Source organism: Muricaecibacterium torontonense (assembly GCF_004793925.1).
Taxonomy (GTDB): domain Bacteria; phylum Actinomycetota; class Coriobacteriia; order Coriobacteriales; family Atopobiaceae; genus Leptogranulimonas; species Leptogranulimonas caecicola.
The window spans coordinates 229,871-287,541 of sequence record NZ_SRYE01000003.1 but is presented as its reverse complement, the minus strand read 5'-3'; the positions used below and the strand labels follow the sequence as shown (position 1 = coordinate 287,541).

Genomic DNA, 57,671 nt, shown 5'->3' with positions numbered 1-57,671 from the left:
GTCATAAAGCGCACTTGGTTCCAGTGTCCCTGAGAGCCCTGATAGATGCCCACGCGGTTAGCGGAAGTGTCGACCATGGCAAGCCAGGGAGTTGCGCTGCTATAGCCTTGGGCCCAAAGGCTCATAGTCCCTTGCACCGTGGTAGGCATCGCTCCGGGCACCCAACGACCGGCGCCATCCACATAGTAGCGGCCTCCATCAACCCAGCTGTTGGCAGACATAGCTCCAGATGGCCCTACCCAGTAGGTATTGTCTATCCAGCAGTTGGCGCGCATAGCTCCATCGTTGGCGCCTCCAAGGTAGTACCAGGCGCCCCCTATCCACTGCCAGCCAGAGAGCATGGAGCCGGAGCCGTTCAAGTAATACCAAGCATTGCCTATCCAGCGCCAGCCCGTAGCCATCGCTCCTGAACCCGTAAGGTAATACCAGGTCCCACGTACCTTGTTCCACCCTGTCTTCATGGCGCCGTCGTCGGGGCCGCCCAGATAGTACCAGGCCCCTCCCACCCATTGCCAACCTGAGGCCATGGCCCCCGAGGCATAGAGGTAATACCAGGTATTCCCCAGCCTCATCCAACCGTTGGCACGCATGGCTCCCGAGCCGTCCAAGTAGTACCAGGCATTATCGATCTTTTGCCAGCCTGTGCGCATGGCGGCAGAAGCAGGGTCCAAGTAGTACCAGGAGCCGTTTAAAAGCCAGCCGGTAGCCGCAGCTCCAGAGCCATGAAGGTAATACCAGGATCCTCCCAGCCACTTCCAGCCGCTGGAAAGCATATGGCCTGACATGTCCAGGTAGTAATGGGCGCCGTCTACCACTTTCCACCCGGTAGCCATGGCGCAATTCTCGGCAGGGTCAAGGTAGTACCAGGAGCCATCCAAGAACCAGCCGGAGGTAAGCTCTCCTTGAGCGGTGGCATGGTAGCGACGGTTTTGGAATGTCTTCCATCCATTGGCCTCAAGCTTGCCAGAGCCATCGAAGAGGTAATGGTTGTCACCAATCTTCGCCACGCAGCTTTTTATAAGGGAGCCATCGTCTTGCACGAAAGTGCGCGAGGAGCCGCTCCCCTGCCAGCCACGATTGGGAGCGAGATAGCTATTGGCAAAGGTCATGGGCGTAGAGGGAGAAGTGACCTTGGCAACCAGGGAGGCCTTGTCTTCTGAGAGGGAGACGGTGAGCACTACGGTGAACTTTTGAGTATCAAGGGTATAGCCAGAAGCAGCCTTGCCGGTTTGGGAAAGCTCATAGGTATAGGTGCCTGCTTGAGCAATCTCAAAGCTGCTGAGCACTACCTTGCCCGAGGCATCGTTTGTGCCCGAAGCCACAGTTTGACCTTTGTCATCTTTGAGCACAAAGCTGAATTGCCCTTGGGTGAGCCCATGGTTCTTGAGGGTTACCTGGGCTGTGAGATGTTCAACCGTCGCAGGGATGGGATCCTTTTTATCGTCGGGATCTTGAGGGTCTACGGGGTCTTTAGGATCTTGCGATCCCGGGTTTTCTGGATTTGGATCAGGAGCAGCAGGATTGGCGGTGGAGGGCTCGCCTGGGCCTGCCTGCACCAAAGCATTGAGCGCTATAGCTGGCGTAGTCAGGTCGCTAAAAGCAAACAGCATCACTAAAGCCCAGGTCAACAGCGTTTTCCAACAAGTCATCCTCGATCTTTTGACCATCAAAACCCCTCTCCTCTGGTTTGCACCAACTCAAGAATATGGGGACTCATGCCCAGATTCAAGGGAGTAAAAATCATTATGCAATTGATTGGCAAAGTCTAATGATTCGCGGTTAGTTTTCCCGACGTCCTCGGGCCGAGAAACACTCCCCTTTCTTTGAGGGAGTTATTCTCGGCAAGGCTAAAAAAGGATCGAGACCGCCCAAGATCTCTAGATGACAAACTGCTCTTTGTAAAGGTCTTTGGGGACCATATGGGAGAGCCAGAGGCTCGAGATGGCATGGAAGATGTTGCGCTCTTCCTGATCTTGAAGGCCGTTTTCTGCCAGCTGCACCAAGCGCATCACCAGTGTGGTGCAAGGGAGGCCGTAGAGCTTGGCATCCCAGCCATGCTCCTCGAGCTCTGTCTGGGCATCCATGACATTTTGCGCGGTAACGTCACGGAAGAGCTCGCTGGCCTTGGCGAATGCGTTGTCGTTGTAGAAGATGCCTTTGATGAAGGCGGCAAGGGCTGCCGCGAGCTGAGGAGGCATGGAGTCTGGCGTGCGAATCTCAAGGAAGCCCTTGAGGCGTACCGTGGGAAAGACCATGGAAAGCAGATGGAAGAGCTCGCCTTGAGAAAGCTCGCGCATGGCCATGATGTCGGCTTCGGTAGCAGAACAAGTGGGGATGGTGAGACCGGAGTCGTCAGTGAAAAGGATAGGGCAGACACTCATAAGCCATTGCACGTAGGCTTCTGCCCCAAAGCCCTCGTCAAAAGTGCCGGGAACGATGCCACAGCGCGCAGGATCCATGTGGTCCCAAATGCGGGCGCGCACCATGCGAGGAGTGTCGCCCACACTGAGGCCTCGCCAAGAAATCACGTTGTCGCACAGGAAGGCTAACAGCGGGCCCAGGGCTACGGCAAGCCTGTATTCGGCAACCATATTCTGCTCGTCAGAGCAGTCTAAAGAGATCTGAGTAGAGGCCGAGCAACGCATCATATCCCGCGCATAACGCCCGGTATGAGAAAGGGTTTTATCCATGAGGCGATAGCGCTCTTTAGGGATCAGAGCCACTTCGCGAGGATCGATGGTAAAGGGATCGGTCCCCAGGGCCACCAGCTGCCATTCGACCCCCAGATCTTGGCAGAGCTGGGCATACTGCTCGTCAAAGGCCAGAATGGCACCCAAAAGATCGCTCACCGAATTGGAGGGGCCCACGGCCACCTCGAGTTGGGCGCCTGGTTCCAAAGTGATGGAGATGCCCACCTCTTTGTTCTCAACCGTGACGATTCCTTCGTAGCCAAAGAGGGTGTCGTCGATAATGAGGGCGCATTCCGGCGCGAAAAAGCGCTCCCAGCGCGCCAGGAGCGTGCTGATGCTCAAGGGCCCTTCAAAAGGAACGCGCTGTCCTGAGACAGGATCCAAGATGAGGCGCTCAAGCTCGATGCCTAAAGTGCGCTCATTGCCCAAGCGCTGGGGTCTGCCATCGCCTCGCACCAAAGAGATCATGGCTTCGCGATTGCGATCAAGACGTTGTTGCTCTTGAAGCGTATAGGCATGATGACCCATTGGCAAATCCTCGCTCTGATTTAATGCGTGACGAATATGCGCCAAACTAGTCCTGCGTGGCCCATTCTACTCCTCAAATACAAATCGGTGGAGTGCAGAAAATAATTGGCGAACGGTTATATACCCTCGTGAAAGATATGTTATCAAGAGTGCATCTTAATTATGGCAACCATTAAGGGAGTAGAGCCGAGCCAACAGGGCGCTTTTCTCGGCAGGCAAAAAACCCGACTGCACCTCCTTAAGAAGCCGTTGCAAAAGCAATCCCACCGAAGGCCCTGGAGTAAGCGCCAGCTCGCGGATGATGTCATTTCCAGAGATAGGCAAATCAGAAATACGATAGGGCGCACCTGCAGCAATGAGCGTTCCAGCCAGTGACTCAAGCTCATCAACTTCGATAGCATAAGATCTATAAGCAGGAGCTTTTGCCATGGCGTCGGCGCGTTTTATGATCATCAACTCATGAACAAGCCACGGAGCCTGTCCTGGGGCATAGCGATCCAAATCTGAAAGGATCGAGAGCACAGAAGCCCTCTGCAGCTTTACAGGCCTATCATGCAGGCGGATAAGCGCCAGTGCAGGGATCGTCACGTCTTTGGGAATGGCCAATCGGCGCAGCACCGTTTGTGCAATATCGCGGCCATGGGCGGGATGGCCATAGAAATGAGCTTGGCCTCGGGTATCAAAGGTAAGACATTCTGGCTTGGCGATGTCGTGCAAAAGCGATGCCCATCCCAAGCGCTCGCTTAGGATGCCGCCGCAAAACACAGAGGTGAAATCGCAGACACGCGCCACATGGTCGAGCACGTCATAAGAGTGGTAGGGCGTCTGCTGAGGAAATCCAGCCATGGGTCCGAGCTCGGGGATTGCCGAGAAAAGCGCGTCCTTCTGCTCCCGAAGTGCCCAGCCAGCCCTGCCAGAGGCAACAATGCCGCGCATCTCTTGTCCTACGCGCTCGCGACTCACCAGGTAGAGCCGCTGGGCTCCTCGATTCACCGCCGCCTGGGTAGCAGGATCGATGGCAAACCCATAGCGAGCAGCAAACCGTACGGCTCGAAGGACTCGCAACGCATCTTCTTCCATGCGCTTTTGAGGATCTCCCACGGCACGAATTCGCCGCAGCGCGAGGTCGTCGAGACCCCCAAAGAGATCCAGCAAGCCGCGATTGGGATGGTAGGCCATGGCATTGATGGTGAAATCCCGTCTCGCGAGATCCTGCTCGATAGATGAGACATAGGATACTTGGGAGGGGTGGCGGCCATCTAGATAGGCTCCCTCCCTTCGATAGGTAGTCACCTCGACTGGCATGCCGTCTACCAGGACAGTAATGGTGCCATGAGCCGATCCTGTGGGAATTACAACGAGGCCGCGATCCCGCAAGAGGGATGCCGCCTCTTGCCAAGGGGCTGAGCTTGCCACATCCACATCATGACCAGGCCTGCCCAAAAGCCCGTCTCGCACCCATCCGCCAACGATCCATGCGCTGTAACCTGCTTCTTCCAGCGCCTGGATTACCTTGAGCCCTGCGACAGGCTGAGGCAGCGCTGCGAGCGTGCGCTCAGCTTCCTGATAGGCCTCTTGGACCTGCGGCAAATATTTATGATGGAGGGTAAAGAGATGGGCGGGTTTCTCGGCAGCGCTATCACCAGCGGCCCCTTGAGCCACAAGCTCCAGATGAGCCGGCGGCTCGACAAGGCTAAGAGGAGGACCTGGGACCATGGCTTCCCTTCCTGTGGCTGGACAGACAGCTGGGAGCGAGAGTGTTCGATGAGGGTGTCTGCAGCATTACCAACGCATTGGCAGACAACTAGAAACTCTATCCTACACGCTTCTGAGAAGCGTGCTTTGAAGGTTTCGTTCGACTCTGTGGGATGCACGTGACCCGCCGCGCTGTCCCTCAAAACGCAAAGACGGTCCAGGTGGTGATGGTACTCTAGAGACAGTCGCTACACCTAAACAGTCGCAGGAGGAGCAATGGATACATCGGTTACTGGCGAGCTTTGCGAGCGCGCTCAGGAGCGCTTTTCTAAGGAACGAGCCAATATCGTGGCGAAAAATGCCGTGAGCTCGGTGGGAGTGAGGGCTGCTGCGCGTGTGCCCGAGGGCGTTGGTGCCAACGCTATGGCTTTCGATATCGATCTGGTTCAGGGTGACCGCTGCGACCAGCAACGTTCTGGCCGTTGCTGGATGTTTGCCAGCCTCAATACCATGCGCCAGCGCATTATTGAACGCTTGGACCTCAAGACCTTCGAGCTTTCCCAAGCCTATCCCCTTTTCTTTGACAAGCTGGAAAAATCCAACTGGTTTTTAAATAACATCATCGATACGGCTTCAGAGCCTCTAGACGGGCGTCTGGTGGCTTTTCTACTCACCGATCCCATCGGCGACGGCGGCCAATGGGATATGTTCCGTTCCTTGGTCAAGAAGTACGGCGTTGTACCCAAGGAAGCCATGCCCGAGACCGCCTGCTCGCGCAACACCTCTGAGATGGACTCCTATCTTACCCGCTACGTACGCGGATGCGCCATGCGCCTTCGTAGGGCTGCCTCTGAAGGCGCCACGCCCAATGAGCTCAACGAGCTTCGCCAAACCATGATGTGCGACGTTTGGAGCCTCTTGGAAACCTGCCTTGGCGAGCCTCCCAAAGAGTTCGACGTACGCCTGCGCTCCAAAGACAACGAGCTCGTGCTTTCAGGCACCTACACCCCTCAAAGCTTCTTTGCCCAGGTAGTGCAGATGGACGTGGACACTCTCGTCTCTTGCATCAATGCAGAAACTGCCGATAAGCCCCTCATGCACACCTTCACGGTTTCCAGGCTCGGCAACGTCATCGAAGACGGAGGTGTGCGCTATCTCAACCTGCCTATGAAACGCCTGAAGGAGCTGGCAGTGTCTCAGCTCAAAGACGGCCGCCCTGTATGGTTTGGCTGTGACGTCGCCCAGAGCTACCTGCGTGACGAAGGCATGATGAGTTGCGAGGCCCTGCAGGTAGACGAGCTCTTTGGCTTTGCGGTGGAGGGCTGCCTCAACCGAGAAGAGCGCCTTGACTATGGAGAGAGCGTCATGACTCACGCCATGGTATTGGAAGGCGTGCGTCTTGATGCTCATGGCGATCCGGAGATTTGGAAGGTGGAGAATTCCTGGGGCAAGGATCATGGCCGCAACGGCTTCGACACGATCACCGACGATTGGTTTGACCAATACGTCTATCAGATAGTCATAGACAAGGCCTATCTCACTGACGAAGAGCGTGCCGTCTACGACACCTGCGAGCCCATTGTATTGGCTCCTTGGGATCCAATGGGTTCCCTGGCTAAATAATTCAATCCAATACTCTCGAGGTCGCTTGTCAGCTGGATTGCACAAAACACTAATGGGGGAAAGGGTTTCTATGAGCGTGCATAATATCGTATTTGATATGGGTGGTGTGCTTTTGGATTGGAATCCCTTCTCCTATGCATCTCAGGTGAGCGACTCGCAAGAGGATGCGGACCTGATCTTTGAAGCCCTCTTTATGAATCATGCCTGGTCCTTGGGGGACTCGGGCACCCTCTCTGATCAATGGGTGCTCGAGTCTGCCCTCTCTAAGCTGCCAGAGCGCCTTCATAGGGCCTGTGAGGTTGCTTGGCGCACCTATCCTGAGATGCAAGCAGTCATCTCCGAGACCAATGAGCTTGGTCGCCAACTGCATGAGGCAGGCTTTGGCGTCTACATCCTCTCAAACGTGAGCAATCGCTTTAGAGAAGAGCTTGAACCAAGGATTCCCTTAAGTTCTTGCACCGATGGGATTTTGATCTCTGCTGAGGAGCTTCTTATGAAGCCGGATCCTCGTATATTCACCCGTTTTTGCCAACGATTTGACGTGGATGCTGATGACTGTCTGTTTGTAGACGACCTGGAACTCAATTGCCAAGGCGCTCGAGCAGCAGGTTGGCACGCATTTCAATTCAATGGCGCAATAGAGCCTCTTAAATGCGAGGTCTCCAAGCTTATGGGGTTTAACTGCTAGAAAGCAAATCGCCAAAGATGCGAAGCGGGCCTATAAGCCGGGTTCTGTCGAGGATGATCATTTATCTCGAGGCCGTGTTGCCACGATCCTTCTCTCGCGAGCAACCCGTGCGCGAGCCGGGCCAGCCCATAGCGCACCTATTTGCTCTTGCTCCAGATGGGGTTTACCCAGCCACCCCGTTGCCGGGATGCTGGTGGTCTCTTACACCACCGTTTCAGCTTTTCTCTCACCTCAAAAGAGGCAGCGGGAGTCTTCTTTTCTGCGGCACTTTCCGTCGGATTGCTCCGCCCGGCCGTTAGCCGGCATCCTGCCCTAGGGAGCCCGGACTTTCCTCAGGGAATAACCCCGCGATCATCTGGCCCACTTCGCGCAATGAAGTATAGCATTGACCCTGGATATGCCTCAGGACTTCCATGGAATTCATTCTCACGAAGAGGACCTTTATGGATAAAGAGGACCTTTATGGATAGTTACACCACAATAGCCCCCGCCAGCTGTGCTACCGCCGAGTTGGTAGATAGGAAGAGCCGCTTTATCGCCCAACTTAAAGCCATCTCTTCCGAGCAAGATGCCTCATCATTTTTAGAGGAAGTAAGAAAAGAGCACTATGATGCCCGTCATCATGTATGCGCATGGATTCTAGCGTCTGGAGAAAAGCGCGCCAGCGATGACGGGGAGCCCCAGCGAACCGCAGGGATGCCTGTATTAGAAGTGCTGGAAGGCGCCGGATTGCGCGATGTGTGCTGCATTGTCACCCGCTATTTTGGCGGTACACTGCTGGGGCCAGGAGGACTTATCAGAGCTTATTCCGGAGCAGCAAAACTTGCTGTAGAAGCAGCTCAAACAGACGGCGATCTTGTGGACATGCGATCTATTACCAAGGTAGTGACATGCATCCCTTACAGCGCCTATGACAAAGTGCGCAGGATGGCCGAGGACGCCCATGGCAAGATAGAAGGATCCCTCTTTACTGATGAAGTGCAGCTCACTTTGGTATTTCGCACTGGTGATGAGCTGGCGTTTTGCTCAGTCCTGAAAGATTTTGCCAATGGCGAGGATCTCTGCCTGGTCCATGAGCCCATTTTTGGGCCTTTCTAACTTAGGGCACTCGAGAGCAAGTCCTTCAAATTGTAAGCGAACACCCGTTCTTCATCTGGTATAGTAGAACGGACGTTCGCATTCAATGGGAAGAGACCTATGGATACCCTGTCTAAGCTCTCAATACTGGCAGATGCCGCCAAGTATGATGCAGCCTGCACCTCTTCAGGTGTGGATAGGGCCCCTCGAAAAGGCATGCTAGGCATGGCGAGCAGCAGCGGATGTTGCCACAGTTTCACCCCTGATGGTCGCTGCATTACACTGCTAAAAGTCCTCATGTCTAATGCATGCACCTATGACTGCGCCTATTGCGTCAATAGGCGCAGTGCAGGAGGTCTGCGAGCCACTTTCGAGCCAAAAGAATTAGCGGCGCTCACCATAGATTTTTACAAACGCAACTATATAGAGGGTCTTTTTTTAAGCTCAGGAGTGCTTGGTGAGCCAAATGCCACCTGTGAGCGCATGATAGAAACGCTCCGTCTACTAAGAGAAGATTACCGATTTAACGGATACATACACGCAAAGGCAATCCCCGGGGTGGCTCCGGAGCTCATTGACCGCTTGGGAAGATTGGCAGACAGGATCTCTGTCAACATCGAGCTTCCCAGCTCCGCCTCTCTTCATACGCTCTGCCCTCAAAAGCAGGGGGCGGATATCCTCAAACCCATGCGCCAGATCCATGACACTCTTCAGCAAGAAAAACTATTGGGCGCGGGAGGGAAAGGCAACAGCGGTGCAGGATCTTACCTGTCTACCGTAAAGCCTCCTCTTCCAGCCGAGAACAGCCACCATCAGCTCCCTGAAAGAACTGGGCAAAGACCGCAGTTGTTTAGAAGTACGAGTGCTTCGTCTGCCTTTGCTCCCGCAGGGCAGGCGACGCAATTAATCGTGGGGGCCTCTCCGGAAGACGACAATCACATATTGAAGCTCTCAAGCTCCCTCTATAAAACATACGGGTTGAAAAGAGTGTTTTTCTCGGCCTATATGCCGGTAATCGAGGATTCGCGCCTCCCCCATCCAGAAACTCCGGTTCCCCTTCGTAGAGAGCACCGGCTATACCAAGCAGATTGGCTCATGCGTTTTTATGGCTTTGATGCTGACGAGCTGGTGAGCCCAGAAGCACCTTTTTTGGATTTGGAAGTCGATCCAAAGTTGGCTTGGGCACTGACCCACATGGAGCAGTTCCCCATAGAGGTGAATACTGCCTCAAAAGGCGACCTTCTGAGAGTTCCGGGCATAGGGCCTGTCGGCGTTAGGAAGATATTGCGCGCTCGTAAAAGCCATCAGCTTACCTTTGATGATTTGAATAGGCTCAAACTCACCTTGCGCAGGGCGTGCCATTTTCTCACCTGTGGCGGGCAACGCGATCCACAAAGCCCTGCTCATCCAGAACAAATAAGAGAGTTGGTGATTCAAGATGCCGCTGCCTCTTCCTATAACCGCACTCAACGAAACCTCCAAGGCCAGCTCTCGCTCTTCTGAGATCCTGAATACCCTCGAGTCGGAAACCTGCAAATTTGTGGGCTCACTTCAAAAGCTCGCTATTCAAGGGCAGCGTCTTTGTCTAGGCTGCATCCCTTCTGCAGAAGGGATGCTTACAGCAGTGGGAGCGCTCTATCTAGCCCGTGTTCCTGAGGAATGCGCTCGCCTTATCGTCCCTACAACCGGACAAGCTAGACTGGATGAGGTCTATCTCTCTGCGCCTTGTGATGCGACTTTGGCGACGTACGTGTTTGAAGGATTCATCAGGGCCACTTTTGGAGCCAAAGGGATGCCACAATATGTGCGCGATCCAAAGACCATGGTGACCTATATAGCAGCCCAGGTACAAAATCCTTCTATGCCAGAAATCTTGCATCGTTATGTGCGATGTGGCTTTACTTTTGGAAAAAAGATTGGAACCCATGGGGCAGACCCTCTGATCGCCGAGGCAGAGGCGTTGGCCACAAGCACCTCTTCAGAGGCAGAACATCTTCGTCAGTTTGTGAGGTTCTCACGGCTAGCAGATGGTTCGTTTTTTGCCCAATTCCGGCCAAAGGCAGACGTGGTGCCTCTGGCCGCAGGCTATTTCAAGCGAAGGATGGGTGAAGAGAGATTCTGCCTATTGGATCCAGTTCATGGATCTGCTGCTCTCTATGGAGACCATCATTTGGGAATCATGAAGCTTGATCCCCTTGAGGCAGAGCTACTAGCCTCTCAAACCGCATTATTGGCTCAAGACGAACCCTATGTCCGTGCACTCTGGAAAGGCTTTTATGATGCGGTGACATTGCCTCATAGGACAAAAATGCAGCGAGGCTATGATCTTCGACAGCAGTTTATGCCACAGAGGCTATGGGCTTATCTTCCCGAGCTGGACCCTCGAACAGATACGGCCTGGACTTGGATTCCACCAATCTATCGTGGAAATGCTCCTTTGGCCTCGAAGATGCTGAATGCACCTGTTGGCAAGAGAGAATCGCTGCCTGCCTCTCCTGAAGAGACAGAGGAAAGTTGATTTGAAACCCTCATACTCATTTGGAGGGTCATAATTTGATTTATGAATTTTTATTTAGAGAGGATTTAAGTTTAAGATTCTTCTCAGCCAAGAACATATCGATGATTATCATAGAGATGGGATGCGGTTTATCACTTATCTTCTAGACTTGCCTGGAGGATGGAGCCATCTATGGGAGCTGTAACTTATTCTATCTCCAGCTTTAGCAAAATATGCTTTATGCCTCCCCTCTTGCGATCGCTTTTTGAGAATTGGGCGCGAGATAGCTACTTTAAGCTCTACGGCTATGAACCTTCAGACGAAGAGATCGATGTCTATACCACTCTTTGCGACTTGCATGGAGCAAGTCGCAGGCTTCGCAGGGATTGGGCAGAGGCTCTTCTCGATCGTTTTATACCGACCTCTTATATCAAAGATCTCCCTATAGGAGAAGAGGGCCTTCATGTAGAAGGTCTTCAGGTGCGCTATTTCTCAGAGGAGGACGGGGCTATTCCTTTTTGTGGAACCACTTCAGCACCTAAAGATTCCAAGCGTAAGCTTCTGGGGGTCAAGTTCTCCAAAATGTGAATCTTTAAGGTGTGTCTGGTAATGAAAATGGCCTCATTCGTCTATGGGATGAGGCCATTCACTGGATGGATGAAAATCGTATTATTCAAGCAGGTCTTATCAATAGGCTTAACTGGCACCGCAACTATCGCACTGCGTCACAGAACCAGCTGGTAAGAGAGGTAGGGTGCGTGATAGCGGTGCCAACGACTACTGCCCAGGCACCTGCGTCGATGGCGTCTTTGGCATCTTGGGGGCAATGAACGCTGCCCTCGCAAATCACTGGTTTGCCAGGGAATTCTTCAGAGGCTTGGCGAAGAAGCCCAAGGTTGGGACCCTGAGTGGCCGCCTGGTCAATGGCTGCACCGGCATGAGAGAGCGTCGTGGAGCAGATATCGCATCCAGCAGCGAAGCCCCGACGAATGTCTTCAATGGAAGAGCAGTCGGCCATGAGCAGCACGCCGTCTTTTTTGAGAGCGGTTACAGTCTCTTCGAATGTGAGGCCATCAGGTCGAGGCCTGTCCGTTGCGTCAAGAGCAACTATGTCAGCACCTGCCATAGAGCATGCCCGCGCATGGCGCAACGTAGGGGTGATGTAGACGCCTTCGTGGCCTTCCTTCCAAAGACCGATGACGGGAATCTCTACGCGGCCCTTGATGGCAGAGATGTCTGAGAGGCCTTGGCAGCGAATAGCGGAGGCGCCTCCTAGCTCACATGCACGAGAAATTTGGGCCATAGTCTCAGGATGACGGAGAGGCTCACCGGGATAGGCCTGGACGGAAACGATAAGGGTGCCTTTTAGCGATTGCACCAGTGGATGAACTGACATGGGGAGCTCCATCCCCTCGCGTTACACGCGAGTTGCAGTAGGGGCGAAAGATAGCAAGAGACATCTGCTGCTCTCATACCAGAGCTTGTGAATATGAGGCTGAGAGCGAAATGTCAACCAAAGAGACCGAGGACTCCGATAAGACAGGAGGATTAACGAAGTCCTCGGCAGGCAAAAGAGAAGCGAGATGTCACAAAGGACTTACTTCTCGTAGCCGTCATCAATGAAGTGTTCTGCGGCTCCTAAGAGGGGCGCATCATTACCAAGAGCTCCGCGCTCGATAGGAAGATCGCGCACAGGCTCCATCACACGCGATGCGTAGCCACGGGCAAGTGCGTTATGCCATACAGGACCGCATTCGACCACAGAGCCAGAGAGAATAATGGCTTCCGGGTCGATCAAATTTGCCGCGGAAGCAAGTACGCCGCCCAAGCCAAGGCCGCTTCTTTCCTCGGCAGCAATAGCAGCCTGATCTCCAGACTCAGCCATCTGAGATATGGTAGCGCCGCCAATAGGGTTGCCCTGGGCGTCTTTGTCATTGCCGGAGAGACGTATATATTCTTCGACAATAGCCGGACCTGCGGCAATGGACTCTAGATGGCCAGTGGCTCCACAGGTACAAGGGATGCCTGCGGCTTCCTCACAGGCCATATGGCCAATATTGCCGGCCATATCGTGAACGCCAAGGCGCAGTTTCCCGTTGTCGACAATGGCGCCGGAGATTCCAGTGCCAATGGCCACCACTAATACAGAAGACATGCCTTTGCCGCCGCCCCACCGAGCTTCGCCCAGCGCATGGGCATGCACGTCGTTGAGCACACGACAAGAAAGGCCCGTGGCAGAAGCGACTTCAGACCCTAATTTGGTGCCAGACCAACCTGGCATCATCTCGTTGGCATAGGTGATATCGCCGGTTTTGGGATTCACCACACCACCGGTAGAGATGCCAACGCCTGCAACAGGTCCTTCGGCACGTTCAATGGCTGCTTTGATAGAGCGGATCACATCATGGAGCACACTCGTACCGCCGCGTAAGGGATCGGTGGGAATCTTTTCTACAGAGGAAACTTCAGGGAAGGAATCACCATCAAAGGTGACGATGCCCGTAGCGATTTTAGTGCCGCCAATGTCTACCGCAACTACACGGGTAGGGTCCATGGGACCTCCCTCTTCCTATACGTACGACAAAGGGAGAGGGGCGGAGTTTTGCCACCTCTCCCCTTGCCATTGATTGCTAGATCAAACCGGCATCTACCAGCACAGAGTGAATTGCCTCGACATTCTCGCCCTCGAGAGCATCCACAGGGGAAGGCATGCGGTTGGTGTTAAAGATGCCCATTTCTTTAAGAGCGGTCTTAAAGGCGCCAACACCTGCGCCATAGCCACCAACGCCAACAGTGACCTGGGTGATGAGCATAAGGTCTGCCAGGTAGTCCTGAATGGCCTTGACCTGTGCCCAGTCACCAGCCTGATAGGCCTTCCACATCTTGACATAGGAGACAGGATCGATATTGGCGAGGCCGGGCACAGAACCATCGGCACCAGCCAGATATGCGCCGTCAACCACTACCTCATGGCCAGTAAGCAGGCTCATGGGGTGGCCGTTGCGGTCGTTTTCGCGGACCAAGAAACGGAATGACACGTCATCACCCGAAGAATCCTTAACACCGGCCAGCGTACCCTCGGCGCCAAGCATAGCCAGCTCTTGCCAACCCAGCTTGGTATTGACGCATACAGGGATGTCGTAGGCAAAGAGCGGGAGGTCTACCGCCTCATGAATGGCGCGAAAGTGATTGGCAATCACGCCGGGGCCGGGAATGGCATAGAAAGGCGCGGTGGCGACGATGGCGTCAACACCCAGCTGCTCCATAGCACGTGCGTGTTCGATTACACGGTTGGTCTGCATATCGATGCAGCCAGCGAGAACCGGCAGGCGCCCCTGGTTGATCTCCATGCCGATCTCGATGATCTCACGGCGACGCTCGTCGGTAGAGAAGGCTACCTCGCCAGAGGAGCCCAGGAAGAAAAGGCCGTCAATACCGGCATCGATCATGCGGTTGAGGTGCTTCTCATAGGCCTCGCGGTCAATGGAGCCGTCCTCTGCCATGGGGACGACTACGGGAGGAACAACACCGGAGATCTTGAAATCCGAGCTCATATAACGAGCTCCCTTCATGTCTGGCGCGCCACTTATGGGCGCAAATGCGAATAACAAGGCCTGGAGCCTGGTGAGGCCCCAGGCCTTAGGAAACCGAGATCTTAGCCTAACTCCTAGATCTTGGGGTGGAGCAGCGAAGGAGCTGCTCCCAATAGAAGCTTGGTATAGGGATCCTTGGGATCCTCGAAGATCTGCTTGGCATTGCCATGCTCTACCACGGTGCCGCCATTCATGACGCAGATCTCATCAGAGATGTAGCGCACAGTTTGGATGTCATGGCTAATGAAGACCATAGCCAAACCCAGCTCGTGCTTGAGGTCGGTAAGCAGATTCAAGATCTGGGCACGCACCGACACGTCGAGGGCCGAGGTGGGCTCGTCGGCGATGATGCAGTCAGGGCCGATGGACAGCGCGCGGGCAATGGCCACACGCTGGCGTTGACCGCCGGAGAGCTGTCCGGGCAGGGCATCCAAAGCAGAAGAAGGAAGGCCGACAAGACCAATGAGCTCGCGGATTCGATCCTCGCGGGAGTCGGGGTCGCCCACCTTGTGCACCAACATGGGATCCAGAAGCTGGTCGTGCACAGACATGCGGGCGTTGAGCGCGGTGGCTGGGTCTTGAAAGACCACGGACAGCACCGAACCGATGTGCTTGCGATCGGCAGCCGTACGCTTGGTGACGTCTTTGCCCTTGAAGAAGACCTTGCCGGAAGTGGGGGGCTGAAGGCCGCACATCACGTTGGCGGTGGTGGACTTGCCGCAGCCGGACTCGCCTACGATGCCTAAAGTTTTACCAGGCATGACGCGCATGGTAACACCCTTCACCGCATGCACCAGGTTGGGGTGGAGCAGGGAGCCGGTACGAGTCTTGAAAGTCACCTTCACGTCGTCAAGGAAGATGATGGGCTGGACGCCGTCGATAGTCCCGTCGTTTACCGCGGTGGGAGTTTGAGTCGTGGTGTCGCTCATGGGTTAGGCATCTCCCTTCTTGGCAGGCTCAGCAGTGGTTACTACAGTCTCGGTCTCGCTATAGGCGACGACACGAGTAGTGAGTCCGTTCTTGGCGAGCTCCTCATCAGGCAGCTCGGCGACATAGTGCTCGGTGCCGGGGATCTTCTTGAGGACAGGGTGCACGTTGAGGCCCACTGTGGGATGACTCGAACGAGGAGCGAAGCGATCGCCGTCGTTGAAGTCTTTGGGGCTGGGAACTGTGCCGGGTACCTGGTGCAGGCGGCCGGCGCCACCTTCGATGGAGAGCACGGCGCCCAGAAGGCCGCGGGTGTACTCGTGAGTGGGGTGCATGAGCAGCTCGATGGTGGGAGCCTGCTCTACCACCTGACCGGCATACATGACGGTGATGTAGTTGGCCACTTCAGCCACCAGCGCGAGGTCGTGAGAGACGAAAATCATGGCGAAGCCGAGCTTGGCTTGAAGGTCGTTCAGAAGCTTGATGACTTGCTTTTGTACCGTCACGTCAAGAGCGGTGGTGGGCTCGTCGGCAATGATCACCTTGGGATCGCGGGTGAGCGCCATTGCGATGAGGACACGCTGGCGCTGGCCACCGGAGAGCTCGTGCGGATAGCTCTCAAGGGTACGGGCAGGATCCAGGCCTACAAGTTCCAGGAGTTCCTCGGCAGAACGGGTGCCGCCGCGATCAGTGAGCTGCTTCATCTGATTCTTGATGAGCATGGAGGGGTTCAGGGCTGAGAGGGCGTCCTGATAGATCATGGCAATTTCATGGCCACGAAGGTCATTGCGTTGCTGATCGGACATTTCAAGCAGGTTCTTGCCCTGGTAAAGAATCTCACCGGAGATCTGGGCGCGCGAGTCAATAAGGCCCATGATGGTGAGGGCGGTGATGGACTTGCCGCAGCCGGACTCGCCTACCAGGCCCATGGTTTGGCCAGGGCGTACGGCGTAGTTCACGTGGTCAACCACGTTCACGTCACCGTGGCGAGGGAACTTGATGCAGAGGTTCTTTACCTCAAGGATGGGCGCCACAGAGTTATCGGGCTCATGGCGGTCGTGACGCTTGGCCTCTACCTTAGCCAGTGCGCTGAGCGAGGCGTCCAAGGAAGCCTTCTGCTCCTCATAAGCACGGACAGGGTCAAACAGCAAGCGGTCCTGCTTGCGGGCATGCTTGCCATCGTCCTCGATGGGGGCATTGGGGGCGGCCACCATGGCATCGGTGATGCCTTCGGAGAAGATGTTCAGGCAAAGGACCGTGATCATGATTGCCAAGCCGGGGAAGAGCGCCTGCCACCAACGGCCGGCCAACACGCCAGAGCGAGCGTCAGAGAGGATGTTGCCCCAAGTGGGGGTGGGCTCTTGAATGCCGGCGGAGATGAAGGACAGCGAAGCCTCCAGGATGATGGCGTCGGCTACCAGCACGATGACGTAGACCAAGATGGGGGCGATGCAATTACGCATGACGTGCTTGAGCAGGATCCAAGGGGCTTTGGCGCCGGAGACCACTACCGCACGCACATAGTCCTCGCCATACTCGGCAACCACGTTTGCACGCACAATACGCGTTACCTGGGGGATGTAGATGAAGCCGATGGCCAAAACGATGGAGGGAACGGAATTACCGAAGACGGACACGAACACGGCAGCCAAAGCGATGCCAGGGAAAGCCATGATGATGTCCATGATTCGCATGATGACCTCAGAGATCCACTTGCGACTCACGGCGGCCACAGAACCAATGATGCAACCAGCCACAAAAGCCAATGTGGTAGCACCAAAGCCGATGGCCAACGAGTAACGGGCACCAAACATCATACGAGAGAGGATGTCACGACCCTTCTCGTCAGTACCAAAAAGGAACTCGCCGTTAGGAGCCTGGCGAGCCTTAAAGATCTCAAAGGGATCGTGAGGTGCCAGGAAGTTTGCGAACAAGGCGATGAAAGCAACCAGGATGAGCACGACAATGGAGATCCTGGAGCCAATGCTCATAGCAGCCCAGCGACGAGCTATGCCAGAGCGGCGCTGTACGGTCTCTGCCATGCTACACGCTCCTGATTCGAGGGTTGATAAGGATGTAGAGCATGTCTACCACGATGTTGATCACTATGAAGGCCAATGCAACCACCAGGGTGACGCCTTGTACCAGTGTGGGGAAGTTCGAGGAAACACCGTCGAGAATAGCCATACCCATGCCGGGGAGGTTGAAGATGACCTCAATTACCACAGCGCCGCCCATGAGGTAGCCAATGCGCAGGCCCAGGACAGTAACCGGGGTGATCATGGCATTGCGCAGCACGTTCTTCACAATAACGGTGCCGCGGGGAACGCCTGCGCCAATAGCGGTGCGCACATAGTCGCGATCCAGTTCCTCAGCCATAGAAGTACGGATCACACGGGTGAGCTGACCCGCCAGAGGCACTGAAAGTGCCAGAGCGGGCAGAAGCATGCGAGCCCACCAGCCACCGGTAAACAGCGGGGGAAGAGCGCCAGATGCAGGCAGCAGCTTGAGATTGATAGAGAACACCAGGATCAAAAGTACTGCGAGCCAGAAGGAGGGCGTGGCAATGCATGCGATGGAGAAGATACGAATGACCTGGTCTGGCCATTTGTCTCTATAGACTGCTGCTACCACACCAAGGATGAACGCGATGACGACACCAATAATGAGGCCAAAGAACGTGAGCTGCATGGTGACAGGGAACGCTTTAGAAACACGCTCAGCTACTGAAGCGGCATTCACACCGTACTCGCCCAGATTGCCCTGAAACATACCGCCGAGAAAATCGCCGTACTGTACGATCCACGGTTGATCAAGACCATGCTTTTCTCGGTAAAGTTGGACGGCTTCCTGGGTGGCGCCTTCGCCAAGCGCACCATAGGCCGGGTCAACGGGAGAGAAGGACATCACGAAGAACACCAGGAAGGTTACACCTAAAACCATGATCGGCAGAGCGATAAGGCGGCGTCCAATAAGCCTGATTAGGTTATTCACGCTGTTCTCTCCTTTCTGTTAATTCGGTAATTGATGGATACTATCGACAAGGAAGGAGCGCGGGGAGGCATGGAAGAGACGCCTCCCCGCGCCCACGGGGTCACGCTTCTTTCCACGGCCAGCTTCAAAAGCGGCAAGCTGGGTTCACGGGAAAAGAGTTACTTGGCCTTGCAGCCCACGAGGTCGACACCGGTGCAGCCAATGGCCTGGAAGCCGTCGATCTTGTCTGCCCAGACGCCAGTGGGGGTCACACGGTGGAGTAAAGGATACAGGGGCACCTGCTCGGCGATGAGGTCGAAGCACTGGTTCCAGGTATCCTGCTGCTCGGAGCCAGACTGGGTAACGGCCTTGGCCATGAGGGCCTGAAGCTCCTGGCACTTGGGATCCTCTTGCCAGCCGTAACGAGACTGGGTCCAGATGCCGTCGCCGTAGAACCAGCTCATGAGCAGGTCGGGGTCGTTGCCAAAGACGGAGGGGTCGCCGGAGGCGAGCACTACGTCGTAGGGGCATACGCCGGAGGCATCGGGGGTTGCCTGGTTGGCGTAGAGGTCGGAGCTCTTCTGAGAGTTGAGCTCGACATTCAGGCCAGCGGCTTGGAGATCCTGCTGGATCTGGGCGGCGATGTCCTTGATCCAAGCGGTGTCGGTGGTCTGGAGGGTCAGGGAGGTGCCTGCGGCGCCAGCCTCGTCCAGCAGGCTCTTGGCCTTGTCTACGTCGTAGGTGTAGACAGTGGAAGCCTTGTGGTAGCCGGGGAAATTCTCAGGCAGATAGCAGGTGGCAGGCTTGGCAAGGCCGGAGAGGGCGTTCTCAATGAGCTTCTCGGTGTCAACGGCATAGAAGAAGGCCTGGCGCACGCGGTAGTCATCGAAGGGCTTCTTCTTGGTGTTGAACATGAAGAAGGGAAGGTTGAAGCCCTGGACCTCGTCGACGGTGATGCCCTGGTTCTTGAAATTGTCGATCTGATCGGCGGGGACGGCCTCGCAAATCATGGTGGTGCCCTCGGTCATGGCAGTCACACGAGGATCGTTGTCCACAAGGACGGAGAACTCGACAGGGTTGGAGGCGGGACGATCGCCGTTGTAGTTCTCGTTCACAGAGAGCTTGATGGACTGAGGATCAGAGGAATCATACTTCCAAGGACCGGTGCCAATGGGGAGCTTGGTAAGATCGTCCTTGGACATAGAGGCGGGGCACACCTTGATGATGCAGAGGCGCTTCTTCATGATCTCGGGGTCGAAGGCGACGTTAAGGGTGAACTTCACGCCATCCTCGCCGTCGGCCTCGACGTTCTCGATGAAGGAGAGCATGGGCACGTAGATGTTGCCGGCGTACTCCTCGTCCTTGCCAGCGGCACGCTGCCAGGACTTGATGACGTCGTCGGGGGTAACCGCGGTGCCGTCGGAGAACTTGGCGTCCTTGCGCAGCTTTACGGTGTACTCGGTGTCAGAAACCTTGGTGAGCTCGTCCTCTGCCGCCAAAGCCTTGTACGCCTCCATCTTGGCGTAGTCGAACTCGAAGAAGCCCTCGGCCACGCACCAGTTGGCGGCCATGCCAGTGGCGCTGGAGGTGGACAGAGGATCCAGGTTGCCCTGGTTCTGGTACGCAAGACCAGCAGTGAGGGTAGCGTTGGGATCGCTGCCGCCCTCAGTAGAGGTGGAGCTGTCGTCAGTGCCGCCGCAGCCTACAAGACCCAGGCCCGCCACAGCAGCGGCGGCGCCGGAGAGGCCGACGAAAGTACGACGAGTCATGCCCTTCTTAAACATTGCATTCTCCTGTCTGCCCGTTGCGAGGTTCTCCTCGCGCTTACAACTGCGTTTAATCCTAAGGGTTAACTGAAAGATCCACTTCGCAGCTGATATGATTCTCCGCAAACGGCAGCGAGTTGTACACCAGCTCTAGGAGATGCTCGACAGACGGAAAAAGGTATATCTATAGGGGCTAAATAGGCGTCTTACCTGTGGATTTAGACATGTTTGGTTTTGATAAAGGGGGCATCAAAATATTCTTCATATCCGATGCAAGTGGGCTTTGTAACTATTCCGTGAACGGTTGTCTATTCCCAATCCTTACATTGGTGCATTTTAGGGATTTTTAGACACTATTCCGTAAGTTCTACTGTATCGAAGTATCTCTATGCGTAACTAGTTTTATGGATATCATAATATTATCTTATCCCTATAACATTGCGTAGATATTAGGCAACCCTGATTTCATTTCATTTCGCTGAATGGTAGCTGTAGTGCACCAGCGGTGCCCGTTATTCCGCCAACGGCAGCTTGACCCCTTCTTAGTGTACAAGTAAAAGTAGCCTAAAAGATTATTTGCCACCGAGCATTGCTAAACTCTCATTGAGCGTTCGTAGTTCAAAGGCAGTGTGCAAGCTTTTAAAAGGATTCACTATGTTGGTAGACACCCATTCGCACACCTACTTTTCCGATGGCGCCGATAGCCCCCAAGCCATGGTGGAAGTCGCTGAACAAGCGGGCCTCGATCTTCTATGCATCACCGATCACCTTACTCTGCCTGTGTGGCTAGATCCTCGAGCTGAGTGCTCCGTTGCCGAGAAAGACCTCCCCCTCTGGCGGCAGGAAATTACGGAGGCTGCTGCCCGTGTTTCTATTCCTGTGCTCTGGGGTGCCGAATGCGATTGGTACGAAGGCTGCGAACCGCTTATAGAGCGTTGGAGCAAGGAAGTGCAGATACGCTTAGGCTCGGTTCACTGGGTGGATGGTCGCCCCATAGATGATCCTGAGGACCTCTCGTTTTGGGAAGATGAGGGCCCCGACACTGTGTGGCAGCGCTACGTAGAAGCTTGGTGTGCCGCTTGCGAAAGCACTGCTGATTTTGACACCATGGCGCACCCAGACTTGCCTGCCCGCTTCTGGCATGAAGGTTATGCACCTTCCATAGACTTGGAGCCACTTTATAAGACTATGGCCGAATGCGCCCATGACACTCATCGCCGCGTCGAGGTTTCCACAGCGCTCTTGCGTAAAGGTGGGAAACGCCTTTATCCAGACACTCCCCTGCTCAAGCATTTCTCTGATGCCCAAGTGCCCGTCACGTTTGGCAGCGATGCCCATAGAGCACGAGACGTGGGCGCCGATCTCACCGAGGCACACGGGGTTGCCTGGGATCTAGGCTATCGATTCCAAGAAGTGCCTTCCACAGAAGGCTGGCGCTCTGTAGCTCTGTAGCTCTATAGCTCTATAGCTCTGTAGCTCTGCAGGGCTCACGACTGAAACGGGTAACCCGGAGGTTCCGGTTAGCCCATACGGGCGTTTAGCTCTCCTGCAAGCTCGTTCAAATTCACGCCCTCTGCCTCGAGCACCACCATCAAGTGATAAATGAGATCGGCTGCCTCATAGCGCACATGGTCATGGTCGTGATCCTTGGCTGCCATGACTACCTCGACAGCCTCTTCTGCTACCTTTTTGAGCCGCTTGTCTTCAGGACTTGTAAGCAGCAGCGCAGTGTAGCTCTCATGTGGGTCATGGCCCCATCGACCGTGGATAGTGGCTGCGAGCGATTCCAGCGTCGCGCCCAAATCGCCAGCTTCCACATGCAATGTGCGCTCTCCCATGGAGCTCCTCCAAACACTTCGATGTCCTCTTGCCATATGCGATGCTGCGCTGCTTCTGCTGCCGAGAAGGCCATGCCTCAGGGCCTCTGGACGTCTCCTTGCTGTGGGGCCTCTTCTGCAGCTATAGCGGCATCGGGAGCCAGCTCCCTGAAGAAACAAGATCGATGCCCAGTGTGGCATGCGGGACCCGGAGAATCCACTTCCACCAGCAAGGTGTCGTTGTCGCAATCTATGAGCAAAGATCTTACGGTTTGAATGTTTCCGCTGGTGGCGCCCTTGTTCCAAAGCTCATGGCGCGACCTGGACCAAAACCAGGTTGTGCCCGTCTCTAAGGTGAGCTTCAGCGACTCCTCACTCATCCAAGCCACCATAAGCACTTCATGGGTATCCGATTGCTGCACTACTGCAGGTATGAGTCCATGCTCATCCAGTTTGAGCGTGACGGCCTCAAGAGGTGTGGGTTCACAGGTTTCGCCTGCATAACTAGTCACAGGAAGACTCCTTGCGGTGGGGGTGTAGGTTTCTCGGCAAGCATTAAAAATCGAGGCGCACGGGGATGCCTTGGGAAGCCATGTACTCTTTGACTTGGCGGATAGAGAAGGTGCCAAAGTGGAAGACGGAGGCGGCAAGGACGGCGTCGGCTTCGCCGTCGAGGATGCCCTCAGCGAAGTGTTCCAGCGTTCCCACGCCGCCCGAAGCGATGACCGGTATAGGTACTGCCCGAGCTACGGCGCGGGTGAGGGGGATATCGAAGCCGCTTTTGGTGCCGTCTCGGTCCATGGAGGTAAGAAGGATCTCGCCAGCGCCTCGGCGAGCGGCCTCCTGGGCCCAAGCGACTGCATCTATGCCAGTGGGAGTACGGCCGCCAGCCGTATAGACTTCCCAGTTATTGGGACCCGTTTGCTTGGCATCGATGGCCACAACCACCGCTTGGCTGCCAAACGCCCGGGCGGCCACAGAGATAAGCTCAGGGTTCTTCACTGCTGCCGAGTTCACAGAAACCTTGTCGGCGCCTACGGCCACCATGGTACGCATGGACTCCAGGTCGCGAAAGCCGCCGCCTACCGTATAGGGGATGCGCAGCTGCTCGCTTGCGCGAGAAGCCATGTCGATAGTGGTGGCGCGTTCGTCGCTGGTGGCAGTGATGTCCAAAAAGATTACCTCGTCGGCGCCTTCTAGGTCATAGGCGCCAGCTAGCTCTACCGGATCGCCGGCGTCCACCAGTGAGACAAAGTTCACCCCTTTGACCACGCGTCCTGCCTTGACGTCAAGGCAAGGAATCACACGTTTAGCTAACATCCGGCCTCCAACGTTTGAGTAGCAGGCTGTACCAGCTCGAGAGCTTCCTTAAGGTCTACCTGACCCTCATAGAGCGCACGGCCCACGATAATGCCTTCAATGACCTCGTCGCCCATGGCACAGAGCGCTTGGATGTCTTCCAGAGAGGCAATGCCTCCCGAAGCCACCACCGGAAAGCCGCATCTTGACGCGAGCATCTCGTAGGCCCTTGCGTCAATGCCGCAACTGCAGCCGTCACGAGCGATATCGGTGTAGACCAAATGCTTGTAACCCCAGCTGCAAAGCTCGTCTACCAATTGGTTTAGCGACAGGTCCACATCTTCGCGCCAGCCGTTCACATGGACCTGGCCGTCCTTTGCGGCCACATCGGCCACTAAAAGATCGCCAAATTCTCGAGCGGCTGCCTTTGCAAAGGCAGGATCCTTGACCAGTGGAGTGCCAAGGGCTATCCGAGAAACCCCCGCCCCCGCGAGCCGCTGGACATCTGCCATGGTGCGCACGCCGCCACCGGCATCCACGTGAAGCAACCCAGACTGGCAGATAGCTGTGATGGCGGCCTGGTTGGCAGCCAGCGACTCTTCGTCTTCTCCAAAGGCACGGGAGAGATCCACCACATGGACCCAGGCGGCCCCTGCCTGAGCGAAGGCCTGTGCCTGAGCGAGGGGATCATCCCCATAGATATCCATAGCAGAGCGCTTCCCTTGCTTGAGGCGCACCACCTTGCCGCCAATGAGGTCGATGGCAGGAAAGAGAATCATGAGCACCCCTCCCCTGCCTGAGCTACAAAGTTTTGAAGCACCTTAAGCCCTGCGCCGGAGCTTTTCTCAGGATGGAACTGGCAGCCAAAGACAGAGCCGCCATCCCACACCACCGAGGCAAAACTGCGCCCGTAGTGAGTGTAGGCGCCCACAAGTTGGGCAGGGAAGTCTGAGGCAAGCGCATAAGAATGGGTGAAATACATATGTGTGCCCTCAGAGATGCCCGAAAGCAGCGGACAATGGCGGCCCAGCGGCGTGATGTCTAACGTGTCCCAACCCACATGGGGCACTTTGAGCCTTGAGGATTCCAGGCGCGTGCAGCTTCCTGGAAGCACGCCTAACCCTTCGACCCATTGATCGTGCTGGGCGTTCTCGTTGCCTTTTGCCACCAAGAGCTGAAGTCCTAGGCAAATACCGAGAAACGCAGCTCCCGCCTCCAGTGCTTCGACGATGGCTGCGGCCTGTCCTGAGCTCGTCATATAGTCCATGGCATCAGCAAAGGCGCCCACGCCGGGCACGACCAATGCAGAGGCTTTGGCGATGGCAGCCGGGTCGTCGGTGGCATGGGCGAAGGCTCCGGCGCGCTCAAGGCCACGCACGACAGAGGAGATATTACCTTTGTGATAGTCGACCACAAGAATCGTCATCAGAGACTGCCTTTAGTTGAGGGGATGCCGCTTACTCGCGAATCGAGTTCGCAGGCAAAACGCAATGCCCGGCCTGCAGCCTTGAAACAGGCTTCGAGGATATGATGGGCGTTTTCGCCCGCAATCTCACGCATGTGCAAGGTAATGCCGCCATTGCGGGCAAGGCCTGCGAAAAACTCATGGCCCAGCTGGGTGTCGAAGTTCCCTACCTGAGGAACTTGGATGGGCACTTCCCAGAAAAGCTCGCCACGACCAGAGATGTCCACCACAGAGAGCACCAATGCCTCGTCCATGGGGACCATGGCTTGCGCAAAGCGGGTGACAGATTCCTTGGATCCCAGGGCAGCCGCAAAGCAATCCCCCAGCACGATGCCCACGTCTTCTACCGTATGATGGGCGTCTACCTCAAGGTCTCCTTCGCATTGGACCTTAAGGTCGAAGAGGCCATGACGTCCAAAGGCAGAGAGCATGTGGTCAAAGAACCCCACTCCGGTATGCACATCCACCTGGCCGGCGCCGTCAAGGTTCAAGCTGATGGTAATGGCGGTCTCTTGGGTGGCACGGGAAAGCGTGGCGCATCTCATGGACAACCTCCTTTGTCTTTAGGCATAGTAGATGGTTTTAGCTGGACGTACCTTGGGATAAAAGCTCGCGAAACGCCTTGATCACAGACCGGTTTTCCTCTGGGGTGCCCACGGTGATGCGCAGGCAGTCCCTCAGTCCGGGGCTGTGGGAGAAATCGCGCACCAAAATGGAATACCTGTCGATGAGCGCCTGTCGGATTTGGTGCGCATGACGCAGGCGCACCATCAAGAAATTGGCCTCGGAGTCCCAGACTTCGCAGCCTAAGGCTCGCAATTGCTGGGCGAGAGAAGCCCGCTCTTGGCAGATAGAGGCCACCGTTTTCAACAATTCGCCTTTATGGCTCAAAGCTACTTGTGCTGCCGCCTGGGAGAAGCTGTTGACCGAATAGGGCTGGCGGACGGCTGCAAAGACGTCGATGATCTCAGGAGAAGCCGCTACATATCCCAGACGCGCGCCTGCAAGACCAAAGGCTTTGGAGAGGGTTTTGAGCACCATGAGTCGAGGGTGGCGTCCAAGCAGCGGCATCGCCGAGCTATCTGGAGAAGCAAATTCGCCGTAAGCCTCGTCTACCATCACCACACCGGGACAGCATTCGCATAGCTCCCGAATCCTATCCAATGGAGCGAGGTCTCCGGTAGGATTATTGGGCGAGGTCACCACTACAATATCTGCAGAGGCAGCATCCTTTAGAGTCTGATCCCAAAGTGGTGCAAAGGTTTCTGGATCACGCCAGACGTTTACTACCCGAGTTCCCAAAAGCTGGCTGTAAAGCTCATAGACAGAGAAGGTGGGCGGCAGGTTGACCAGCGTTTTGCCGGGCCCTCCAAAGGCGAGGAAGAGATTGAAGAGCAGCTCGTCGCCGCCGTTTCCCACAATGACGGCTTCTGGAGCCACTCCCAGCCACTGAGCAAGTGAGTTTTTGAGATTATGGGCTAAAGGGTCTGGATAACGATGGACCTGAACCTGAGACAAAGCCAAGTCCAAATCCTGCCTAAAGACCTCTGAGTGCGGCCAGGTATTCTCATTGGCAGACAGATTGACATCACAGGGAGTGAAGGCAGGATCGTAGGGTTCCAGCGAAGCCACTTCTTTTCTTACCAATGACTGCACCCAGGGCGATAGAGCCATAGCCTCTCCTTTGAAAGTGATGTACGGTTAAAGGGTGGCATCCAGATCGAAATCCAGGGCGGGACGCCCCGGCTCCTGAAGCGGCTCTGGCCAAGCTACCGTAAAGACGTTGGCGCAGATGGAATCCAGGGATAGGGAGGGCGCGTCCTTCTCGGCACCTTCTAGCTCACGGCGCCGCATGCCTACCGAGAGAGCATGGGCCCACAACCCCTCGCCTTGAGCCAAGGTTTGGGTGGCTTGGGCATCGGCCAGCATGCCTTCAGGGCTGTAGCAGATGACCGAAGAACGCGTGACAAAATCATCCACAGAAAGCGGGTTGGAGAAGGCGGCGGTGCCTCCGGTGGGAAGTGTGTGGTTGGGACCGGCCACATAGTCGCCCAAAGGCTCAGAGCTCCAGGGACCCACGAAGATGGCGCCCGCATTGCGGATGGATCCCACGAGGTGGAGGGCATCGGCGCAGTGGAGCTCCAGGTGCTCGGGTGCCACCGCATTGGTGGCAGCCACTGCATCTTCTTTGTTGGCGGTAAGTACGATGAGGCCTTGATCTGCCAAAGAGGCAGCAGTCACTTCAGCGCGGGGAGATTGAGACACCAAGAGGTCCAGCGCCTGTTGCACTTGCTGCGCCAAGGAGGCAGACCAGGTCACCAAGTAGCAGGCAGCCAAAGGATCATGCTCGGCCTGGGCCATGAGGTCTGCAGCCACGATGGCTGGATTGGCGCTCTCATCTGCCAGCACGCACACCTCAGAGGGACCGGCGATCATATCAATGCCTACATCGCCGGACACGCAGCGTTTAGCTGCAGCTACATAGGCGTTGCCGGGGCCGGTGATCTTGGAGACCGCTGGGATCTCTTGGGTGCCGTAGGCCAAAGCAGCGATGGCCTGGGCGCCTCCTACGGCATAGACCTCGTCGACTCCGGCTACCGCTGCGGCAGCCAGCGTATAGGCCGAAAGCGAGCCATCACGCTGAGGCGGGGTTACCATGACCACGCGGTCGACACCGGCGACCTTGGCGGGCACTACGTTCATGAGCACGGTGGAAGGATACTGGGCGCGGCCTCCGGGCACATAGACGCCCACCGAAGCCAAAGGAGAGATCTTCACTCCCAGCAAGGTGCCGTCAGGACGGGTGGAAAACCAAGACTGCACCACTTCGCGCTGGTGGAACTCGGTGAGCTGGCGGTGAGCCTTGTGAAGCGCCTCTAAAAAGGCAGGGTCTACCAGGTCCAGGCTCTCTTGGATGACGCTCTGGGGAACCCTAAACTGCTTGGGGCAGGCGCCGTCAAATTTGAGACAGAATTGGCGCACCGCAGCGTCGCCGTCTTCGCGCACTTGGGCCACAATCTTCTCGGCAGCCTCTACGACCGATGCCGGCAGCGCCCCAGACCTGTGGAGTTGGGCTTTGGTGAGTTGCTGGCCCGCTTGCAGGGTGACCTGACGCATGGTGGGCGGCTTCATGGTGGATTTCCTTCCCTTCGAGGTAGCGGACGAGAGTTTTTAAGAGATGCGAGAGAGGGCCTCTGCCAGCGTGCGGACCTGGGGATTTCTGCGATAGGCCGCGGGGCTCGCGAAGAAACGGGCAGAGCAGTTCATCACATCGTCGTCTACCACCACTAAGTCGTTCTCTTTGAGGGTGGTGCCTGTAGCAGTGATGTCCACAATGCGGTCGGCCATGCCCACGATGGAGCCAAGCTCGATGTTTCCGTGGAGCGCCACGATATCTACCGGGCAGCCTATGGAGTCATAGTAGGCCTGGGTGATGCGAGGGTACTTGGTGGCCACCCGATAAGAGCCTCGGCGGGCAAAGGCTTTCTCTGCGAAACCCTTGCGAGACGCTGGCTCTGCCACCACAAAATGGCAGGCGCCCACCTTGAGATCCACCAGTTGTATAAGGTCCAGATTCGCCTCGAAAAGCGAGTCGTTGCCGCAGATTCCGCAGTCAGCGCCGCCATAGGCCACAAACGCAGGCGCATCGGTGGCACGCACGATGAGGTACTCCACCTCCCCTGCGTTGACGATAAGCTTGCGTCCCAGATCATCGAGCTCTTCGGTGGGAAGCCCTGCACGTTTTAACAGTTCGACCGTAGGAGCGAAAAGGGAGCCTTTAGGCACTGCGATACGCAGGGGGCGCTTGCGGATGTTCTTCTCGGCATCCAAGGAGGCCTGCACCCGCTCTAGCGAGAGCGCGAACCCACAGGCAGCAGCCCTGGCGTCCAGATTGGAGAGAATGGCGTCATAGCGACCGCCAGAAGCCACCGAAGCCGAGCAGCCAGGCGCATAGGCCTTGAAGATCAACCCGGTGTAATAATCAAACGAGTTGATTATTGAGAAATCGAAGGAAGGCGTCCAGGGCGATCCGTTGACATCCAGGCTACCCACCAGCCAGGAAAGCTCCTGGGTGCCCCTTTGGTCGGGTTCTACCTGGGCTTTTTCCAACAGGGCGTCGATAGCGCCTATGACTTCTGAACCACCGGAGAGCCTTGGGATTTCGCGAATAGCCTGAGCAGCTGGCCCACAAAGCCCACAGGCATCCAAATAGGCATCTAGGCCCACCAGGTCGCTCTCATGAACCAGGGAGAGCACCTCTTGGATTTGCTCTTCCGATAAGCCCGAAACATCCAGGGCTGCACGCAACGGCTGCACCGAGCCGCATACGATAGTCCAACCTTTAATTCCTGCAGCATCCAGTGCCTGGGCTAGAAGCTGGAGCACCTCTTGCTCGGCCTCGCCATCTGGAGCACCTACAAGCTCGATGCCCAGCTGAGTGAATTGGCGGGCTTCCCCTCTCAGCGACTGCTGCTCTCGCACCACCGGCGCCTGATAGCGCAGACGCAGCGGAAATCCCGCGGGATCACTCAAGCGGCTCGCCACCATGCGTGCAATGGGAAGTGTGAGGTCCGGCCTGAGCATGAGCAGGCGGTCATCGTCGTCGATCAGCTGGAAGGGCACGCCTTTTATGCGCCCCGCTCGCTCCAACACTTCCCGAGACTCCAAAAGCGGCGTCTCAACAGGCAGATATCCGGCAGCAGAGAAGACCTCGCGTACGCGGCCGGCGATCTTTTCGCGAGTCAATGCCTCCTGAGGAAGTATGTCGCGGAACCCTCGGGGGGTGCTGTGAATCATAGAGACTCCTTTACCCAAACATCCAAAAACTCGTGGATAGAGTCGACACTTTACTATAGTAAAGTGTCTGCAAGCACTTTATCACAGTAAAGTCTTGGGTTGCAGCCCGTGACCTATTGTTTACTAAAGCGCCTAGCCCGCAGAGAATCTGCCAGCTAGGCGCAGTGTGCAAGAATTGAGGCCGCGTTTCTTGGCAAGAAATGCGCTAGGTGCAAAGCCAGGCACCACAAGAAACAGAATCTTAGAGCTCAGCCGCCCAGGTAAGCCTTGCGCACGCGGTCATCCTGAGCGAGCTCGTCTGCGTTGCCACTCATGGTGACTCGGCCCGTCTCGAGGACATAGGCGCGATCGGCGATGGAGAGCGCCTTGGCGGCGTTTTGCTCTACCAGCAGGATGGTGGTGCCGGACTGGTGAAGGCTGCGGATGATGTCGAAGATCTCATCCACCAGAATTGGGGCAAGGCCCATGGAGGGCTCGTCGAGCATGAGGAGTTTAGGACGACTCATAAGAGCGCGGCCCATGGCAAGCATCTGCTGCTCGCCGCCGGAAAGGGTGCCGGCAGACTGGCCTTCGCGCTCTTTCAAGCGAGGGAAGCGCTCATAGACCATCTCGAGGGTATCCCCCACTTGATTGTCTTTGCGCACAAATGCGCCCATCTCCAAGTTCTCGCGCACGCTCATGTTGAGGAAGACGCGGCGGCCTTCAGGGCAGAGGGCCATGCCTTTGGCTACCGTATGGTGAGCAGGCACATGCGCCAGATTCTCGCCATTGAAGGTAATGGCGCCGCTGCGGGGCTTAAGCAGGCCCGAGACCGTGTTGAGCGTGGTGGTCTTGCCAGCGCCGTTGGCGCCGATGAGAGTGACGACCTCGCCTTCGTTTACCTCAAAGGAAACATCTTTGATGGCATGGATGTTGCCGTAGAAGACGTTGACTTTATCGGCTTCCAAAAGTGCCATAGCCTTATGCCTCCTTTGCAGACGTGCCTAGGTATGCCTCGATGACCTGGGGGTTACCCTGGATCTCTTGAGGCGTCCCCTTGGCGATGATGCGGCCGAAATTGAGCACTGCGATGCCTTCGCAGATGCCCATGACGAGGTTCATGTCATGCTCGATCAAGAGCACGGCGATCTTGAACTCGTCGCGGATCTTGCGGATGTTCTCCATGAGCTCGGCGGTCTCGCTGGGGTTCATGCCGGCTGCAGGCTCGTCCAACAGCAAAAGCTTGGGGCCGGTGGCGAGGGCGCGCACGATTTCCAGGCGGCGCTGGGCGCCATAGGGCAGGTTTCCTGCCTGGACATGAGCGAGATCGGCCATGCCAAAGACGTCCAGAAGCTCCAAAGAGCGGTCGTGGAACTCCTTCTCGGAGAGCCAATAGCGAGGCAGGCGGAAGATGCCGCTCCACATGCCGCATTTCACTGAGTTATGCAGGCCGATAGTGACGTTCTCTTCCACTGTGAGGCTCGAGAAGAGACGGATGTTTTGGAAAGTGCGGGCGATGCCCATCTGGTTTACCTTGGCGACACCCATCCCTGCGGTGTCTTGGCCGTCCAAAAGAATGGTGCCTCGAGTGGGCTGGTAGACCTTGGTAAGCAGGTTGAACACCGTGGTCTTGCCAGCCCCGTTGGGTCCAATGAGCCCAGCGATCTCGGTCTTTCCCACAATGAGGTTGAAGTCTTCTACGGCATGGAGGCCGCCAAAGTCTATGCCTAAGTGGCGGCATTCAAGCACAGGAGTGGAAAAGACGTCGCGCTCAGGCACGATGCCATCTGATGGCAGGGGCACCATGCGGGTATGTTGCTTTGCCGTGGCAGGTGCTGGAGCAGTGGACTCCACTTTGTCTCCGCGGGACCTGGCAGCCTGTGCCTTATAGGACCCTTGGGCAGCCCGGGAGGAGAGCTTCTTGTTGTCTTGAGAGTTCTTAGCCACGGTTGCCCCCCTCCTCTGCTAGATCGGGCTCTTCTAAGGCGTCCTTGTCGCTTAGCCAAGGCACTTTGGCCTTGAAGGCTTCCATGAAGCGCTGGACTACAGGAACATTGGGGAGCACCATGACGCAGATGAGCACGACAGCGTAGATAAGCATGCGGTAGTCGGCCATGAAGCGCAAGAACTCAGGCAGGATGGTGAGGATGGTGGCCGAGATGATGGATCCGCGAATGTTGCCGATGCCGCCCAACACCACGTAGACCAGGATGAGGATGGAGGTGTTGTAGTCAAAGCGGCTGGCAACCACGCTGGAGAAGTTCATGGCATAGAGGGTGCCTGCCATGCCCGCCAAGGCTGCGGAGACCACAAAGGCCATGAGGCGGTATTTGGTGACATTGATGCCCACTGACTCTGCCGCGATACGGTTGTCGCGCACGGCCATGATGGCGCGGCCGGAACGGCTGCGCACCAGGTTGGAGACAACAAAAAGGGTGAACATGATAAGCAGGAAGCCCATCACGAAGGTGGAAAGCTTGGATATGCCCACTGCACCCTGAGGCCCGTTGATGATGACGGTGCCGTTGGTCATGCCCAGATCCTGCACAGAGCTCATGGACACATGAAGGCCAGAAGCGTCAGAGCCCACATAGAGGTTGTTCAAGATGTTCTTGATGATCTCGCCAAAGGCAAGGGTAACGATGGCCAGATAGTCGCCAGAGAGCCTCATAACAGGCACGCCTACGATAAACCCTGCCACGGCGCCAAAGCAGCCGCCAGTAAGAATGGAGATCAAAAGCCTCAAAAAATCGTTGGGAATAATCGGCGCGAGCATCGAGGCCATGATGCAGCCGGTAAAAGCACCCACCGACATAAAGCCCGCATGTCCTAAAGAAAGCTCTCCCGAAATACCCACCACTAGGTTCAGAGACACCGCCGCGCACACATAGACGCAAATGGGCACCAGCTGGCCTTGAAGAGCGCTGGACATAGATCCGGTGACAATGAAGCCTTGCACGATGAGGAAGGCCACAATTACCAAAAAGTAAGTGCCAAAGGTCCCCTTGAGAGCCTCCAACAAACGGTCCTTGAAGGAGGGAGCGCTTTTTGTCGCAGTCGTTGCTTGCATAGCCACCTCCTACACCTTCTCGGGAACATACTTGCCCAAAAGGCCCGAAGGCTTGATGAGCAGCACAATGATGAGTACGGCAAATACCACAGCGTCAGCCAGCTGCGTGCCAATGTAGGCCTTGGCGAAGATCTCAATTATGCCGAGAAGCACGCCGCCTAACACGGCACCGGGAATCGAGCCGATACCGCCAAACACGGCAGCGGTAAAAGCCTTGATGCCGGGCATGGCACCAGTGGTGGGCATGAGGGTGGGATAGGAACTGCACAGGAGCACGCCTGCCACTGCCGCAAGGCCAGAGCCAATGGCGAAAGTGGTAGAGATGGTGGTATCCACGTTGATGCCCATGAGTCGAGCGGCACCGGGATCCTCAGAGCAAGCGCGCATGGCCTTGCCCATCTTGGTTTTGGCGGTGAACAGGCCCAGCACGACCATGATGATCACACTTGCGCCGATGGTAATGAGAGTCTCAGCAGAGATATTGAGCTGTCCATCGAAGAGCTGAAGGCTCGGCAAACCTGCGGCAATGGAGGGGAACACCTTGGGATTGGAACCCCAGATGAGCAGCGCCAGGTTTTGCAGCAGATAGGAAACGCCAATGGCGGTGATGAGCACCGTAAGGCTTGGGGACTGGCGCAGCGGCTTGTAGGCTACGCGCTCGATAAGAATGCCCAACAGAGTGCAGCCGCAAATGGCGATGAGGACGCAGATAAGGGGGTTCATCCCCAGGTAGAACAGGGTCATGAACGCGATGTAGCCACCAACCATGATGACGTCGCCGTGGGCAAAGTTGAGCATCTTCGCAATGCCGTAGACCATGGTGTAGCCCAAAGCGATAATGGCGTACACGCTGCCTAAGCTTATGCCGTTGATGAGGTTGGTCAAAAACTCCATGCATCCTCCCTTCATGCCGAACTATGGATAGTGAGATGCCGCTCAGAAGAGGAAGGCTCGCCGGTGGAGGCGAAAGGGTTTCTCGGCAAGTAATACTTAAATTTATCTTAAAAGTATGCCTTTTAAAGTACCAAGAAACCGTCCTCTAATGAACGGAGGTCACCTGAATATAGGTGACCTCCGCCACAGAGGGGGCACTATGTTACGTAGGCCTTACAAAGTAAGAGTTACTCCATGCCCACGTAGGCGCCGTTTTGGATGACCATGCCCTTGGGCTCCTTGGTGGCCTCGCCCGTGTCAGACCAAGCGATGGACTCGCCGGTGAGACCGTCGAAGACGAAGTCGGAGGAGGTGAAGACCTCTACGAGCTTGTCGCAGATATCGGAAGCGCTCATGTCAGGGGTGCACTCGGCCTTCTCCAGGGCAGCCTGGAGGACATAGACGCAGTCATAGGCGTCGGCGGCAAATTGGTTGGGGGTCTCGTTGAACTTCTCCTTGTAGGCCTTGACGAATGCCTGGGTCTTTTCGTCAGAGGCATCGGCGTTGAAGGGGGTCAGAAGCATGACGCCCTCCGCCAAAGAGGTATCGAATCCTTCGAGGGAGAGGATGCCGTCCATGCCGTCTACGCCGAAGAACTTGGGGGTATAGCCCATGTCCTTGGCCTGCTTGAGGATGATGGAAGCAGGAGTGTAGTAGATGGGGAGGAACAGGATGTCTGCACCAGCGGACTTGCAGCTGTTGAGCTGGGCAGAGAAGTCGGTGGCGCTGTCGGCGGTGAAGGCCTCGTTGGCAACAACCTCAAGGCTGACATTCTTAGCCTCAGACAGGAATTTCTGGTCGATGCCGGTGGAGTAGGCGTCGGAGCTGTCGTAGATGATGCCCACCTTGGTGCCAAGCTTTTGCTCGGAAATGTACTTAGCAGAGGCGACGCCCTGGTTGGGGTCGGTGAAGCACATCTGGAAGACGTTGGGCTTGCGCTGCTCAGCCACATTGCCGTCGGCATCGGGCTGGCCGCCAATGACGTCGGTGGAGGAGGCAGAAGGCGTGAGCTCGAAGATGTTGTCGGCGGAAGCCTCCTTGGAGACAGCGATGCAGGGAGCCGTGGTGGTGGTGCCCATGAGCATCTGCATGCCCCAGTCCTTCAGGGTGTTAAAGGCGTTGACGGATTTCTCAGCGTTGTTCTCGTCATCCTCGAAGCGATAGTCAAACTTGAACGTGGAGTCGGAGGCGTTGATCTCGTCCACAGCGATCTGCGCCGCATTCTTGCAGGCGTTGCCATAGATGGCAGCAGGGCCGGTGATGGGGCCGATGCCGCCCAGCTTGAACTTGGCCTCGCCGCCCTCGGAAGAGCTGCCGCCGTTGTCAGAGCCACCAGTGGAATTGCCGCAACCGGTGAGGACCACAGCGCCGGCTGCGCCGGCTACGCCCATTGCCTGTACGAAGCCGCGGCGAGAGATGTTGCTAAAGCTCATAATTCCCCCTCTTTCCGCGCTCACCCTTCCTTTGAAAAACCTCTATGCATCGGTGAGCGTATTGATATGTGGGGCAAATGGTAAAGAAAGAGTCCTCAATGGAAAAGTAAGAATCGAGATTTAAAAGCACCTGAAACATTCTGTTCATGGAACGGAGCCGATGAGGTCACATATTCACTCTTGTAAATACATCTGGAGCCTGAGGAAGTACTAGCGACCGAATCGTGATGTGAGAGCTCTCAGGAATTGAGCTTCTGGCCATCGAAGCATCAGTGCAAGGCCATAGGTCACCAGGAGAGCTGGCATTCCCCCTGCTATGCAGAGAAGTACCGACCGCATGAAGCTGGTGGGGCCAAAGCCGACAAGCCCCAGGGCCCAGACAATGCCATACCCCACAAGAGCCCCTGTGGCTCCTGCCAGAAGACTATGCAGGCTGGCTTTGACCACAGCGCGAAGGCCCAATTGCCCTAAGCCTGCACGCAACTGGATAAAGGCAACAAGGTCAACAGCGATATAGAAGGCCAGAGAAGAGAGCGCTACCACGTCGATGCCATAAAGCGGGGTGAAAACCACGCAGATGAGCACTTGAATAACGCCTGCCACGATAGAGGCCCAGGCAAAGATAGTAAGCTTGCGGTAACTGGAGCACACCTTTTGCAGGTAAGTGCATACGCCATAGAGAGGCAATGACAAAGAGAGGCTTATCAGGTAGGAACCCATGAGCTCAAGGCCCTCCTGGCTAAACTTGCCCGCTCCCAAGATCACCATGAGCTCCGGAGAGAACACAATGAGGTAGAGCATAAAAGGTACCAAGAAGAACAGGATGCGGTTGGTGCCTGCAGCAATGCCAGCTTTGAAACCCTCCATGTCCTGGGAAGAGTAGGCCTCAGACAGCTCTGTGAACATGGCGGTGGTGATGGGAATGGCCAGAATGGCATAGGGCAGCGTATACCAAAGCCTGGCGTAGTACATGACGGCCGAACCCTCTGGAGTGACCTGCAGCGCACAGCTGGACTGCACCGACACGGTCACAAAACTCACGATGGTAACCACAATAGAGGGAACGCCGATGGAGAGCGTCTCTTTGATCGCCGGATCGTGGAAGTCTACATAGGGACGAATGCGAACGCCTAGCTTATACAGGCTTGGCACCTGCATGGCCACTTGGATCAATACTCCTAGCGGGTTGCCCAGCGCCAACACCATTACCGCTGCCGAAGGGTTTGCTGGCAGCAGCCACGCATAGCCAAAGAACGATGCCATACAAATGAAATTGTTAAAGATAGGAGCAGCGGTAGACCAGAAATAATGACGCTCGGCATTAAGGATGCCAGAGATAATAGATGAAAGGGCATAGAGGACGATCTCGATAGCAAAGAACCTAAAGAACATGGTAGCTTCGCCATGATCGAAGCCCTCGGCCGCACCCATGGACTGGGTGAGCACCACTTGATAGGCAAAGATCCAGCCCAATACTGTGATCACACCCATAAGAATGCACACCAGGCTGGTGAGGTTGGATACGTAGCGATTGGCGCCCTCACGACCGAGTTTTCGCTTGACAGATAGGTAGACTGGCAAAAATGCCGTGATGAGCATTCCACCCATCACCAGCTCATAGAGCTGATTGGGAAGATTGTTCGCAACGGTATAGGTGGATGCCACCGCAGTAAGCCCCAGCGCATAGGCCTGAGCCCAGGTACGCATAAAACCGGTGATGCGGCTCACAATAACGAGTACCGACATCATGGCTGCACTTCGTCCCACAGATTGATCTATCTCAACATGTTCTTCTTGGTTTAGTGCAGCCGCGCCTCTTGCATCATTCATAACAGAGGGAGCCTCGGGCGTCGGCACCATTTCGCTTCCCTCCAAGGAAAGCGAAAGCGCCTCTCCATCAGATTCTGCCCATTGGTCATTCGCTGGCACTTTCAAGTGAGCGCCAGAGACAGTTTGAGTTGGCTCGGGTTTCTCGGCTACCTCTTGTGCGAGAAGCTCATCCCACTGCTGTGAGGCGTGGGCTGGTCGATCGCGAAGGTCTTCTACAAACTTTTCTGCCTTCTCCGAGAAGTGCTGGGCACCGGGCTTTTTGGGCTTCCATGAGCGCGAGTTGTCATAGGCTGCCATGAACACGCCTGTAGAACTCGGCGAGATGAAACGACGCTCCTGAATTTGATCGCTTGAGGGATCAGGAATTTTAGGAATATAGGGAGAAGGCGCAGGTGCAGAGGGCGTATAGGGAAGCGCTACTCCCGGATCGAAGGGGTCGGGCACCGCTTCATTGATCTGCTGGCTCTGTTGAGCACGCAGGACATCGGCGCTAGGGGTGGCCGCGGTTTTTTGTGAGGCGCGGGATTGCTCAAAAGCCGCCAAAATAGCCATGGTGGAGCCAGGGTCTCCCCCACCCACCTCTGGAGCCAAACTCTGAGGCACCATCGCTGTTGCCTGTTGGGGACGAGGGTCCTTCTCGGCTACCGAGAAGGACCTACCCTCGCTGTCCACGGGTGCATCGAGAGGCCGGAAAGGCTCAAGAGGAACTTGCATATCGGAGGGGCTTGAGGAAGCCTCTGATAATTCAAGGTCTTCCACCTTCCATTGAGCGGTCTCTTGGAGCTTCTCTTCTGGAGCTTCTTGGGACTCAGAGTTTTTTGAATGCGCGGACAGTCGATGCCAGAAGGCCATGGATCTTACTCCGTTATAGAAATAGCTGGCACATAGGTCAGACGAGAGGCTAGGTAATATCTGCCACTGTGGCACCTAAAAAGTCTACGAGCTGCTGGGGATCGAGGAGCACTTGAAGCCCTCGACGTCCTGCGGAGACTTCGATGGTGTCATAGAGCAGAGCGGTCTCATCAATGATAGTTGGGAAAGGCTTCTTCATCCCTATAGGAGAGCACCCTCCACGAACATAGCCAGTGACCTCCTCCAAGTCTGCAAGTGGCAGTAGCTCCAAACGCTTCTCGCCCGCTGCCGAGGCCGCTTTTTTGAGATCAACAGAACAGGAGCAAGGGACGCAGCACACCACTACATCGCCATTGGAGCTTTTGCAGGTAATGGTCTTAAAGGCAGAATCTGGGTCTTCTCCCAAGGCTTCAGCGACCGAGAGACCGTAGTCCCTATTGGCCATCTGAGTATCGTCGTAGCTTTTGAGTTCGTAGGCTATCTTGGCCCTATCTAGCTCGCGGCAGGCATTTGTCTTATCAATCTTTTGCGATCGCTTAGACATAGCGTTGATCCTCTTGTTTGAATGGAAAGGCTCTGGGCATGCGCCTAGAGCCTATACCCTCCTACCGAGCCGCCTCTTCAAACGCAGTGGTACGCTCAAGAACAGGAGCCAAGAACTTTCCTGTCACAGAAGCTGGGTTCGCTGCCACCTCTTCTGGGGTACCTTGCGCGATGATCTTGCCGCCGCCGTCGCCTCCATCTGGGCCTAAGTCGATAATGTGATCCGCTACTTTGATGACGTCCAAGTTATGCTCGATCACCAACACCGTATTGCCCGCATCCACCAATCGTTGGAGTACATCCAAAAGCTGGCGCACATCATCGAAGGAGAGTCCGGTGGTGGGCTCATCCAGGATGTAGAAAGTCTTGCCGGTTTGGCGCCTGTGAAGCTCTTTGGCCAGCTTGACACGCTGAGCCTCGCCACCAGAGAGAGTGGTGGCTGGCTGGCCCAGGCGAATATAGCCCAAGCCTACGTCATAAAGGGTTTGAAGCTTATTCTTAATGGCAGGGATGGCGCCAAAAAACGCCAAGGCTTCTGTGACAGACATATCCAAGACGTCGCTGATAGTCTTGTCGTGATAGGTGATCTGTAAGGTCTCGCGGTTATAGCGTTTGCCGTGACACACCTCGCAAGGCACATAGACATCGGGTAAGAAATTCATCTCGATCTTGATTTGTCCATCGCCCTTGCAGGCTTCGCAACGGCCACCAGGCACGTTGAAGGAGAACCGTCCTGGAGAATAGCCCCTAAGGCGGCTCTCAGGAGTCGAGGCAAAAAGGGCGCGCAAATCATCCCAAAGTCCAATGTAGGTGGCAGGATTCGAGCGCGGAGTTCGTCCAATAGGCGCTTGATCGATATCAATGACCTTATCGATCTGATCAATGCCGGTGAGAGATTTATAGGGACCCACAGGGCGCTGCGAACGATGCACGGCATTGGTGAGAGCCGGTGCGAGAGTATCGGTAACCAGCGAGGATTTGCCCGATCCCGAAACACCGGTGACTACCGTGAGAGTTCCTAGGTCAATGGAGCAGTCTATATCCTTGAGATTGTGATGAGTAGCTCCCTTGAGCACCAGCTGTCCCTTATGGGGACTGCGACGCTCTTGGGGCAATGGAATGATCTTTCGCCCTGAAAGGTAGGCGCCCGTGAGAGACTCCGGACAGGCCATGATCTTTTGAGGAGTGCCAGCACATACCACATGGCCGCCAAGCTCGCCTGCACCCGGGCCCATATCGACCACGTAATCTGCAGCACGAATAGTGTCCTCGTCATGTTCCACCACAATAACGGTATTGCCAAGATCTCTCAGACGCTCAAGGGTACCGATAAGTCGATCATTATCCCTTTGATGAAGGCCAATGGACGGCTCATCCAAAATATAGAGCACACCCATAAGGCCTGCACCGATTTGAGTGGCTAGACGAATACGCTGAGCTTCACCGCCAGAGAGGGTGGCGCTGGCACGTGAAAGCGTGAGATAGTCGAGTCCCACATCCACCAAGAATCGCAGGCGCTCGACGATCTCGCGAACAATGCGCTCGCCAATAAAGGCTTGGCGCTCGGTGAGCTTGAGGCTTTGGAAGAACTCCAAAGAGTTTTTGCAGCTCATCTGGCATACGTCCCAGATGGATTTATCCCCTACTGTGACCGCAAGCATCTCTGGCTTAAGGCGTGCGCCCCCGCAGGTGGAGCAGGGCTCTTCTCGGATGTATTTCTCTAAACGTGCCTTGACGTTGTCGTTGCTTGTCTCATGGTAGCGCTCGAAAAGAATGGAGCGCACGCCGGAGAAGGTAGTGGTCCAATGAGTGTCACGTCCGTCTTTGGTGCGGTAGTCCACGCGGATCTTTCGAGTGCCTAGACCTTCCAACAAGGCGCGCTTGACTTTGGCAGGCAAGTCCTTCCAGGGAGTGGCAGGGTCCTCTCCAAAATGGGCGACCACTGCGTTGAAGATCTGCGGATAGTAGTTGGAGCGGCTGAAGAAGGAGCCAAATACGCCGTCAGCTACAGATTTGGCCGGATCCTCGATAAGCGCCTCTGCGTCCACCACACGACGCATGCCCAAACCGTCGCAGTCTGGACAAGCGCCATAAGGGGCGTTAAATGAGAAGTCGCGAGGCTGCAGATCATCTATGGAGTGACCATGGATGGGACAGGCCAACGCTAGTGAGTAGTTGAGCAATTGCTCAGGCATGGTCTCTGGATCCTGGCGATCAGGTAATACATAGACGGCTACTTTGCCGGCTGCAAGCTTGGTGGCCTGCTCTACCGCCTCAGCCACTCGGCTACGAGCGCTCTCGCGCACCACTACGCGATCAACGACCACATCGATGTCATGCTTGTACTTTTTATCAAGACGTATCTCTTCTTCAAGCTCATAGACCCGGCCATCTACGCGCACACGGGAGAAGCCCTCTCGTTTGAGGTCGGAAAAGAGCTTGGTGTATTCACCTTTGCGGCCCATGACCACCGGGGCAAGCACAAAGGCGCGTCGTCCATCAGCTGCTTCAAGAATCTTGTCTACCACTTGGTCTGTGGTTTGACGCTCGATCACCCGTCCGCATTCTGGGCAGTGAGGAATACCGATGCGAGCAAAAAGCAAGCGCAGATAATCATAGATCTCTGTAACCGTGCCCACAGTGGAACGCGGGTTTTTGGAGGTGGTTTTCTGGTCGATAGACACCGCCGGAGACAGTCCCTCGATGGAATCTACGTCGGGCTTGTCCATTTGCCCTAAGAACTGCCTGGCGTAACTCGAAAGACTTTCTACATAGCGCCGTTGCCCCTCTGCATAGATGGTGTCGAAGGCCAAAGAGCTCTTACCTGAACCAGATAGTCCGGTGATCACAGCGAATTGGTTGCGCGGAATAGAGATATCTATGTTTTGAAGGTTGTGCTCACGTGCACCATGGATAACGATGGCTTCGGATGCCAAGAAGCTGCCTCCTCAAAAGTACGGGCGGCTCAAAGCCCCGTTATAGCTTTGAGCACTATAGGGAACAGGTCCAAAGATAGAAAATTCCCTGGGGAAACAGGTTGGCTTCGCAAAACCCCCGCAACCTAATAGGAATTGTCTCCCTGACCGTTAGGCCCGAACAATTGTACTACTCGGAGTCGAGCATAGTGCCGCCGACAGCTTCTTTGGCGTCTTTCCACATTGCTTGCGCATCGCTTTCGCTTAATGAGGCGAGTCCACTGTTGATGCCGTCCAAAAGGGCCGTATCGTCTCGGCGCACTGCCATGCGCACCCATTGGGTAGCCCCCTTGTCCAGTGATCCAACGGGCAGAGGGACCAAGGTAAGATCAGGGAACAGTTCTGCAGCGTTTTCGAATCCATGACGATCTACCACTGTTGCATCGATCTCTTTATCTCGCACTTTCACGCAGGCATTGGTGCGCTTTGAATAAGGCATCAAATGTACTGCGCCAGGAATCGCTCCAATTGCTGCATCATAATCCGTATTTGCGCGAGCAGCCATAAGAGCGCCACTAAGCTGCTCTACCTGAGATGCCTGAGCATATGGCGAGTCAACGCGCGTCACCACAGCCAGCTCTATCGGTGCATAAGCATCGCTGAAAGACAAGCTAGTGTCATTGGAATCATTGTAGACAGCAGAAACCGCTACATCGATATAGCCGCGTTTGAGGTATTCAGCCAAATCAGCATGGTCGACATCCAAGATACATGCCCGGCATCCAAGTTTATGAGCCAGATAGGTGACAACAGCCACATCGAAACCAGCAGCATAATGCTTGCTGTTCTCCAGAGGCACCGCCCCATGGGCGTCCTTGTGCACCAGCATCTCATAGGCAGGGTTAAAGCAATCTACGCCTACGCGCAAGGAAGCCTGTGAAGGCGTGAGGGCTTCCACAGGAGACATACAACCTGAAAGAGGAATCATTGCTGCTGTACCCACCAGTGCAGCACCCAATTTAGTGCATACTGAGAGGAATTGCCTGCGGTCTATAGAGCGCAGGCAGGAATCGAGCTGCGCCTGTTGCGGTTTTGGAAAACCCATGACGCACCCCCTAAATTCAAGTTTCTCTACGTTTCCTGAATTACGTCTTAAAGATATAGTAGGTACTTGAGAGTCCCCTGTCAAACAACTAATGTTGCACATTTTGCCCATTACCTGGGCATTTGGGCCATTGGTTTCATTTATGTCCTAATTCTTACATCGTTCAGGATTCTGTATTTCCAGCATTTCTTTACTTTATTTACAGGTTTGGAAGGGTTCATTATCCTTATGCACCAGCGACCCAGTTTAAGCTCAAAAAGGAGTGATTGTTATGTTGCTCGAAGGAAAAGTAGCCATTGTTACCGGAGGCACCCGAGGAATCGGTCTCTCCATTGTGAAATCCTTCTTGGCAGAAGGTGCAAAAGTGGCCCTTTGCGGCTCTCGCGAAGAGACGGTCACCAAGGCTCTGGACGCTATTAAAGCCGAGAATCCCATGGCTCCCGTCCTGGGCTATTGGCCAGACCTCACCAGCAACGAAGCGGTATCTGCCATGGTAAATAGCGTGGTAGAAACCTGGGGCACATTGGACGTCATGGTGAACAATGCAGGTATCTCTCAGTCCACTCCCCTTCTAGACTATACGCCTGAGGAATTCCAAAGAGCGATGGACCTCAATGTGACTGCAGTGTTCAATGGCTGCCAGGCTGCCGCTCGCATCATGGCGCCCAAGGGCACAGGCGTCATTCTTAACACCAGCTCCATGGTCTCTATTTATGGCCAAAAGTCCGGTGTGGGCTATCCCACTTCAAAGTTTGCAGTCAACGGCCTCACCAAGTCGTTGGCACGTGAGCTTGCCCCTCAAGGCGTACGCGTTAATGCAGTGGCCCCTGGCGTCACTTCCACTGATATGGTGGCAGCATTGCCCGAGGCGGTCGTTCAGCGCATCTCTATGGGCATCGCCATGGGCCGGCCTGGCGAGCCTCAAGAGGTAGCCGATGCTTTCGTCTATCTCGCAAGCGACAAGGCCAGTTATGTCACCGGTGTAGTGCTCTCGGTGGATGGCGGAGCGCTGTTCTAGTCTTTTGCCCCTTGCTTTCCTATGGCCCCAAGCAGGTTACCCAACCTGCTTGGGGCCTTTTTCGAGGGGTAGAATGAGACCCATAAAACTGTTCTTTTACTTTTCGCAGTCCATAGCTAAAAAGGCGTCAGATTGCGAGTACGAAAGGAGTCCCATGGCTTGCAAAACCCGGGATGCGGGTTCAAAGGATGCTCCCAAATCGCCTCAGGTATTCGATTCCAACGACCTCTCCGAGGTGGGTCATGTCATAGGTGTAGTCTCTGGCAAAGGCGGCGTAGGAAAATCGCTGGTGAGCTGCTCTTTGGCCATCGGGCTTGCGCGTGCCGGCTACAAAGTAGGCATCTTGGATGCCGACATCACTGGCCCCTCTGTGCCGCACATGATGGGGCTCGATGATGAGCGCCTCATGTCTTTGGGAAATCTTTTTTTGCCCTCCATCGCATCTGTGCCTGGAACTGAGGGCGTCAAGGTCATGAGTGCCAACCTGCTTTTGGCTCGCAAAGACGACCCCGTCCTTTGGCGTGGGCCAGTCCTTGCAGGGGCGCTCAAGCAGTTTTGGAGCGACACTTCCTGGGGTCCCATTGACTACCTCATTGTAGACATGCCTCCAGGAACCGGCGACGTGGCTCTCACGGTCTATCAGTCGCTGCCTATCGATGGCGTGGTCATTGTGACCAGCCCCCAAGACCTGGTTTCCATGATCGTGGGCAAAGCGGTCAAGATGGCTGCCAAGATGGGCGTAGGCGTGTTGGGCATCACCGAGAACCTCTCCTACGTGGTCTGTCCCACCGATGGCACCCGCATCGACATCTTTGGTCCTTCCCACCTGAAGCGCGACGCAGAGCTGGCCGGTGTGCCCGCCCTCGATCGCTTGCCCATAGAGCCGGCGTTGGCTGCCGCGTGCGACGCTGGCCAGCTCGCAGAATCCCTGCCTGAGGGATATCTGGCTGCCACGATCCAACGCGTAATCGATCTAGACACCAACCCTGCTCAGGTGCCTTCTATCGAGGCTATGAACGCACGTGCCGATGCCCTAGGCATGCCCCACACCCCCGCAGATCCCACGGATTCCTACGACGCCACCCCCGAGGAGATTTAAATGGCCAAGGGCTCTGCCAAGAAGCAACGCAAGTTTGCCCAAGTTCAGGCGCGAAAACTCGCCGCTTCCCAAGCGGTACCCAGCTCCTGTGACGTGCTTCTCGTAGGAGCGGGTGCCTCAGGGCTTCTCTGCGCCCTTGAAGCATCTTCTTTGGCTGCCGAGAAAAGCATCCTTCTCATGGAGGCCAAGCCCATCTTAGGCGCGCCCATTCTGGCCACAGGCAATGGTCGTTGCAACTTTTGTCATGAGCCCTTGGAATCCTCTGCCTACAACCATCCTTCCTGGATGGAAGAGTTTTTCTCGGCAGCAGCGAGGCTGTGGCCCAAGTCCACGCCCAGTGAGCTGGTACAGGATTACTTTGGCAAGCTAGGGCTTTTGTCCACCAGCCATGAGGGGAGGCTCTATCCCCGCAGCTTGGTAGCCGCATCGGTACGAGATCTGCTGTTAGCGCAGCTAGAGGCTTCCACGGTAAAGGTTGCCACCCTGCGAGATGTGGTGGCCGTCGAGCCTTGCGAGCAGGGTTTTTGCGTGCGCTATCAGGAGCGGTTCCGGGAAGACCCTTTGGCTCCAGAGGGGTGGGCACGGCGCAGCCTTCATGCTCGCCGTGTCGTATTGGCCACTGGTGGAGATACCTTGAGCGCCATAGAGGGCCTCGATCTGCCTTTGGTACCCTGTGAGCCTGTGCTTTGTCCTGTAGAGATCGAGACAGAGCTGTGCCAACGGTTGGACGGCCATAGGGCCAAGGCTCGTGTGAGAGCCTACAGCCCTTGTTCAGAACCGCTTTTTGACGAATACGGCGAGGTTCTTTTTAGGTCCTCGGACTCCTCTCAAAAGGGGGTGCTTTCGGGCATCGTGGCGTACAACCTTTCGCGTCTGGTAACTCCGGGTGACTCGGTGGTGCTCGACCTTTTGCCAGAATGCACCCACGAGCAGGTGGCAGCCCTGCTTATGCGCGGGGGCTCCTACAACCCCCGTCATCTGGACGGCGCCTTAGACCCTGCTGTCGCCCACGCACTGCTTCCACAGGCAATCGATGACGATGGCGCTGCGACGTTGTTTTCCGCAGTAGAAGCGGTTAAATCTGCCACCTTTTGCGTGAGCGGCAAAGCCTTTGTCCAATCTGCCCAGGTGAGTCGAGGGGGATTGAGCCTAGATGCGCTCACCCTCCCATCTTTAGAAGTAAGCGCCTATCCAGGCCTCTATGTGCTTGGCGAGGCGCTGGACATCGACGGGGCCTGTGGAGGCTACAATCTGGGTTTTGCCTGGTTCTCTGGACTCGTCTGTGGCCACGCATTGGCGCAGAAGGACTAAGCGCGAACAGGTAGCGAGGTGCGGGTTTCTCTGCCAAAGGGCAAAGGGCTTCTCAGAAGTCACGGACTCATGGCTTTGCAGACACAAAAGGAGCGTTCATGTTAGAGATTGCCAATGTCATCGTGCCCGTGAGCTCGATTCCTGAGGCAAGCCAGGAGGCCCGTGTGGTGCAGGAAGCAGTGCGGCGCAGGCTTCATCTGGCGCCTGATGCGATGGCAGGCATCGAGATCCGTCGGCGCTCCATCGATGCGCGCAAGGGCCATTCGGTGAAGTTTGTCTACACGGTGCGCTTTGCGTTGCGGGCAGCAGAATCCGGAGAGCAGGCGTTGTTGCGCAAGCTTGCTCGTCAAAGGAAGGCTCCTCAGGTGCAGGTCGCCTTGGATAGTCCAGAAGAGCTCCCATCCTATAAAGGGGCTGCCCCAGATGATCGCCCCCTGGTCGTGGGCGCCGGCTGTGCGGGGCTTTTTTGCGCGTGGACGCTGGCTCGTCAGGGCTTGGCCCCCATCCTTATCGAACAGGGAGACGACGTGGTGCGCCGCCGCGAAGCCATCGACTGTTTCAATGAGACCGGTCAGCTGAACACGCGCTCGAACATCCAGTTTGGGCTGGGTGGGGCGGGCACCTTCTCTGATGGCAAGCTCACTACCCGCACCCATGGGGCCCATCACGACCTCATTATGGAAACACTCGTTGAGGCAGGCGCAAGCCCTGAGATCTTGGTTGACGCTATGCCTCACATAGGGTCCGACGTGCTGCCGCAGGTGGTATCCACCCTTATTGAGCAGATCAAAGCCTGGGGTGGGCAGGTTCGTTACCGCTGCAAGCTGGAGGAACTGGTCTTGGAAGGGGCTGGCGACCATCGTCGGATTGCTGGTGCGCGAGTAATGCAGTCGCAGACTCCCAAGGCCCAGGATGTCGAGCTTCTGCCTCGCCCAGAAGAGATCAAAACCAGTCGAGTGATCATAGCTTGCGGGCACTCAGCCAGGGATGTCTTTGAAATGGCCCAAGCGCTTCAGGTGCCCCTGGAGCCCAAGACCTTCTCCATGGGCGTGCGCATCGAGCATCTCCAGCGCGAAGTGGACCTTTGCCAGTACGGGAAAGAAGCCCAAAGCCCGCTTTTAGGGCCTGCCAGCTACAAGATGGTGGCCAAAACCTCCACCGGACGGCGTGCCTACAGCTTTTGCATGTGCCCTGGCGGCTATGTGGTAGCCGCTGCCAGCGAGGCCTTTGGCGTAGTCACCAATGGCATGAGCCTGGCTGCCAGAGATGGCATCAATGCCAACGCAGGCCTTCTGGTCAATGTCTATCCCAAAGACTTGGACCCTCAAGATCCATTGGCAGGAGTGGCCCTGCAGCGTCGTTGCGAGCAGGCGGCCTACGAGGCAGGCGGCGGCGCGTTTAAGGCCCCCGCGCAACTGGTGGGCGACTTTTTAGAGAAGCGCCCCTCCTCGGGCCCAGGCACTGTCGCACCTACATATCCTCGAGGAGTCACCTGGGGATCAATCGACGGACTTTTGCCTGACTACATCACCTGTACCCTCAGAGAGGCCCTGCCGATTATGGGCAGAAAGCTTCGCTGCTTTAAAGACCCAGAGGCGGTGCTCACCGGCGTGGAGTCACGCTCCTCATCGCCTATACGCCTCTGCCGAGGCCAAGACTTCCAAAGCCTTGGGATTCGCGGCCTCTACCCCATTGGAGAAGGTGCGGGCTATGCTGGCGGCATCATGAGTGCGGCGGTGGACGGCGTCAACTGCGCAGTCGCCATCCTGAAAGAGGGTTAGCCGACTGTTACCAGCGATTATTCAAACGACGCTCCACAAAAGCACGCAGCTGGGAGAACTCCTCTGCCTGCCCAATGCCTGTCAGAAATGCCACGCCATTGAACACCGGCATGGTACGCGAGGGGGTCTCAGTGCTCACTACAGAGATATAGGCGTCGGCTCCGCGCAGGGCGCTTCGAAGCTCTGTGATGGGCACTGCCTCTACCTGCACGTCTTCTGGGCTATAGCCACACTCTGCCAACAGGTAACGCACCTTGCTTGCCACTGTTTGGGAAGTAGCGGCGCCCGAGCCGCAGGCAACCACAATCCTTACTGTCATGAGCCCTCCATCCTGCTATGGACGCAAAGCCCACAAGCCAATGAGAAACCAACCTATGATAGCAGGCTTCCACTCCCCTAACCTCGGCGCTGGCCGTCGAGGCGGCCGGGTTTTAGAGAGCTCGCACTGGTGTGGCGCCCCTTCTAGCCTTGCCGAGAAACCCGCACATCGCTATTTAGGATTTCTACGGCCTCCCAAGCGCTTGCGAGAAGCGTGGGACGACCCTTTGCGGGCTCCAGAGCGCAGACGGGCGATGACCGCCTCTTCGTCAGTGCCGTCCAGGGCTCCTCGGATCTCGACGATCTGGTCTCTCAGGGCTGCAGCGCGCTCAAAGTCGTAGGCTTCGCTGGCCGCTTTCATCTCCTCTTCCAGAGAGGCAAGCACGGCGTCGGCCTCTGCACGTGGCAGCTCGGAGAGCTCATGGGCCACCTGCTGTGCGGTAGTGGGGCCTTGGTTATGAGGAGAGCTTGCTGGAGTGTAAAACTCCCCATGGCCCAGCTCGTCGCCGTCGTAGCCATGATGGCGGCTGCGTTTGTCCAGGTTCTCTGTAGCCTCTTCGATAAAGCCTGAGATGTCATTGATAGTCTTTCGCACCGTCTGGGGCACTATGCCATGCTCCTGGTTATAGGCTTGCTGGATCCGGCGGCGGCGCTCGGTCTCTGTGATGGCTTCCCGCATGGAATCGGTAATGGTATCGGCATACATGATCACCTGGCCATCGGCGTTGCGTGCAGCCCTGCCCATAGTTTGGATAAGGGAGCGGCGATTGCGCAGGAAGCCTTCCTTATCGGCATCGAGAATGGCCACCAGGGACACCTCGGGGATATCCAAACCCTCGCGCAAAAGATTGATGCCCACCAGCACGTCGATCTTGCCCTGGCGCAGGTTGCGCACTATCTCCACGCGATCTAAAGTGGCGGTGTCTGAGTGCATGTAATTCACGCGAATGCCTTGGTCAAGCAGGTGGTCAGTGAGGTCTTCTGCCATGCGCTTGGTGAGCGTGGTTACCAGCACGCGCTCTTTGCGGGCCACTCGATCGCGGATCTCAGAGGTCAGGTCATCGATCTGCCCGCGGATGGGGCGCACGTCCACCTTTGGGTCCAAAAGCCCGGTGGGCCTGATGATCATCTCTACGTCTTGTTGGGAGACAGATTCCTCATAGTCGCCCGGAGTGGCAGACACATAGACGAACTGGCCAATGCGCTCCTCAAACTCGTCAAAGCGTAAGGGGCGGTTGTCCAAGGCAGACGGCAGGCGGAACCCATGCTCCACCAAGGTGACCTTGCGAGAGCGGTCGCCTTCGTGCATGCCGCGGATCTGAGGGACCGTCACATGGCTCTCGTCGATGATGCACACCATGTCTTTGGGAAAGTAATCGATAAGGGTGTAAGGAGGCTGTCCCGGAGCGCGGCCGTCCAGATGGCGCGAGTAGTTCTCGATGCCATTGCAAAAGCCCATGGTCTCAAGCATCTCAAGATCGTAGTCGGTGCGCTGAGCCAAGCGCTGGGCCTCCAGCAGCTTGTCGGCGCTCTTGAGCTCTGCCACACGGGCTTCCAGCTCATCGGAGATGGTCTTCAAGGCATTGTTGATCTTGGGGCGCTCAGTGACATAGTGGGAGGCAGGCCAAATGGGCACGGCATCTAGCTCGCGGATGACCTCGCCGGTAAGCTCGTCGATCTCTGCGATGAGCTCCACTTCATCGCCAAAGAACTCGATGCGAAGGGGATGCTCGGCATAGGGCGGAAAGACATCCACCGTGTCGCCGCGCACGCGAAACATGCCGCGGGCCAGATCCAAGTCATTGCGGTCGTACTGCACGTTGAGCAGCTCGCGAATAAAATCGTCGCGCTCCAATGGCTCGTCTTTGGTGACGTTGGGGGCCAGGCCTGCGTAATCTTCTGGGGAGCCGATGCCGTAGATGCAGCTCACCGAGGCCACCACAATGGTATCCCGGCGAGACAGCAGGTTGGCAGTGGCCTGATGGCGAAGCTTCTCCACCTCCTCGTTGATGGAGGCGTCTTTCTCGATATAGGTGTCGCTCTGGGGAACATAGGCCTCAGGCTGATAATAGTCGTAGTAAGACACAAAGTAGACCACTGCGTTGTCTGGGAACATCTCCCGCATCTCTGCGGCCACCTGGGCGGCCAGCGTCTTATTAGGCTCCAAAATGAGCGCCGGCCTGTTCACCGCTTCGATGGTCTTTGCCATGGTATAGGTCTTGCCAGAACCCGTCACGCCCATCAAGGTTTGATAGCGCAGGCCCTCGTCAAGGCCCGCTTTAAGCTTGGCGATGGCTTGCGGTTGGTCGCCGGCCGGCTCATAGGGCATCACTACTTTGAATTGGGAATCGTCCTGCTCGCGCCCAAAGCGGCGCAGCTGGGCGCCTACCTGATGAGCGGGATCAAACGATGAGGCTGCGCCTTGGGCAGAGGTCTCTTGTGCCACAGGATCGCTCCTTAAAAAACTGGCTTCCTATATCTGTAATGCCTTAACTTCCCTCGCGTGGCAGGGCTTTTAAGGCTGGCTGCCGTCATCTTGAAGCCCTTGAGGATAGAGCTCCCTATAATGGTCTAAAGCAGACTGCACCTTTTCCAGATAGAGGCGCGTCTCTGGATACTGGATGGCATCCGAGAAGCTGTCGCCCTCCCCTTCCCAACCTGAGACGGCGTTGGGGCCCGCATTGTAAGAGGCAATGGCGCGCTCCTCAGAGCCGGTGGCCTTCATGAGCGATGCCAGATAGGCGGTGCCATAGGCGATATTGGTCTCGGGATCCATGAGGTCTGTGGGATCGTAACGAGAGCTATCCACATAGCCTCTACGTGCCAGATCGCGTGCAGTCTCGGGCATCACCTGCATAAGTCCTTGAGCCCCCACCGAACTCTCAGCATTGGGCACCCAATTGGACTCCGCCTTGATCACCGAGGCCACCAGCGTAGGATCGATGCCGTAGCGCTCGGCCTGGGCCGTGATTTGCTGGGCATAATGCACAGGATAGAGCCAGTGGCGAAGTGTGGCACCCGAGAGATGGCTTAGCGCCACAGAGGCCACCGCCATCACCACAAGACAGAGGATGGGCAGAGTGCGGAACCAGCGCCAAAAGCGGAGCCTCTTGGCAGCCAAAGGCTCTCGTTGCCGAGAAACGCTTCCCCTCACGATCCCATAGCCCTCATAGGCGCTGGCACTCTTAGGCGGCCTGCCAAAAGGGCCGTGCGCGCTGGTTTGGGATGCGTGTTGGCCAAAGGCGTCGCGGTTGTCCAGAGCATTGCGCGCCACCTCTGCCCGAGCAACATCCACCGCTGGGGACGCCTGATGAGAGACTGACGTTGACGGATCTACGTGAGGGCGGCCATGAGATGAAGCCCCATAGCCCATGAGGGAAGTGTCCACTACCGTGGCATCGGTTGGAGCGGGAGGGCTTCCCGCGTTGATCATAGAAGTGGCATCCAAGGCTTCCGGCGCGCGTACCAGCTGGGTGGCATCGGCATCGGCAAGAACAGTTGGCTGCTCTGACATCATTCGAGTGGTGTCAGCGTTCTCTTGCGGGTGAGATGGCGGCGCCTCTCGGCGAGGAAGGTCCTCCCAGCCGTCCACCTCTTTTGAAAGATAGGGGTTTTCGCCTTGAGGAGTCCAAGGGTGGGTAGTATGTGGCTGGTCGCTCATCCCTGAGATTCCTCCTTTGCTGCATCTTTTCTTACGCTAAAAATTGTAACCTCTCCCCCACTGGACGCCTCCTCAAGGCAGGTGTCGCAGGATGATTCTTGAGGCTTTGTAAGCTTTGCTGTGTGCGCAACCTCCTGAAGCCAGTGCTCGTACCACTGGGTTACTCGAGATTCCAGTTGAGACGCGGTACCATCGTTTTCGATGATGTCTGTGGCCGCAGAGGCGCACCACTCGTCTGTGGGTTGATGGGCAATTCGCTCATCGAAGTCCTTGGGATCCATGCCGCGGGCCTGAGCCAGATGGCGACGGCGTTCAAGAGGCGTCCGCACATAGACGATGGCGTCGGCCAGTGGCATGAGGTCCTGAAGCCTGTCTGGCAGCGGCACCTCCACCACCATGACGTCAGGTCCTGGGACCGAGCAGCTCACTGGCGTCAAAAGATCGGCCAAATGGGCTTTGATATAGGGCATTTCGATGGATTCCAGGCGCTGGGTGTCCTCTGAGCTGCCAAAGGCACAGCGAGCCAGTGCCGCCCGGTTGATGGAGGGCGCGTAGTCTTGTGAGCCCTCTCCTCTCCAGGAGGCAGGATCATCCAAAATCTGCGAGCCAAAAGCCTCTACCAGCTCTGCCACACAATCGGGCTCTCTGGAGAGCACCGCGCGAGAGACCTGGTCCAAGTCAATGCGCTCTGCCCCCAAAGCAGCCAATGTGGCGCCTGCCAGTGATTTTCCAGAGGCCGTTCCGCCTATTAAGAATAGAACTCTCATCTAAGCCTTGCCTTCGAAGGTGGTATGACAGCGGCGGCAACGCACCCGCACCTTGCCTTTGCCGCGAGGCACGCGGGCTTTCTGGCCGCAGGAAGGGCAGGTGAGATAGGCATAGGCCCTGTGGTCCTTGAAGGTAGCCACCGGAGCCGACACCCAGGGGCGCAAAGGCCCCAGCTTGCTCATGAAGGCCTCGTTTTCCCGCGCCCGCGCCGCCACATCTTTAGAGGCAATACGGTACCAGGCGTAGCCAATAAGCACGAGGGCAATCAACGAGATCCACCAATGCGGCCAAATCACGTAGATCACGATGAGGATCAGCGCCGTGTTGGAGCAAAGCCGCGCAATGTCGTCTGTGCCGTTGCGCCCCGCCATCCACTGAGTAAGCCTGTCTTGCCAAGAACCGTTCGCCATGAGCCCTCCTTGCATCATCTGTTGTTCTCAAGGGTTCATGCCCAACTCACCAGAAAGACTAGCAGCGCTCGCGGCTCCCTCATAAAAAGACGAGCCTTTGGCTTTTAAGCCTCTAGCTCGTCCTTTGCACTTGCTCGTCTTTCCTGCCGAGAAACCCCTGCCTTCCAGGCCTCACCATCCAAGCGAGCCTTGAAAACTCTTAGAGGCTAGCAGGACATGATAAAGGCCTCGGTGACCTTCTGGAGCTTCTCCATGGCATCGATATGGGTGATCTCGCGGCCGTGACTGTTGCGCGTCAAGGGACCCATGGCCGCCGCAGCCACATTGTTGGATGCGATGGTCGATCCCATGGCGTCAGTGGAATACCTCAGGCATGCCTGGACCTCAGGACGCTCGCCCAAGGCCGTCACGCCTGCGTGGATGAGCGCATTGGTGAGATCCCAGTCATAGGGACCATGATAGTCATCTGCGATAACCGCCACGTCATGCTCGGTACCCGGGTAGTCCGGGCCCATAAGGGCGATGTCCAGGGATATGTAGCTCTCGACGTCATCAGGCAGGTAGGTGCCCCCAAAGCCCACCTCCTCGTAATAGGGGAACGCGAAGAGGATGTCGCAGGCAGGAACGACGGGTTTCTCGGCAAGCCATTTGAGAACCCCCAAGAGCACTGCGACACATGCTTTGTCGTCTATGAAGCGGCTTAGGATGAAGCCGTTGTCGTGAATCTCCAGATGGGGGTCGAAGGCCACCACGGCGCCGGGTGTGATGTCTAGGGCACGCGCCTCGTCGGCGTTGGTGACGTCTTCCAACAGGTGGACACGGATGGTCTCATCATCGCGCTTGCGCTCCTTGGCGTCTGCCCAGGCGTGGACCGAATGGTGGTCAAGCTCGATGACGCCTTGCACCATGGTATCGAAGCGCGTGTAGACGCGGCAGCTCACGCCCTCCAAAGCGGCGTAGTTGAGCCCGCCCAGCTGACGCACGCGCAGGGTGCCGTCATCCTCGATGCCGGAGATGGCCATGCCGATGGTATCCAGATGCGCTCCCAAGCATACGGTGCGGGAGCGGTCCTTGCCTGCCACTCGCACATAGAAGGTATGTTTGCGGTCATGGAAGCCATGATATCCCATGGCTTCCACCAGCTCCTCCATCACCGGCTGCATGAGCTTGTAGTAGCCCACCGGCGAGTCGCAGGCGATGAGCTTGGCCATAGTCTCAAGCAGATAGTCTTTGTCGGCTTCAAAAATCACAGCGGATCCCCCATCTCTCACTAGCCGGGTCTTCATCTAACCCAAAGCCTTTTTACAAAGCCTGTTGTGCAAAACGCCTGCCCAGTGCCTCCAGCACGTCCACCATGGCGCAAAGATCGTGCACCGGCACAAACTCCAGCGGGCCATGGGCATTGTAATAACCGCTGGATATATTGGGGCAAGGAAGGCCCCTGAAGGTGAGCTGCGAGCCATCGGTACCGCCGCGCATGGCGATGACATGAGGTGTCACCCCGCAGTCCTCATAGGCTTGAAGCATCACGTCTACAAGCTCAGGGGTCTTCTCGATCTCTTCTCCCATATTGCGGTAGACATCCTCGAAGGCAAGCTTGAGGGTGCCTTCTCCAAAGAGCTCGTCGATATAGGCGGCTGCTGCCTCCATCTGATGCTTTCTCTTCTCAAACTTGGCCGGGTCATGGTCGCGCACCCCATAGGTCGCCTGGGCTTGCTCGACATTCCCCTGGCAAGAGACCAGCAAGAAGAAGCCCTCGCGCCCCTCGGTATACTCTGGGCGCTCAGGAGCGGGCAAAAGCCTATGAAACGCCATGAGCACCTCCAGGGCGTTCACCAGGCGGCCCTTGGCCGTTCCCGGATGCACCGAGCACCCGGTCGCAGTCACTGTAGCCGTAGCCGCATTGAATGTCTCGTATGCGCATTCTCCAAGCGGACCTGCGTCCAGAGTATAGCCATAGGCAGCCCCGAAGGAATCCAAGTCAAGAAGGGCTGCGCCATGGCCGATCTCCTCATCGGGCACAAACGCCACCGCCAACGGCGGATGCGGAATGTCTGGATGCTCCTTGAGCCTCTCCAGATACCCAAAGATCTCAGCGACGCCTGCTTTGTCGTCGCCTCCTAGAAGGGAGGTGCCGTCGCTGGTGACGATCTCCTGGCCGACAAACGCCTCCAACTCCGGGTTGAACTCAGATGTGAGCTGGATTTTCTTGCCTTCCTGCTTGCAGAGCACCAAGGGCTTTCCCTCATAGAGGCGCAACTGAGGATGGACCGGATCGCCTTTAGCTTGCCAGGCGGTGTCCAGATGGGCGATCAGGCCCAGGCAAGGGGCCTGCTCAAGGCCAAGGCTCGAGGGCCAGTGGGCGATGACGTAGGCGTGGTCGTCCCGACACACATCAGTCGCGCCTAGTGCCAAAAGGTCTTCTTCGAGCACCTGGGCCATGATGTGCTGGGAGGAAGTCGAGGGCACCTTGTCTGAGGAAGCGGGGTTTGATTGCGATGGAATAGCGCAATACCGCATAAAACGCTCTGTTATGTCCTCAGCCATAAAGGCGCGCCCCTTTCGAAGAAAGTCACAGCTCCAAATATCATTATGGTCGCCTTGAGCTGAACGGTCGCTGACTCCCCCACTTTGTCACCTCGATGAAATGAGCGTTTCTTATGAGTTGCATCATTGACTTGTAATTGGAAGCTCCCTAAAAAGAATAAAAATCCTTCAATGAGGTAGGTTTATAGGGATCCCTGTTGACTGTTAACGGCACGAAAGAGCGGCAGATCGGATCGTGCCTCAGATCAATGGACCACTGTGGCTTTGAAAGGAGCCTTATGTCTCTTACTACTACTCGTCGGGGCTTCATCAAGGGCGGCGCCGGCCTCTCGTTGGCTGCGGCAGCCAGTCTTTATATGGCTGGATGCTCTGGTTCTACAGGCGAAGGCAAGGTGCTTCGCTATGGCTGCGCCAACCCCAAGGTGTCGCTGGACTTGCAAACCAACACTTCCAATGAGATTGGCGTGGCAGAGTCCATCTGCGAGCCGCTTATCCGCTTCAACGAGAAGCTCGAGATGGAGCCGGTGTTGCTCACCAAGATGCCGGAAATCTCTGCGGATGGCCTCACCTATACCTTTGAGCTCAAAGACAAGCTTCCGGTCCATGATGGCTCCAACCTCACCGCCAATGACGTGAAGTTCACCTTCACCCGCATGTTCTTGCCTTCTACCAAAAACCCCTCCACCAACGTCTATGACACCATCGTGGGCGCCAAAGACGTCATGGATGGCAAGACGGAGGAGCTTGCGGGCCTTACCGTCCAAGACGACACCCACTTCACCATAGTGCTGGAGAGCGTCCAGGCGATCTTCCTGCCCATGCTCACCGAGTTTTACGCCCTCATCTACCCCGAGGCCGCCTGCAAAGCCGTCGGCGACTCCTGGGGGACCGGCACCAATTTTGTGGGCACCGGCCCCTTCAAGCTCACTGCCGAGAGCCCTACAGGCCTCACCTTGGAGACCTTCGCCGACTACCACGGCGGCCCTGCCAAGATCGACGGTATCGAAGTGAGCTATGTAGACGATCCCAACACTTTGGTAATGAACTACAAAGCCGGACAGATCGATCTGTGCAACCTCGCCCCTTCCCTCTACGACCAGTATGTAGACGACGAGGAAGTGGCTGGCTCCATCGTGGCCTACACCCCTGCCAGCACTCGCTTTGTGAACCTCAACCTTCATGAGGACATGTTTAAGGATCCTCGCGTGCGCCAGGCCCTCTCCTTGGCCATCAATCGCGACGAATTGGTAAACACCGTGCTCCAAGGCGCCTCCACTGCCTGCTCGCAGTTTTGCGCGCCTGGCGAGGAGGGCCATGACGACTCGCTTGAGACCCTTGCCTTCGATCCCGATAAGGCCAAAGCGCTGCTGGCTGATGCCGGTGTGTCAGGCCTGGCCTTTGACTTCCCTGTACGCTCTCGCGATGAAGCGGTAGCCACTGCCCTGCAGGAGTACTGGCGAAACATCGGGGTCACTGCCAACATCTCCATCATGGATGACGGCATGTGGGTTGACCAGCGCGCTGCCGGCGCCCTCCCCTGCACCCTCATCACTTGGACCACCCTCTGCTGGATTGGCGCCGAGCACATGCGCTCGTTCTTCTACTCATCCAAGGCCTCCCAGCGAAGCTCGTTCTACGATTCTCCCACCTTTGATTCGCTGGTGGATGAGGCCGAGGCCACCATGGACGCCGCCAAGCGCACCGATCTTACGCTGCAGGCAGACAACCAGTTGGTAAACGTCGACTTTGGCACCATCCCTGTGGACTGGCCACAGACCCCTTATCTCAAAGATGAGGACTTCTCTGGCATCTACCGCGTCTACGACTTCAAGTTCACCAATCAGCTGGCCTAGAAGTCCAGCTCCACTGCCCAGATACAGCTACAGGGGCCTTTCCATGGAGGGAAAGGCCCCTGTCTTTTGTGGATGGGTTTCTCGGCAAGCCTCATGGGTGCTTCTGAAGAAGCTTGAGGACAATGTCTTAGAGCTGGGCGGCCTCTGCAGAGTTGATGGCCACGGGTTCCTTTTGGTCGGGGGCAAGGCCCTTGTCGAAGAGGTGGCAGGCGACGATATGGCCGGGCTCGGCCTCGAGCTCTTGGGGCTCTTGGGTGAGGCATACCTTCATGCACTGAGGGCAGCGGGTATGGAAGCAGCAGCCCTTAGGAGGATTGGCAGGGCTTGGCACATCGCCCTGAAGGATGCGCTTATCTTGGATGCGACCAGGTCCGATCTTGGGAACCACGTCGAGGAGCGCCTGGGTATAGGGATGGAGCGGTTTTGCAAAAAGCTGGTCTTTGGAGGCCTTTTCCATCATATGGCCCAGATACATGACCATGACGTTGTCGGAGATATGCTTTACCACCGAGAGATCATGGGAGATGAAGATGTAAGCCAAGCCCAGGCGGTCTTGGAGCTCCTCAAGCAAGTTGATAACTTTGGCTTGGACGGAGACGTCCAAGGCTGAGACGGGCTCGTCGCAGATGACGATCTCGGGCTCTAGGACAATGGCGCGGGCAATGCCGATGCGCTGGCGCTGGCCGCCAGAAAACTCGTGGGGATAGCGGGAGCGATAGGAAAGGTCGAGGCCCACCGCCTCCATGATCTCGTCCACGCGGCGGTTCCGCTCCTCTTTGGTCTTGTAGGTCTTGGCGATGTCGATGGGCT

General features: G+C 56.4%; 48 protein-coding genes and 1 other RNA gene (2 of these 49 running past the window's edge). 12 read left to right on the top strand and 37 right to left on the bottom strand.

All coding sequences use genetic code 11. From position 1 onward, the window contains the following. The 3 genes from E5334_RS06395 to E5334_RS06385 form a co-directional block, all read right to left on the bottom strand. Window positions 1–1,649: the 5' portion of a L,D-transpeptidase family protein gene (locus E5334_RS06395; protein ID WP_167604328.1), read on the bottom strand. It extends 283 nt beyond the left edge of the window; the window shows 1,649 of its 1,932 coding nt (coding positions 1–1,649); the start codon lies at window positions 1,647–1,649; its stop codon lies beyond the left edge, outside the window. Between the two features lie 228 nt (window positions 1,650–1,877). Next, entirely contained in the window at window positions 1,878–3,218 is a 1,341-nt protein-coding gene (locus tag E5334_RS06390) for a glutamate-cysteine ligase family protein (protein ID WP_136012742.1), read from the bottom strand. 156 nt (window positions 3,219–3,374) lie between these two features. Continuing rightward, window positions 3,375–4,934, bottom strand: a complete 1,560-nt coding sequence (locus tag E5334_RS06385; RefSeq protein ID WP_136012741.1) for a CCA tRNA nucleotidyltransferase — start codon at window positions 4,932–4,934, stop codon at window positions 3,375–3,377. Between the two features lie 255 nt (window positions 4,935–5,189). Between E5334_RS06385 and E5334_RS06380 the strand changes: the two genes are divergently transcribed. Both E5334_RS06380 and E5334_RS06375 read left to right on the top strand, forming a co-directional pair. Next, window positions 5,190–6,536: a C1 family peptidase gene (locus E5334_RS06380; protein WP_136012740.1), complete on the top strand. Its 1,347-nt coding sequence runs from the start codon at window positions 5,190–5,192 to the stop codon at window positions 6,534–6,536. Window positions 6,537–6,606: 70 nt separating this feature from the next. After that, window positions 6,607–7,224 (top strand): HAD family hydrolase, encoded by a 618-nt coding sequence (locus E5334_RS06375; RefSeq protein WP_167604327.1) that lies wholly within the window; start codon window positions 6,607–6,609, stop codon window positions 7,222–7,224. Between the two features lie 17 nt (window positions 7,225–7,241). Here E5334_RS06375 and rnpB read toward each other — a convergent pair. Further along, window positions 7,242–7,591: RNase P RNA component class A (rnpB, locus tag E5334_RS06370), an RNA gene on the bottom strand. 95 nt (window positions 7,592–7,686) lie between these two features. Between rnpB and E5334_RS06365 the strand changes: the two genes are divergently transcribed. The 4 genes from E5334_RS06365 (at window position 7,687) to E5334_RS06350 (ending at window position 11,386) form a co-directional block, all read left to right on the top strand. Beyond that, entirely contained in the window at window positions 7,687–8,322 is a 636-nt protein-coding gene (locus E5334_RS06365; protein WP_167604326.1) for an IMPACT family protein, read from the top strand. A 99-nt stretch (window positions 8,323–8,421) separates the two neighbouring features. Then, window positions 8,422–9,804 carry a putative DNA modification/repair radical SAM protein gene (locus E5334_RS06360; RefSeq protein WP_136012737.1) on the top strand — a complete coding sequence of 461 codons (1,383 nt, stop codon included), beginning with the start codon at window positions 8,422–8,424 and terminating at the stop codon, window positions 9,802–9,804. Beyond that, on the top strand, window positions 9,740–10,819 hold the full coding sequence (locus E5334_RS06355; protein WP_136012736.1) for a TIGR03915 family putative DNA repair protein: 1,080 nt from the start codon (window positions 9,740–9,742) through the stop codon (window positions 10,817–10,819). The genes E5334_RS06360 and E5334_RS06355 overlap by 65 nt, the downstream gene beginning before the upstream one ends. A 171-nt stretch (window positions 10,820–10,990) precedes the next feature. Beyond that, window positions 10,991–11,386 carry a hypothetical protein gene (locus E5334_RS06350; RefSeq protein ID WP_136012735.1) on the top strand — a complete coding sequence of 132 codons (396 nt, stop codon included), beginning with the start codon at window positions 10,991–10,993 and terminating at the stop codon, window positions 11,384–11,386. Window positions 11,387–11,510: 124 nt separating this feature from the next. On the opposite strand, the gene E5334_RS06345 is transcribed toward E5334_RS06350, so the two are convergent. The 7 genes from E5334_RS06345 to E5334_RS06315 all read right to left on the bottom strand — a co-directional run bounded on the left by E5334_RS06345 (window position 11,511) and on the right by E5334_RS06315 (window position 20,075). Continuing rightward, on the bottom strand, window positions 11,511–12,194 hold the full coding sequence (locus tag E5334_RS06345) for an N-acetylmannosamine-6-phosphate 2-epimerase (RefSeq protein WP_136012734.1): 684 nt from the start codon (window positions 12,192–12,194) through the stop codon (window positions 11,511–11,513). A gap of 201 nt (window positions 12,195–12,395) precedes the next feature. Further along, a complete protein-coding gene (locus tag E5334_RS06340; protein ID WP_136012733.1) occupies window positions 12,396–13,352 on the bottom strand; it encodes an ROK family protein in 957 nt (318 codons plus the stop codon). 76 nt (window positions 13,353–13,428) lie between these two features. Then, a complete protein-coding gene (locus tag E5334_RS06335; RefSeq protein WP_136012732.1) occupies window positions 13,429–14,352 on the bottom strand; it encodes a dihydrodipicolinate synthase family protein in 924 nt (307 codons plus the stop codon). Between the two features lie 113 nt (window positions 14,353–14,465). Further along, on the bottom strand, window positions 14,466–15,320 hold the full coding sequence (locus tag E5334_RS06330; RefSeq protein ID WP_136012731.1) for an ABC transporter ATP-binding protein: 855 nt from the start codon (window positions 15,318–15,320) through the stop codon (window positions 14,466–14,468). 3 nt (window positions 15,321–15,323) lie between these two features. Next, a complete protein-coding gene (locus E5334_RS06325) occupies window positions 15,324–17,360 on the bottom strand; it encodes a dipeptide/oligopeptide/nickel ABC transporter permease/ATP-binding protein (protein WP_136012730.1) in 2,037 nt (678 codons plus the stop codon). A 1-nt stretch (window position 17,361) separates the two neighbouring features. Then, the gene (locus E5334_RS06320; protein WP_136012729.1) at window positions 17,362–18,312 is read right to left on the bottom strand and encodes an ABC transporter permease; all 951 of its coding nucleotides are present in this window, start codon (window positions 18,310–18,312) and stop codon (window positions 17,362–17,364) included. Between the two features lie 158 nt (window positions 18,313–18,470). Further along, window positions 18,471–20,075 carry an ABC transporter substrate-binding protein gene (locus E5334_RS06315; protein ID WP_136012728.1) on the bottom strand — a complete coding sequence of 535 codons (1,605 nt, stop codon included), beginning with the start codon at window positions 20,073–20,075 and terminating at the stop codon, window positions 18,471–18,473. 636 nt (window positions 20,076–20,711) lie between these two features. Here E5334_RS06315 and E5334_RS06310 point away from each other — a divergent pair. Further along, complete coding sequence (locus tag E5334_RS06310; protein WP_136012727.1) at window positions 20,712–21,509, top strand: PHP domain-containing protein; 798 nt, start codon at window positions 20,712–20,714, stop codon at window positions 21,507–21,509. A gap of 68 nt (window positions 21,510–21,577) precedes the next feature. Here E5334_RS06310 and hisE read toward each other — a convergent pair whose 3' ends face one another. The 18 genes from hisE to E5334_RS06220 all read right to left on the bottom strand — a co-directional run bounded on the left by hisE (window position 21,578) and on the right by E5334_RS06220 (window position 42,095). Continuing rightward, window positions 21,578–21,895, bottom strand: a complete 318-nt coding sequence (gene hisE, locus E5334_RS06305) for a phosphoribosyl-ATP diphosphatase (protein ID WP_136012726.1) — start codon at window positions 21,893–21,895, stop codon at window positions 21,578–21,580. Window positions 21,896–21,972: 77 nt separating this feature from the next. Then, window positions 21,973–22,386: a phosphoribosyl-AMP cyclohydrolase gene (gene hisI, locus E5334_RS06300; protein ID WP_136012725.1), complete on the bottom strand. Its 414-nt coding sequence runs from the start codon at window positions 22,384–22,386 to the stop codon at window positions 21,973–21,975. Window positions 22,387–22,429: 43 nt separating this feature from the next. After that, window positions 22,430–23,194: an imidazole glycerol phosphate synthase subunit HisF gene (hisF, locus tag E5334_RS06295; protein ID WP_136012724.1), complete on the bottom strand. Its 765-nt coding sequence runs from the start codon at window positions 23,192–23,194 to the stop codon at window positions 22,430–22,432. Then, window positions 23,188–23,952, bottom strand: a complete 765-nt coding sequence (locus tag E5334_RS06290) for a 1-(5-phosphoribosyl)-5-[(5-phosphoribosylamino)methylideneamino]imidazole-4-carboxamide isomerase (protein WP_136012723.1) — start codon at window positions 23,950–23,952, stop codon at window positions 23,188–23,190. Before E5334_RS06290 ends, hisF begins: the two co-directional genes overlap by 7 nt. Then, a complete protein-coding gene (hisH, locus tag E5334_RS06285; RefSeq protein ID WP_136012722.1) occupies window positions 23,949–24,599 on the bottom strand; it encodes an imidazole glycerol phosphate synthase subunit HisH in 651 nt (216 codons plus the stop codon). The genes E5334_RS06290 and hisH overlap by 4 nt, the downstream gene beginning before the upstream one ends. Continuing rightward, entirely contained in the window at window positions 24,599–25,183 is a 585-nt protein-coding gene (gene hisB / locus E5334_RS06280; protein WP_136012721.1) for an imidazoleglycerol-phosphate dehydratase HisB, read from the bottom strand. The genes hisH and hisB overlap by 1 nt, the downstream gene beginning before the upstream one ends. 37 nt (window positions 25,184–25,220) lie before the next feature. Further along, complete coding sequence (hisC, locus tag E5334_RS06275; RefSeq protein WP_136012720.1) at window positions 25,221–26,312, bottom strand: histidinol-phosphate transaminase; 1,092 nt, start codon at window positions 26,310–26,312, stop codon at window positions 25,221–25,223. Between the two features lie 27 nt (window positions 26,313–26,339). Next, window positions 26,340–27,755: a histidinol dehydrogenase gene (gene hisD / locus E5334_RS06270; RefSeq protein ID WP_275438964.1), complete on the bottom strand. Its 1,416-nt coding sequence runs from the start codon at window positions 27,753–27,755 to the stop codon at window positions 26,340–26,342. A gap of 54 nt (window positions 27,756–27,809) precedes the next feature. After that, complete coding sequence (hisG, locus tag E5334_RS06265; RefSeq protein ID WP_275438960.1) at window positions 27,810–29,435, bottom strand: ATP phosphoribosyltransferase; 1,626 nt, start codon at window positions 29,433–29,435, stop codon at window positions 27,810–27,812. A 248-nt stretch (window positions 29,436–29,683) separates the two neighbouring features. Further along, window positions 29,684–30,391, bottom strand: coding sequence for an ABC transporter ATP-binding protein (locus E5334_RS06260; RefSeq protein WP_136012718.1), 708 nt, complete (start codon window positions 30,389–30,391; stop codon window positions 29,684–29,686). A gap of 4 nt (window positions 30,392–30,395) precedes the next feature. Beyond that, a complete protein-coding gene (locus E5334_RS06255; RefSeq protein ID WP_136012767.1) occupies window positions 30,396–31,220 on the bottom strand; it encodes an ABC transporter ATP-binding protein in 825 nt (274 codons plus the stop codon). Window positions 31,221–31,353: 133 nt separating this feature from the next. Further along, window positions 31,354–32,484: a branched-chain amino acid ABC transporter permease gene (locus tag E5334_RS06250; protein ID WP_136012717.1), complete on the bottom strand. Its 1,131-nt coding sequence runs from the start codon at window positions 32,482–32,484 to the stop codon at window positions 31,354–31,356. 9 nt (window positions 32,485–32,493) lie between these two features. After that, window positions 32,494–33,378 carry a branched-chain amino acid ABC transporter permease gene (locus E5334_RS06245; RefSeq protein WP_136012716.1) on the bottom strand — a complete coding sequence of 295 codons (885 nt, stop codon included), beginning with the start codon at window positions 33,376–33,378 and terminating at the stop codon, window positions 32,494–32,496. Between the two features lie 227 nt (window positions 33,379–33,605). Further along, entirely contained in the window at window positions 33,606–34,850 is a 1,245-nt protein-coding gene (locus E5334_RS06240) for an ABC transporter substrate-binding protein (protein WP_136012715.1), read from the bottom strand. Between the two features lie 210 nt (window positions 34,851–35,060). Next, window positions 35,061–37,532, bottom strand: a complete 2,472-nt coding sequence (gene murJ, locus E5334_RS06235; RefSeq protein WP_275438959.1) for a murein biosynthesis integral membrane protein MurJ — start codon at window positions 37,530–37,532, stop codon at window positions 35,061–35,063. 49 nt (window positions 37,533–37,581) lie between these two features. Further along, entirely contained in the window at window positions 37,582–38,076 is a 495-nt protein-coding gene (gene ybaK / locus E5334_RS06230) for a Cys-tRNA(Pro) deacylase (protein ID WP_136012714.1), read from the bottom strand. Window positions 38,077–38,137: 61 nt separating this feature from the next. Next, a complete protein-coding gene (gene uvrA, locus E5334_RS06225) occupies window positions 38,138–41,011 on the bottom strand; it encodes an excinuclease ABC subunit UvrA (protein WP_136012713.1) in 2,874 nt (957 codons plus the stop codon). A gap of 169 nt (window positions 41,012–41,180) precedes the next feature. Continuing rightward, window positions 41,181–42,095: a transporter substrate-binding domain-containing protein gene (locus E5334_RS06220; RefSeq protein ID WP_167604324.1), complete on the bottom strand. Its 915-nt coding sequence runs from the start codon at window positions 42,093–42,095 to the stop codon at window positions 41,181–41,183. Window positions 42,096–42,366: 271 nt separating this feature from the next. Between E5334_RS06220 and E5334_RS06215 the strand changes: the two genes are divergently transcribed. The 4 genes from E5334_RS06215 (at window position 42,367) to E5334_RS06200 (ending at window position 47,304) form a co-directional block, all read left to right on the top strand. After that, a complete protein-coding gene (locus tag E5334_RS06215; RefSeq protein ID WP_136012711.1) occupies window positions 42,367–43,113 on the top strand; it encodes an SDR family NAD(P)-dependent oxidoreductase in 747 nt (248 codons plus the stop codon). Between the two features lie 154 nt (window positions 43,114–43,267). Beyond that, a complete protein-coding gene (locus E5334_RS06210; RefSeq protein ID WP_136012710.1) occupies window positions 43,268–44,212 on the top strand; it encodes an Mrp/NBP35 family ATP-binding protein in 945 nt (314 codons plus the stop codon). Further along, window positions 44,213–45,523, top strand: a complete 1,311-nt coding sequence (locus E5334_RS06205; RefSeq protein WP_136012709.1) for an NAD(P)/FAD-dependent oxidoreductase — start codon at window positions 44,213–44,215, stop codon at window positions 45,521–45,523. It begins immediately after the preceding gene. A 98-nt stretch (window positions 45,524–45,621) separates the two neighbouring features. Further along, window positions 45,622–47,304 (top strand): NAD(P)/FAD-dependent oxidoreductase, encoded by a 1,683-nt coding sequence (locus tag E5334_RS06200; protein WP_136012708.1) that lies wholly within the window; start codon window positions 45,622–45,624, stop codon window positions 47,302–47,304. Between the two features lie 7 nt (window positions 47,305–47,311). Here E5334_RS06200 and E5334_RS06195 read toward each other — a convergent pair whose 3' ends face one another. From E5334_RS06195 to pepT, 7 genes are all read right to left on the bottom strand, one after another. Further along, window positions 47,312–47,623, bottom strand: a complete 312-nt coding sequence (locus tag E5334_RS06195; RefSeq protein ID WP_136012707.1) for a PTS sugar transporter subunit IIB — start codon at window positions 47,621–47,623, stop codon at window positions 47,312–47,314. A gap of 171 nt (window positions 47,624–47,794) precedes the next feature. Then, window positions 47,795–50,068: an excinuclease ABC subunit UvrB gene (gene uvrB, locus E5334_RS06190; RefSeq protein ID WP_275438958.1), complete on the bottom strand. Its 2,274-nt coding sequence runs from the start codon at window positions 50,066–50,068 to the stop codon at window positions 47,795–47,797. Window positions 50,069–50,137: 69 nt separating this feature from the next. After that, window positions 50,138–51,283, bottom strand: coding sequence for a lytic transglycosylase domain-containing protein (locus E5334_RS08820; RefSeq protein WP_275438956.1), 1,146 nt, complete (start codon window positions 51,281–51,283; stop codon window positions 50,138–50,140). Beyond that, window positions 51,280–52,050 (bottom strand): dephospho-CoA kinase, encoded by a 771-nt coding sequence (locus E5334_RS06180; protein ID WP_136012706.1) that lies wholly within the window; start codon window positions 52,048–52,050, stop codon window positions 51,280–51,282. The genes E5334_RS08820 and E5334_RS06180 overlap by 4 nt, the downstream gene beginning before the upstream one ends. Continuing rightward, window positions 52,051–52,461, bottom strand: a complete 411-nt coding sequence (locus tag E5334_RS06175) for a zinc ribbon domain-containing protein (RefSeq protein ID WP_136012705.1) — start codon at window positions 52,459–52,461, stop codon at window positions 52,051–52,053. A gap of 206 nt (window positions 52,462–52,667) precedes the next feature. Beyond that, complete coding sequence (locus E5334_RS06170) at window positions 52,668–53,711, bottom strand: M42 family metallopeptidase (RefSeq protein WP_167604323.1); 1,044 nt, start codon at window positions 53,709–53,711, stop codon at window positions 52,668–52,670. Between the two features lie 52 nt (window positions 53,712–53,763). Beyond that, the gene (pepT, locus tag E5334_RS06165; protein WP_136012703.1) at window positions 53,764–55,008 is read right to left on the bottom strand and encodes a peptidase T; all 1,245 of its coding nucleotides are present in this window, start codon (window positions 55,006–55,008) and stop codon (window positions 53,764–53,766) included. Between the two features lie 278 nt (window positions 55,009–55,286). Here pepT and E5334_RS06160 point away from each other — a divergent pair, with 278 nt between their 5' ends. Beyond that, entirely contained in the window at window positions 55,287–56,861 is a 1,575-nt protein-coding gene (locus tag E5334_RS06160) for an ABC transporter substrate-binding protein (protein WP_167604322.1), read from the top strand. Window positions 56,862–56,988: 127 nt separating this feature from the next. Here E5334_RS06160 and E5334_RS06155 read toward each other — a convergent pair whose 3' ends face one another. Next, on the bottom strand, window positions 56,989–57,671 hold the 3' portion of the coding sequence (locus E5334_RS06155; protein WP_136012701.1) for an ABC transporter ATP-binding protein. The gene runs 367 nt beyond the window's last position; only the last 683 of its 1,050 coding nucleotides appear in the window; its start codon lies off the right edge, out of view; its stop codon occupies window positions 56,989–56,991.

Coding starts and splice junctions, on each gene's coding strand:
- E5334_RS06290 (WP_136012723.1), bottom strand. CDS start 23,952: ATGATTCTCTTTCCTGCCATCGACCTCATTGGCGGCAAGGTGGTGCGC.
- E5334_RS08820 (WP_275438956.1), bottom strand. CDS start 51,283: ATGAGCGACCAGCCACATACTACCCACCCTTGGACTCCTCAAGGCGAA.
- E5334_RS06255 (WP_136012767.1), bottom strand. CDS start 31,220: ATGGTGCCCCTGCCATCAGATGGCATCGTGCCTGAGCGCGACGTCTTT.
- E5334_RS06360 (WP_136012737.1), top strand. CDS start 8,422: ATGGATACCCTGTCTAAGCTCTCAATACTGGCAGATGCCGCCAAGTAT.
- E5334_RS06375 (WP_167604327.1), top strand. CDS start 6,607: ATGAGCGTGCATAATATCGTATTTGATATGGGTGGTGTGCTTTTGGAT.
- E5334_RS06195 (WP_136012707.1), bottom strand. CDS start 47,623: ATGACAGTAAGGATTGTGGTTGCCTGCGGCTCGGGCGCCGCTACTTCC.
- E5334_RS06350 (WP_136012735.1), top strand. CDS start 10,991: ATGGGAGCTGTAACTTATTCTATCTCCAGCTTTAGCAAAATATGCTTT.
- E5334_RS06250 (WP_136012717.1), bottom strand. CDS start 32,484: ATGCAAGCAACGACTGCGACAAAAAGCGCTCCCTCCTTCAAGGACCGT.
- E5334_RS06260 (WP_136012718.1), bottom strand. CDS start 30,391: ATGGCACTTTTGGAAGCCGATAAAGTCAACGTCTTCTACGGCAACATC.
- E5334_RS06330 (WP_136012731.1), bottom strand. CDS start 15,320: ATGAGCGACACCACGACTCAAACTCCCACCGCGGTAAACGACGGGACT.
- murJ (WP_275438959.1), bottom strand. CDS start 37,532: ATGGCCTTCTGGCATCGACTGTCCGCGCATTCAAAAAACTCTGAGTCC.
- E5334_RS06240 (WP_136012715.1), bottom strand. CDS start 34,850: ATGAGCTTTAGCAACATCTCTCGCCGCGGCTTCGTACAGGCAATGGGC.
- E5334_RS06215 (WP_136012711.1), top strand. CDS start 42,367: ATGTTGCTCGAAGGAAAAGTAGCCATTGTTACCGGAGGCACCCGAGGA.
- pepT (WP_136012703.1), bottom strand. CDS start 55,008: ATGGCTGAGGACATAACAGAGCGTTTTATGCGGTATTGCGCTATTCCA.
- E5334_RS06205 (WP_136012709.1), top strand. CDS start 44,213: ATGGCCAAGGGCTCTGCCAAGAAGCAACGCAAGTTTGCCCAAGTTCAG.
- hisF (WP_136012724.1), bottom strand. CDS start 23,194: ATGTTAGCTAAACGTGTGATTCCTTGCCTTGACGTCAAGGCAGGACGC.
- E5334_RS06180 (WP_136012706.1), bottom strand. CDS start 52,050: ATGAGAGTTCTATTCTTAATAGGCGGAACGGCCTCTGGAAAATCACTG.
- E5334_RS06245 (WP_136012716.1), bottom strand. CDS start 33,378: ATGGAGTTTTTGACCAACCTCATCAACGGCATAAGCTTAGGCAGCGTG.
- E5334_RS06345 (WP_136012734.1), bottom strand. CDS start 12,194: ATGTCAGTTCATCCACTGGTGCAATCGCTAAAAGGCACCCTTATCGTT.
- E5334_RS06210 (WP_136012710.1), top strand. CDS start 43,268: ATGGCTTGCAAAACCCGGGATGCGGGTTCAAAGGATGCTCCCAAATCG.
- E5334_RS06340 (WP_136012733.1), bottom strand. CDS start 13,352: ATGGACCCTACCCGTGTAGTTGCGGTAGACATTGGCGGCACTAAAATC.
- E5334_RS06325 (WP_136012730.1), bottom strand. CDS start 17,360: ATGGCAGAGACCGTACAGCGCCGCTCTGGCATAGCTCGTCGCTGGGCT.
- hisH (WP_136012722.1), bottom strand. CDS start 24,599: ATGACGATTCTTGTGGTCGACTATCACAAAGGTAATATCTCCTCTGTC.
- E5334_RS06315 (WP_136012728.1), bottom strand. CDS start 20,075: ATGTTTAAGAAGGGCATGACTCGTCGTACTTTCGTCGGCCTCTCCGGC.
- E5334_RS06390 (WP_136012742.1), bottom strand. CDS start 3,218: ATGGGTCATCATGCCTATACGCTTCAAGAGCAACAACGTCTTGATCGC.
- E5334_RS06335 (WP_136012732.1), bottom strand. CDS start 14,352: ATGAGCTCGGATTTCAAGATCTCCGGTGTTGTTCCTCCCGTAGTCGTC.
- E5334_RS06310 (WP_136012727.1), top strand. CDS start 20,712: ATGTTGGTAGACACCCATTCGCACACCTACTTTTCCGATGGCGCCGAT.
- hisE (WP_136012726.1), bottom strand. CDS start 21,895: ATGGGAGAGCGCACATTGCATGTGGAAGCTGGCGATTTGGGCGCGACG.
- E5334_RS06160 (WP_167604322.1), top strand. CDS start 55,287: ATGTCTCTTACTACTACTCGTCGGGGCTTCATCAAGGGCGGCGCCGGC.
- E5334_RS06220 (WP_167604324.1), bottom strand. CDS start 42,095: ATGGGTTTTCCAAAACCGCAACAGGCGCAGCTCGATTCCTGCCTGCGC.
- E5334_RS06355 (WP_136012736.1), top strand. CDS start 9,740: ATGCCGCTGCCTCTTCCTATAACCGCACTCAACGAAACCTCCAAGGCC.
- E5334_RS06385 (WP_136012741.1), bottom strand. CDS start 4,934: ATGGTCCCAGGTCCTCCTCTTAGCCTTGTCGAGCCGCCGGCTCATCTG.
- E5334_RS06380 (WP_136012740.1), top strand. CDS start 5,190: ATGGATACATCGGTTACTGGCGAGCTTTGCGAGCGCGCTCAGGAGCGC.
- hisD (WP_275438964.1), bottom strand. CDS start 27,755: ATGCGTCAGGTCACCCTGCAAGCGGGCCAGCAACTCACCAAAGCCCAA.
- E5334_RS06365 (WP_167604326.1), top strand. CDS start 7,687: ATGGATAGTTACACCACAATAGCCCCCGCCAGCTGTGCTACCGCCGAG.
- E5334_RS06200 (WP_136012708.1), top strand. CDS start 45,622: ATGTTAGAGATTGCCAATGTCATCGTGCCCGTGAGCTCGATTCCTGAG.
- hisC (WP_136012720.1), bottom strand. CDS start 26,312: ATGGCTCTATCGCCCTGGGTGCAGTCATTGGTAAGAAAAGAAGTGGCT.
- hisB (WP_136012721.1), bottom strand. CDS start 25,183: ATGAGATGCGCCACGCTTTCCCGTGCCACCCAAGAGACCGCCATTACC.
- hisG (WP_275438960.1), bottom strand. CDS start 29,435: ATGATTCACAGCACCCCCCGAGGGTTCCGCGACATACTTCCTCAGGAG.
- ybaK (WP_136012714.1), bottom strand. CDS start 38,076: ATGTCTAAGCGATCGCAAAAGATTGATAAGACAAATGCCTGCCGCGAG.
- E5334_RS06175 (WP_136012705.1), bottom strand. CDS start 52,461: ATGGCGAACGGTTCTTGGCAAGACAGGCTTACTCAGTGGATGGCGGGG.